The sequence below is a fragment of the Shewanella waksmanii genome (assembly GCF_043643685.1).
In the GTDB taxonomy this organism is placed as follows: domain Bacteria; phylum Pseudomonadota; class Gammaproteobacteria; order Enterobacterales; family Shewanellaceae; genus Shewanella; species Shewanella waksmanii_A.
On sequence record NZ_JBHZSN010000001.1, the window covers coordinates 599,455 to 657,125 of the forward strand.

48 protein-coding genes and 1 pseudogene (2 of these 49 only partly in view) are annotated in these 57,671 nt (G+C 44.8%); 26 read left to right on the top strand and 23 right to left on the bottom strand.

Annotation, left to right across the window (positions count from 1 at the left end):
- Nucleotides 1-218 carry the 5' portion of a hypothetical protein gene (locus ACHUFW_RS02610; RefSeq protein WP_394200425.1) on the bottom strand. 175 nt of this gene lie to the left of the window's left edge, so 218 of the gene's 393 nt are visible here — the first part of the coding sequence; its start codon is at nt 216-218; its stop codon lies off the left edge, out of view.
- A 322-nt stretch (nt 219-540) separates the two neighbouring features.
- Here ACHUFW_RS02610 and ACHUFW_RS02615 point away from each other — a divergent pair, with 322 nt between their 5' ends.
- The 7 genes from ACHUFW_RS02615 to ACHUFW_RS02645 all read left to right on the top strand — a co-directional run bounded on the left by ACHUFW_RS02615 (nt 541) and on the right by ACHUFW_RS02645 (nt 6,661).
- Nucleotides 541-1,530: a questin oxidase family protein gene (locus ACHUFW_RS02615; protein ID WP_394200426.1), complete on the top strand. Its 990-nt coding sequence runs from the start codon at nt 541-543 to the stop codon at nt 1,528-1,530.
- An 85-nt stretch (nt 1,531-1,615) separates the two neighbouring features.
- Nucleotides 1,616-1,828 (top strand): hypothetical protein, encoded by a 213-nt coding sequence (locus ACHUFW_RS02620; protein ID WP_394200427.1) that lies wholly within the window; start codon nt 1,616-1,618, stop codon nt 1,826-1,828.
- Between the two features lie 72 nt (nt 1,829-1,900).
- Nucleotides 1,901-2,371, top strand: a complete 471-nt coding sequence (locus tag ACHUFW_RS02625; RefSeq protein WP_394200428.1) for an SPFH domain-containing protein — start codon at nt 1,901-1,903, stop codon at nt 2,369-2,371.
- A gap of 99 nt (nt 2,372-2,470) precedes the next feature.
- On the top strand, nt 2,471-2,953 hold the full coding sequence (locus tag ACHUFW_RS02630; RefSeq protein WP_394200429.1) for a hypothetical protein: 483 nt from the start codon (nt 2,471-2,473) through the stop codon (nt 2,951-2,953).
- Between the two features lie 183 nt (nt 2,954-3,136).
- Nucleotides 3,137-3,622 (top strand): WbuC family cupin fold metalloprotein, encoded by a 486-nt coding sequence (locus ACHUFW_RS02635; RefSeq protein ID WP_394200430.1) that lies wholly within the window; start codon nt 3,137-3,139, stop codon nt 3,620-3,622.
- A 250-nt stretch (nt 3,623-3,872) separates the two neighbouring features.
- A complete protein-coding gene (locus tag ACHUFW_RS02640) occupies nt 3,873-4,466 on the top strand; it encodes a GNAT family N-acetyltransferase (protein WP_394200431.1) in 594 nt (197 codons plus the stop codon).
- Nucleotides 4,463-6,661 carry a hypothetical protein gene (locus tag ACHUFW_RS02645; RefSeq protein ID WP_394200432.1) on the top strand — a complete coding sequence of 733 codons (2,199 nt, stop codon included), beginning with the start codon at nt 4,463-4,465 and terminating at the stop codon, nt 6,659-6,661. Before ACHUFW_RS02640 ends, ACHUFW_RS02645 begins: the two co-directional genes overlap by 4 nt.
- A gap of 55 nt (nt 6,662-6,716) precedes the next feature.
- Here ACHUFW_RS02645 and ACHUFW_RS02650 read toward each other — a convergent pair whose 3' ends face one another.
- Nucleotides 6,717-7,718 carry an NADP-dependent oxidoreductase gene (locus tag ACHUFW_RS02650; RefSeq protein ID WP_394200433.1) on the bottom strand — a complete coding sequence of 334 codons (1,002 nt, stop codon included), beginning with the start codon at nt 7,716-7,718 and terminating at the stop codon, nt 6,717-6,719.
- 214 nt (nt 7,719-7,932) lie between these two features.
- On the opposite strand from ACHUFW_RS02650, the gene ACHUFW_RS02655 reads away from it, so the two are divergent.
- The 5 genes from ACHUFW_RS02655 (at nt 7,933) to ACHUFW_RS02675 (ending at nt 12,819) form a co-directional block, all read left to right on the top strand.
- Nucleotides 7,933-8,394, top strand: a complete 462-nt coding sequence (locus ACHUFW_RS02655; RefSeq protein WP_394200434.1) for a MarR family winged helix-turn-helix transcriptional regulator — start codon at nt 7,933-7,935, stop codon at nt 8,392-8,394.
- Between the two features lie 287 nt (nt 8,395-8,681).
- Nucleotides 8,682-10,223: an NADP-dependent phosphogluconate dehydrogenase gene (gndA, locus tag ACHUFW_RS02660; protein ID WP_394200435.1), complete on the top strand. Its 1,542-nt coding sequence runs from the start codon at nt 8,682-8,684 to the stop codon at nt 10,221-10,223.
- 141 nt (nt 10,224-10,364) lie between these two features.
- Nucleotides 10,365-10,634, top strand: coding sequence for a hypothetical protein (locus tag ACHUFW_RS02665; protein ID WP_394200436.1), 270 nt, complete (start codon nt 10,365-10,367; stop codon nt 10,632-10,634).
- 21 nt (nt 10,635-10,655) lie between these two features.
- Nucleotides 10,656-11,213: a protein tyrosine phosphatase family protein gene (locus tag ACHUFW_RS02670; RefSeq protein WP_394200437.1), complete on the top strand. Its 558-nt coding sequence runs from the start codon at nt 10,656-10,658 to the stop codon at nt 11,211-11,213.
- 589 nt (nt 11,214-11,802) lie between these two features.
- Nucleotides 11,803-12,819, top strand: a complete 1,017-nt coding sequence (locus ACHUFW_RS02675; protein WP_394200438.1) for a phospholipase A — start codon at nt 11,803-11,805, stop codon at nt 12,817-12,819.
- Nucleotides 12,820-12,890: 71 nt separating this feature from the next.
- Here ACHUFW_RS02675 and ACHUFW_RS02680 read toward each other — a convergent pair whose 3' ends face one another.
- The gene (locus ACHUFW_RS02680) at nt 12,891-14,423 is read right to left on the bottom strand and encodes a DUF3612 domain-containing protein (protein ID WP_394200439.1); all 1,533 of its coding nucleotides are present in this window, start codon (nt 14,421-14,423) and stop codon (nt 12,891-12,893) included.
- Between the two features lie 91 nt (nt 14,424-14,514).
- Between ACHUFW_RS02680 and ACHUFW_RS02685 the strand changes: the two genes are divergently transcribed.
- Nucleotides 14,515-15,159, top strand: coding sequence for an aldolase/citrate lyase/malate synthase family protein (locus ACHUFW_RS02685; protein WP_394200440.1), 645 nt, complete (start codon nt 14,515-14,517; stop codon nt 15,157-15,159).
- 365 nt (nt 15,160-15,524) lie between these two features.
- Here ACHUFW_RS02685 and ACHUFW_RS02690 read toward each other — a convergent pair.
- Nucleotides 15,525-16,415, bottom strand: a pseudogene (locus tag ACHUFW_RS02690) (1,4-dihydroxy-2-naphthoate polyprenyltransferase); the annotation flags it as partial.
- A gap of 405 nt (nt 16,416-16,820) precedes the next feature.
- Here ACHUFW_RS02690 and ACHUFW_RS02695 point away from each other — a divergent pair.
- The 5 genes from ACHUFW_RS02695 (at nt 16,821) to ompW (ending at nt 21,394) form a co-directional block, all read left to right on the top strand.
- Nucleotides 16,821-17,738 (top strand): SDR family NAD(P)-dependent oxidoreductase, encoded by a 918-nt coding sequence (locus ACHUFW_RS02695; protein WP_394200441.1) that lies wholly within the window; start codon nt 16,821-16,823, stop codon nt 17,736-17,738.
- Nucleotides 17,739-17,841: 103 nt separating this feature from the next.
- Nucleotides 17,842-18,711 (top strand): acyl-CoA thioesterase II, encoded by an 870-nt coding sequence (tesB, locus tag ACHUFW_RS02700; RefSeq protein WP_394200442.1) that lies wholly within the window; start codon nt 17,842-17,844, stop codon nt 18,709-18,711.
- A gap of 20 nt (nt 18,712-18,731) precedes the next feature.
- Nucleotides 18,732-19,142 carry a YbaY family lipoprotein gene (locus ACHUFW_RS02705; protein ID WP_394200443.1) on the top strand — a complete coding sequence of 137 codons (411 nt, stop codon included), beginning with the start codon at nt 18,732-18,734 and terminating at the stop codon, nt 19,140-19,142.
- Nucleotides 19,143-19,840: 698 nt separating this feature from the next.
- Nucleotides 19,841-20,431: a nucleotidyltransferase family protein gene (locus ACHUFW_RS02710; protein WP_394200444.1), complete on the top strand. Its 591-nt coding sequence runs from the start codon at nt 19,841-19,843 to the stop codon at nt 20,429-20,431.
- Nucleotides 20,432-20,743: 312 nt separating this feature from the next.
- Nucleotides 20,744-21,394, top strand: a complete 651-nt coding sequence (ompW, locus tag ACHUFW_RS02715; RefSeq protein WP_394200445.1) for an outer membrane protein OmpW — start codon at nt 20,744-20,746, stop codon at nt 21,392-21,394.
- Nucleotides 21,395-21,461: 67 nt separating this feature from the next.
- On the opposite strand, the gene ACHUFW_RS02720 is transcribed toward ompW, so the two are convergent.
- On the bottom strand, nt 21,462-22,235 hold the full coding sequence (locus ACHUFW_RS02720) for an SDR family NAD(P)-dependent oxidoreductase (RefSeq protein ID WP_394200446.1): 774 nt from the start codon (nt 22,233-22,235) through the stop codon (nt 21,462-21,464).
- Between the two features lie 119 nt (nt 22,236-22,354).
- On the opposite strand from ACHUFW_RS02720, the gene ACHUFW_RS02725 reads away from it, so the two are divergent.
- Both ACHUFW_RS02725 and metA read left to right on the top strand, forming a co-directional pair.
- A complete protein-coding gene (locus tag ACHUFW_RS02725; protein WP_394200447.1) occupies nt 22,355-22,762 on the top strand; it encodes a YbaY family lipoprotein in 408 nt (135 codons plus the stop codon).
- 73 nt (nt 22,763-22,835) lie between these two features.
- Nucleotides 22,836-23,780, top strand: coding sequence for a homoserine O-acetyltransferase MetA (gene metA, locus ACHUFW_RS02730; protein WP_394200448.1), 945 nt, complete (start codon nt 22,836-22,838; stop codon nt 23,778-23,780).
- A gap of 55 nt (nt 23,781-23,835) precedes the next feature.
- Here the strand turns inward: metA and ACHUFW_RS02735 are convergent, their stop codons facing one another.
- Nucleotides 23,836-24,735, bottom strand: coding sequence for an RluA family pseudouridine synthase (locus ACHUFW_RS02735; RefSeq protein WP_394200449.1), 900 nt, complete (start codon nt 24,733-24,735; stop codon nt 23,836-23,838).
- Nucleotides 24,736-24,807: 72 nt separating this feature from the next.
- Entirely contained in the window at nt 24,808-25,131 is a 324-nt protein-coding gene (locus ACHUFW_RS02740; protein ID WP_394200450.1) for a DMT family transporter, read from the bottom strand.
- Between the two features lie 566 nt (nt 25,132-25,697).
- Here ACHUFW_RS02740 and ACHUFW_RS02745 point away from each other — a divergent pair.
- The 4 genes from ACHUFW_RS02745 (at nt 25,698) to ACHUFW_RS02760 (ending at nt 28,562) form a co-directional block, all read left to right on the top strand.
- Nucleotides 25,698-26,792, top strand: coding sequence for a hypothetical protein (locus ACHUFW_RS02745; protein WP_394200451.1), 1,095 nt, complete (start codon nt 25,698-25,700; stop codon nt 26,790-26,792).
- A gap of 122 nt (nt 26,793-26,914) precedes the next feature.
- Nucleotides 26,915-27,298 carry a VOC family protein gene (locus ACHUFW_RS02750; RefSeq protein ID WP_394200452.1) on the top strand — a complete coding sequence of 128 codons (384 nt, stop codon included), beginning with the start codon at nt 26,915-26,917 and terminating at the stop codon, nt 27,296-27,298.
- A gap of 25 nt (nt 27,299-27,323) precedes the next feature.
- Nucleotides 27,324-27,770: a GyrI-like domain-containing protein gene (locus tag ACHUFW_RS02755; protein ID WP_394200453.1), complete on the top strand. Its 447-nt coding sequence runs from the start codon at nt 27,324-27,326 to the stop codon at nt 27,768-27,770.
- 111 nt (nt 27,771-27,881) lie between these two features.
- Nucleotides 27,882-28,562, top strand: coding sequence for a helix-turn-helix transcriptional regulator (locus ACHUFW_RS02760; RefSeq protein WP_394200494.1), 681 nt, complete (start codon nt 27,882-27,884; stop codon nt 28,560-28,562).
- Nucleotides 28,563-28,564: 2 nt separating this feature from the next.
- Here the strand turns inward: ACHUFW_RS02760 and panP are convergent, their stop codons facing one another.
- The 16 genes from panP to ACHUFW_RS02840 form a co-directional block, all read right to left on the bottom strand.
- Nucleotides 28,565-30,223 (bottom strand): pyridoxal-dependent aspartate 1-decarboxylase PanP, encoded by a 1,659-nt coding sequence (gene panP, locus ACHUFW_RS02765; protein WP_394200454.1) that lies wholly within the window; start codon nt 30,221-30,223, stop codon nt 28,565-28,567.
- A gap of 175 nt (nt 30,224-30,398) precedes the next feature.
- The gene (locus ACHUFW_RS02770; RefSeq protein ID WP_394200455.1) at nt 30,399-31,535 is read right to left on the bottom strand and encodes a glycerate kinase; all 1,137 of its coding nucleotides are present in this window, start codon (nt 31,533-31,535) and stop codon (nt 30,399-30,401) included.
- A gap of 75 nt (nt 31,536-31,610) precedes the next feature.
- On the bottom strand, nt 31,611-32,969 hold the full coding sequence (locus ACHUFW_RS02775; RefSeq protein ID WP_394200456.1) for a GntP family permease: 1,359 nt from the start codon (nt 32,967-32,969) through the stop codon (nt 31,611-31,613).
- A 689-nt stretch (nt 32,970-33,658) separates the two neighbouring features.
- Nucleotides 33,659-34,813 (bottom strand): sugar diacid recognition domain-containing protein, encoded by a 1,155-nt coding sequence (locus ACHUFW_RS02780; RefSeq protein WP_394200457.1) that lies wholly within the window; start codon nt 34,811-34,813, stop codon nt 33,659-33,661.
- Between the two features lie 96 nt (nt 34,814-34,909).
- A complete protein-coding gene (locus ACHUFW_RS02785) occupies nt 34,910-35,905 on the bottom strand; it encodes a sensor domain-containing diguanylate cyclase (RefSeq protein ID WP_394200458.1) in 996 nt (331 codons plus the stop codon).
- Between the two features lie 32 nt (nt 35,906-35,937).
- A complete protein-coding gene (locus ACHUFW_RS02790) occupies nt 35,938-36,540 on the bottom strand; it encodes a uracil-DNA glycosylase family protein (protein WP_394200459.1) in 603 nt (200 codons plus the stop codon).
- On the bottom strand, nt 36,540-37,109 hold the full coding sequence (locus ACHUFW_RS02795; protein ID WP_394200460.1) for a hypothetical protein: 570 nt from the start codon (nt 37,107-37,109) through the stop codon (nt 36,540-36,542). Before ACHUFW_RS02795 ends, ACHUFW_RS02790 begins: the two co-directional genes overlap by 1 nt.
- A gap of 457 nt (nt 37,110-37,566) precedes the next feature.
- On the bottom strand, nt 37,567-39,666 hold the full coding sequence (locus ACHUFW_RS02800) for an MtrB/PioB family decaheme-associated outer membrane protein (RefSeq protein WP_394200461.1): 2,100 nt from the start codon (nt 39,664-39,666) through the stop codon (nt 37,567-37,569).
- 12 nt (nt 39,667-39,678) lie between these two features.
- The gene (locus tag ACHUFW_RS02805; RefSeq protein WP_394200462.1) at nt 39,679-40,668 is read right to left on the bottom strand and encodes a DmsE family decaheme c-type cytochrome; all 990 of its coding nucleotides are present in this window, start codon (nt 40,666-40,668) and stop codon (nt 39,679-39,681) included.
- A 73-nt stretch (nt 40,669-40,741) separates the two neighbouring features.
- Entirely contained in the window at nt 40,742-42,739 is a 1,998-nt protein-coding gene (locus tag ACHUFW_RS02810) for an OmcA/MtrC family decaheme c-type cytochrome (protein WP_394200463.1), read from the bottom strand.
- A gap of 460 nt (nt 42,740-43,199) precedes the next feature.
- Nucleotides 43,200-45,359, bottom strand: a complete 2,160-nt coding sequence (locus ACHUFW_RS02815; RefSeq protein ID WP_394200464.1) for an OmcA/MtrC family decaheme c-type cytochrome — start codon at nt 45,357-45,359, stop codon at nt 43,200-43,202.
- Between the two features lie 598 nt (nt 45,360-45,957).
- Complete coding sequence (locus tag ACHUFW_RS02820) at nt 45,958-48,306, bottom strand: OmcA/MtrC family decaheme c-type cytochrome (protein WP_394200465.1); 2,349 nt, start codon at nt 48,304-48,306, stop codon at nt 45,958-45,960.
- 492 nt (nt 48,307-48,798) lie between these two features.
- Nucleotides 48,799-50,973: an OmcA/MtrC family decaheme c-type cytochrome gene (locus ACHUFW_RS02825; protein ID WP_394200466.1), complete on the bottom strand. Its 2,175-nt coding sequence runs from the start codon at nt 50,971-50,973 to the stop codon at nt 48,799-48,801.
- Between the two features lie 69 nt (nt 50,974-51,042).
- On the bottom strand, nt 51,043-52,956 hold the full coding sequence (locus ACHUFW_RS02830; protein ID WP_394200495.1) for an OmcA/MtrC family decaheme c-type cytochrome: 1,914 nt from the start codon (nt 52,954-52,956) through the stop codon (nt 51,043-51,045).
- Nucleotides 52,957-52,992: 36 nt separating this feature from the next.
- Nucleotides 52,993-55,092: an MtrB/PioB family decaheme-associated outer membrane protein gene (locus ACHUFW_RS02835; RefSeq protein WP_394200467.1), complete on the bottom strand. Its 2,100-nt coding sequence runs from the start codon at nt 55,090-55,092 to the stop codon at nt 52,993-52,995.
- Between the two features lie 12 nt (nt 55,093-55,104).
- Nucleotides 55,105-56,031 (bottom strand): DmsE family decaheme c-type cytochrome, encoded by a 927-nt coding sequence (locus tag ACHUFW_RS02840; protein WP_394200468.1) that lies wholly within the window; start codon nt 56,029-56,031, stop codon nt 55,105-55,107.
- Between the two features lie 432 nt (nt 56,032-56,463).
- Between ACHUFW_RS02840 and ACHUFW_RS02845 the strand changes: the two genes are divergently transcribed.
- Both ACHUFW_RS02845 and feoB read left to right on the top strand, forming a co-directional pair.
- Nucleotides 56,464-56,703, top strand: coding sequence for a FeoA family protein (locus tag ACHUFW_RS02845; protein WP_394200469.1), 240 nt, complete (start codon nt 56,464-56,466; stop codon nt 56,701-56,703).
- Nucleotides 56,696-57,671, top strand: the 5' end (the start) of a protein-coding gene (gene feoB / locus ACHUFW_RS02850; RefSeq protein ID WP_394200470.1) for a Fe(2+) transporter permease subunit FeoB. Its footprint extends 1,316 nt past the window's final position; only the first 976 of its 2,292 coding nucleotides appear in the window; its start codon is at nt 56,696-56,698; the stop codon falls past the right edge of the window. Before ACHUFW_RS02845 ends, feoB begins: the two co-directional genes overlap by 8 nt.

Here is a 57,671-nt window from a genome sequence, read left to right on the forward strand (position 1 = left end):
TCAATAACTATTGTATAGACTGCTTCTCCTTCTCCTTCGGGAATCCAGCTTGGTCGTGATCCGAAAAATTTTGGCTTATTTGACTTTAGCACCCAGTAATTTGCTAAATCATCTGCAGATACTTTCACTATGTTGCCATTAAATAAAGGCTCATAAGTTGATGCACAACCTGCTAAAGTCACTATTAAGGCAATTAAGATAATCTTGAGCTTGTTCATAACGTCTTCCTTGATGTTAAGCTGATTGAAATATTCTTCTAATCTAGAATACGATTTTAGTTGTTACTGGTCAATTTAGTTATTAACAAATACAACAGGTTAATTTATTTTTGAATATAGAAATGGGTGATTAGAGGTTGTTAGTCAAATTATTACTATATGAGAAATGCTCTCGAAATACTGGCCTGAGTATGTGGCAAATTCAAGCTGGCAAGGTGAAGGATTAGTTGAACTGGCAAAATGTAATGTCATATTTGCATGTAGACTCAATGGACTAAGCTGGGGTACTTTAGGTGTTTGGTTTTTAACATTTTAAATTGTCATGGAAGATTCTAGCGTTTTACAACAATTGCTAACACAGTCAGGGAAATACCACCCTTTATACGGCGGAGGGTTAGCGACACATTTACCGATGGAGTTAACGGCTTTATCCAAATTAGGCGCGCCCGATAGCCTGTTAGAAAGGACTTTCGCCGGCAATATTAGCGATCTTATATCTATTGAAGAGATATCTTCTTATGAACCGGTAATATCTTTTGAAGCGCATCTCGGCGATAGTGATAGTTATTGTCACTATTTACGTTACTTTCAGCTGCAATTGGCAGCGCACTCTATTGAGCATGTGCTTCAAAGCCATCTTCCAACATTAATAGCAGGCGTTGCAGCAAGCGCTTTTCATGGCCTAATTCGATTAGCTTATGCGATTGAAGCGCATAATCGCAATGAGATTGCGGTCGCGCTTGCGTTTTGGAGTGCGGAGTATCAGCCTTTTGTAACGGTTGAAACTGAGTCAGATGAAAGCTTAGCGCAAATTTTGACTCGATTATCAGCTTTAAGTGACGGCTATGAGTTTTCGCCAGGGATCATCGTTGACCGTATGTCAGAAATCGCAGAGCGATTAAGGGTTAACAAGTCACTGATATATCCATTAGCTTTGGACTTGCCTAGCTTGAAAAGTTTTGCTCTAAAATTGTTCTATTTACAAGATGATTTTACCTTATTGCATACGGTGACTGGCTGCCACGCTTTTTCTATTATTTTGCCATATATTGAAGATGAAAATACGGCATTAAAACAGCTTTGGAAGGCGATTTTGGTTGCTTATTTAAGTACAGGGTTGCCATTTAAAGATGCCGAAGTTGATGAGGGAAATAACCGTTTGGAGTTTGATTTTATTATTAATCAAGCCATAAACTCAGGCGACTCCCACGTGATAAAGTTGGTTTACAGCTGTTATCAAGAGTGCCAACAAACCCCCAGTATTTTGTATTGGCAAGTCGCTCATCGCGCTGCATTTGGGGAACTAGGCTAGAACTTGCTTATGGCTGATTCAGTTAGAAACAGTGATAACTTGCGCCAAGCAGTTTGTCGCCAAAAATCTCTTCAAGGAAAATGTTGTGAAATTTGAAATAAGTCGCCTTATGACGCCACAAGGGACATTTAAATTGGTGGGGGAACTAATCCATAGTGATGACCAACAACTGATTTACCACCAAGCTTGGTTTATGGGAACTGATGGCTGGGTGGAGCTGGACATAAGTAGCCCGGTGACAGTGTCTGTGTTAGCTCAAATAAAGAATACGGTGATAGCACATTTATTATCAGATTGATTTTTTGAGGCTTTAACATGTTAACCTCCGATATTAATGATTGGTGTGATAAAAATTACACAGGGAGTATCGATGTATCAAAATAAGCAGGCTTTAGCACTTGGCTCTATAGCGCTGATGGCAGTGCTCGGTTTATTGGTCATTGTGTTATCGCTTTGGGCATGGCCAAAATACAATGTCTACAAGATGGAGCTTAATGGCAGAGCAGCATTGAAAGAGGCTGAGTGGTCTAAGCAAATACTAATTGAAGAAGCTAAAGCGCGGGAGCAAGCTGCACTGATGCAAGCACAAGCGAAAATCACTTTAGCAGAAGCTGAAGGCAAAGCGAAAATAGTCAAAGCAAAGGCCGAAGGCCAAGCTGATATTGAAAGGGCTAAAGCCGCAGCTCAAGCTAATAAAATTATTGGCGAGTCTTTAAAAAACAATGAAGCCTACCTTCGCTATGTATGGATTAAAGGCCTCCAAGACGGTAATGGAGAGCGTATTTATATCCCCACTGAAGCAGGGCTACCCATTTTAGAAGCCGGAAAAGCTAACCATTAACATAATGCACTTTTATCTAGTTTTCATGTCAGTTTTTTATCAATGAACAGCGTACATAATTTACGGCTTGTATGGTTTCCCGTTAATTTGTCGACGTTGATGAATAGGAACATCTTAGGTCTTCAAGTATTGCTCATTGGCATGATAGCCATGGTGATGTCGGGTTGCGCAAGCGGTCAGCTGGATATTCTCGATGAGCAAGGCAATGTGATTGGCGAGTGTAATGCAGAGTTTAATTTTCATCTACATGGCGCTCAGGCTTCGGTAGATTACTTGTTGTATTTGTGTGCTAAAGAACATGTACAAAAGGGGAGAGTGGTTTCAAATTCAGCAATATTGCACCGTGATTTTAGTTTCCCGCCGCCCAAGCATGGCCAGAACTGGAACAGCCTGCTTGCTCATGATGCATTTTCTACTAATGAGATTACTGAATTGCAGCTGGGTTATATTTTCGCAGCAATAGAGTATCGATATTGGCAACAAGTTAATCACGCTAAAGCGCAATTAGCCCAAGGGGTAATTGATGACGCGCAGTATCGCCGGCAAGTTCAGCTGGCTCGTATCGAATTTAAAGGTGAATAATCATTTAGTCGTGAACAAAAATCGCTGACAATCTAAAGTATCTCAAGTTATAAGCAAACTGATGTTATGGCTAAGGTTATGACTTAGGTTACGATGAGTGTTTTGACTGATGTTATGACCTAAAGTTAAAAGCGGTATGGGTAAAGGCGCGATGAATAATGCGAAAGTCGCTAAGGTAAAATCATGATAAAAGTTGATGACTGTTTGCTTGATGACTTACTTCTTCAAGCAACAGAGAGTCCACGTAAGCGAGCCCACTATAACCTACACAAAAGTTATCACGAACCAGTACAAAGGCTGTGTATTGCGCTGCAGCAGAAAAGTTATGTTCGGCCCCATTGGCATAACAATAATGACAAGTGGGAGTTGGTGGTTGTCCTAAGAGGTACAGTGGTTGTAGTTATATTTGATAAACAGGGCGTTATACAACAGAAAGTGATGTTATCCCCGTTAAATGGCGTTTCAGTACTAGAGTTGCCGCCGAATACTTGTCATAGCTTATATGTTACCACTGATTCAGCAGCGATAATGGAAGTAAAACAAGGGCCTTATGATGCGGCCAATGCTGCCAAGTTTGCTAGTTGGGCGCCCAAAGAGGAGGAGAAGGACGCTGATATGTTTTTAGCTTGGTTGCGACAAGCTAAACCAGGGCAATATTTTCTTGGTTAGTCTATGCATGCAATGAGCAAACATGGAGTGATACAAGCGAAATCTGCGTAACCCGTTAGCCTAATATTAATCAGTCTTAGCCACACTCTTAGCAAAACCAAAGCTACACTCTTAGCCACACTTTTAGCCATACTCATAGCAAAACCAAAGCCACATTTTATCAAACTGATACACCTATAGATGATGCTTTTTCTAGCCAGTTGATTAACAACTTTGTTATGATTTCGCAAACATTAAAAGACAGCAAATCATGCAGATAAAACAATTACAACAGGCTGCAGGCCCTTTGTGGGATAGCGCGATGGCTATCTATTGCGAGGTGTTTCCAAAGTGGGAGCGAGAGCCAATAGAAGCACTTCAGTTGTCCGTAGATAACGGTCATTCACGATGTGTGGTGGTCTGTGACGGTGATACAACGCTGGGTATGTCATTGACTGAGCTATATCCTCAACAACAATTTGCCATGCTTGGATATCTATTTATCGCGCCATGCAAGCAGGGCTCGGGGTTGGGTAAACTGTTATGTGATGAGTTATTTGCATTTTTTGACCAGCAGCAAGACTACCAGTGTTTATTGGTCGAGGCGGAAGCTGGTCCAGAGCGGTTTTATAAAAAGCTTGGTTTTATCAGTTTTAATATCGAGTACCTTTCTCCCCATTATGATGATAATGAATCGACGCCTATGGCCTTGATGTACCACCTAAAGCCTAAGCAATCATTACCCACCAAGCAGCAACTTTGGGATATCGTTAGTCATATTTTCACTAGCAGTTACTACCTCAAGACTGATGATCCTCGTTTGATTAAACAGCGCCAACGCATACTTTCCAGGGACAGTTTATGACACTTGACAGTGATGTCGCATTGCAGACACTTTTAGGCCAATTTTTTAATCACATCTGTGAAGAAGACTTTGAACAGTGCTTTCATTGGGCCAAAGCGGAGCTTCAATCGCGCAACTCAACAGCCTATCAGCTAGTTGATGAGTTTGAACAACAGCCGACGATTAAATTTGAGCAGATAAACGAGTTAGATAACAGTGAGGCCTTTTTACTGTTCAGCGCTTGTTATGGTTACGCGCGTCATGAAGTGGAAGAAAGTAATTGGTATTTACATGCTGAGACGTTAGTTCGCTCTAGCATTACGGCGCTAGAAGCAATAACGCCATCACCGTTAGTCAAAGTGCTGCAGAAATTCGCGGCAATACAAATCGATGTGTGTTACATCGATAGGGGCATTTATACCAGTCAAGAATGGTTAATGGCTGAGGCGACGCAAAATATAGAAACCCATTTGGCGTGTGTTAACACATTCGCTGCTGAATTTAATGAGGTTGAGAGTCAATTATTTGCTCGGCATTTGCTGCCGGAATTTAATGCCTATCGTCATTTTAGTGAAGGCGTTGCGATCATTGCTGAGCTTTGTGATATTCGCTGGGGAGAGCCGGCAATACTGACGGCCAAAATGGCGCAATTACGGCCGCAGTTTATTACCGCTGTAAGAGCGTTGACAGCGGCAGATAAATACATCATGTCCACAGATTTAGAAGCGCTTTGGCCGCCGCTAACGTTTTTTAGCGAAAATCGGCAGCCAGGTTCTGGTGAGCTTTATGTAGAGCGCGGTTCGATTAGCATCTCCTATTTTGCCAATGTTAATCACATCGTAACTCGAGAGTTGAGAAAAGCCCTTGCGGAAATCGTTGAGACCGGTCCAACAAATCATGCATTGCACTTATCTCAATGGGGGGCGGATACCCCAAAGAGTAATATGCTTAACGATATTTGGGCAGGAATCGCCAAAGATTTCGAGGATATTTACTCTTGGCAATTGCCTGAGTTGACGATGCCGTTTCGCAATAAGGGAGGCAAGGATAATCAGCTAGTCTTTGATGTTGAGCTTATCTATTACCCTATGGGGATTTTTGCGCTAAATTTACGTGCACCACTTGAATATGTCAGTGCTAGCGGAGTGCGCCACGCTATGTCCTTGGGGACGCCATTTGCCATGGACCAGCAGATGAGTTGGCATGATCAAACTTATGGATTATTTGAAGAGTTTGCAGAGCAACGTTTTGCTGAGCTGGCAGAAACCCTTAATGATTATTTTAGTCACTATCAAAATCCAGTTGCAGATCTGCTCATTTATAACGCTTCAGAAAATCGCTTTGTGTCGACATTATTAGACCGAGTTATCGAGCGTGTGGATGGGAACGATATCTCAATGACGGCGAAATCTTTAAAGACCCACTTTGCCTATCCTGTGTTTGTGCTACAGCAGCGAGAGTTACGCAGTGCCGTGGATGATTGGTGTTTACGCACTGTAACTTCTGATGAATATAATCTTAATAAAGATTGCTATAACCATGATGAGTTTGTATTCACCAATCATCATGAGTGTATTTTAGGCTTATTACAACAACCTAACTGGGTGTTAGAGCAGTCAGCCGAAATGATGGAAGTTGCCGCTGCAGTTAATAATCTATTTCATTTAACCAACAAGCTGCTGGATAAGCAGCTGCAGCACAATTTAACCCATGCAGTCCCCACCTTAAAAGACAAACGGATCTCGGCGGCCAAGTTACGCGGGCAAGTGAAAAAGTTAACCGATGAAGCGGATTGCCTAAGGCAATTTACCCATGATGCCCATTGGTTGTTAGAATTGATTAATGCAGGCAGTATGATGACATTTCCTGATCATACTCGCATGGTTCAGAAAGTGTTTGATCATATGGACTTTGATAAGCTGCATACTCGCACCCAAAAGACCTTAGATAAAATCCATTTCCGTCAAGAAGAGATTATTTCTGAAACCGCCAAACTGTATGAAAAGCTACGTACAAGAAATAGCAAGCGCTTTACCCGGGTATTATCAGGTTCAATGGCATTAATCTCCATTGGGGCGCTGAAAGATATTTTTGATATTCTTAATGGTAGTGAAATGGGCTTTAAAATTTCAGGTCCACTGCAAGTCAGTATCGTTACCTTCTTTGGTATGCTGTTGATTATTCTGCTTATCAATAAAAATGAGTCTGATAAATAAGCCCTAGTATTAATAAAAGCTGGCCTTGGCCAGCTTTTATATTAATCAACCAGCTTTAGTTGTTTAGTTGCACAACCATTTTACCTTTGTTTTTACCTTGGAATAGGCCAATAAATGCTTCAGCGGCGTTATCGAGCCCCTGATATATGGTTTGCTCTGCTTTAACCTGCCCGCTTGCCAACCATTGCCCCATCTGCTTGGCAAACTCTGGGTAATGTTGCCAATGCTCAAAGACAATAAAACCTTCAACTTTGAGCTTTTTAATAATGATATTGGCTAAGTTACTTGGCCCTGGGGTTGGAGCTGTATCGTTGTACTGAGCAATCATGCCACAGACCGCAATTCGGCCATGATCATTCATGTTGTCTAAGGATGCGGCTAAATGGTCGCCACCGACATTTTCAAAGTAAACATCAATACCTTGTGGAGCCGCATGTTTAAGGGCCTCACTGAGGTTATCGACGCTCTTATAATTAATCACGGCATCTACGCCGAGACTTTTTAGGTGTTGTGCTTTTTCATCACTACCAACAGAAGCAACGACTTTGGCTCCCATGAGTAGACCCAATTGACAGGCAACACTGCCGACCGCGCCAGAAGCGGCAGACACGAATAAAGTTTCACCTGCTTGTAACTTTGCAATGCGGTTTAGCCCTGTCCAGGCTGTCATACCAGGCATGCCCATCACACCAAGAAAGTGAGATTCACTCAACGGAGTTTGCGGCAAGGCGGTGTGTTCGGTGCCATCGCTAACATAGTGGCTTCGCCAGCCAAGCATGCTGCTAACCTTAGTGCCAACAGGGAAGTCAGGATGTTGAGATTCAATAACCTCACCGATAGCACCTCCTTCTAAAGGAGCACCAATGGCAAATGGCGCGATATAACTTTTTCTGTCAATCATGCGTCCACGCATGTATGGGTCAACTGACATCCATAGGTTTTTGACTAAAAATTCTCCAGGTTTAATTGGCGGTAACTCAACCGATTGAGGGGTAAAATTATCGGCTGTTGGCATGCCTTCAGGGCGTGATGCTAAAACGATTTGCTGAGCGTTCATAAATCCTCATTTTACTTTGCGTGCAAACTAATTGCTCACCAATCTACATTTAATTAGCGCGCAAAGCAAATGCTTTGTGCGCTAACTAAAATGCGATACACTAATGACTCGATGAAATATTGCCTAAAAGCATGCATTGAACAGGTCAACACCCTCCTATTGCAAAAAGGGGGGAGGGTTACACGCTATATTGTTAGAGTTGAAGGAAGTTATTTTGAGTCGTTTGCAAGCCGCCCCGCCACAAATCGAGCAGCCATTGTCGTTATCTGATAATGTCTGTTTTGCCCTCTATACTGCGGCCAATGCACTCGTTCGTGCTTATCGTCCGTTATTACAACAGTGTGATCTGACTTACCCTCAATACCTTGTTATGCAAGCTTTGTGGTTGCAGGACAACGCCAATCTAACTGATTTGTCGCGCTCGACAAAGCTAGATTTAGGTACACTTACGCCTATCGTTAAGCGTCTTGAAGCGAAGGGGCTTTTAGCAAGACATGTTGATAGCACTGATGAGCGTAAAAAAGTGATTGTTACCACCGAGGCTGGTAGCCAGTTGAAACAGCAAGCATTAGATCTCAAACAACAATTACTCAAGAAAGTCTCGGTTTCTGAAGCCAAGCTTGATGAGTTACGGGAGTTATGTTTGGTATTAACAGATGATTTAAATAGAGAATAATCGAAAAAATTCCTTACTGATAGTGTTAGTTAACGGCAATGATCGTGCTAACGGGCCACTTTGTTATTTTAATGAAACACACTGTTTTATATTTGGTTCAGTGATGTTGGCATTTTCCTAGTAATTAAGTTACCAATTTTTGTATAATCGCGACCAATTCGTGCCTATCAACTATGCTTAATATCATGTGATAAATCATAGCTAAGCAAGCTACTGATTTTAAAGTAATTGAGTAGAAAATAATAAACGATAGGTTAAAGTATTCTCTGTATTCCTTGGGAAATCCAATGCAAAACCACACAGACCTCCTTGATATAGGCGTGATTGGCTTAGGCGTGATGGGCAAAAACCTTGCTCTGAATATTGCTGATAATCACTATCACGTTGCTGCGTTTGATCTTGATGAAAACAAGATCAAACAGCTTGTAGAACAAGAAGCGGCAGAGCGAAAAGCAGACCTTGCCCCTCGTGTGTTAGGGTGTAGCAATCTTTCAGAAATGTTATCTAACCTCAGTAAGCCACGCATTGTTGTTCTATCGGTACCTGCAGGTGCACCCGTTGATGGCGTTTGTGCTGCATTGATTGATGCCGGTATTGAACAAGACGATATTGTTATCGACACTGGCAACAGTTTGTGGACCGACACTGTGGCACGTGAACAGCAATATGCAGACAAATTTACCTTTTTCAGCTGCGCGGTTTCAGGTGGCGAAATGGGTGCAAGGTTTGGACCTTCGTTAATGCCTAGCGGTAGTGAGAAAGCTTGGCAGCGTATAGCACCGATTTGGCAAGCGATTGCCGCTAAAGTTGATGCACAAACTGGATTACCTATTGAGCGTCAAGAGCCTGGAAACCCTGTTACCGAGGGTGAGCCATGTACAACGTATATTGGCCCAGCTGGCTCTGGACATTATGTAAAAATGGTTCACAACGGTATTGAATATGCCGATATGCAACTTATCTGCGAAGCGTACCACTTGTTGCATGAAGGCTTTTCGATGAGTCAGCATGAAATTGGTGAGTTATTTGCCAAGTGGAATAAAGGTATTTTAAATAGTTACCTGATGGAGATCAGTGCCGATGTGCTACGTCAAGCCGATCCGCTAACCGGTAAGCCGCTGGTGGAAATGATCCTTGATAAAGCGGGTCAGAAAGGTACTGGTCTTTGGACAGCGGTAAGTAGTTTGCAAATTGGCTGTCCTGCGCCAACGATTGCTGAAGCGGTTTATGCGCGTGCAGTCAGCACTCAAAAACAGCAGCGACAGCAGCTGTCGCAACAACTCCGTGGCCCTCAAGCTCAGCCTGTTGATGAACAAGTTAAAGCCCAGTTTATTGACCAGCTAGAAAATGCACTGTACTGCGCTAAGATTGCAAGCTATGCCCAAGGTTTTCAGCTAATGGCGATGACGGCGAAAGAAAAGCAGTGGCAATTAGACTTTGCTGAAATTGCTAAGATTTGGCGAGCTGGCTGCATTATTCGTGCAACCTTTTTACAGTCGATCACTCAGGCCTATCAGCAGGCGAATACCCAAGGCAAAGAACTTGCTAACTTGTTGATGGCAACCACCTTCAGTGAACACTTATCAGACAAGCAGCAAGATTGGCGTTTAGCGGTCTCTCAAGCCGTACTAAAAGGTATCCCCGCTCCATGTATCAGTTCAGCCTTAGCATATTATGACAGTTATCGCTGTGAAACTTTGCCGGCCAATTTATTGCAAGGGCAGCGAGATTATTTTGGTGCTCATACATTCGAGCGAGTCGATATGCCAGCAGGTGAAAAATATCACTTAAACTGGAGTGCGGAGTCTCGCACTATAGAAAAGCGCTAAATTCTCCCATTTTAAAAGGAGCCAAACGGCTCCTTTTTTGTTTGTGAAAGCTAAATCGTCGAGTTGTATTCTATTTGCTTAGCAACTAACCTTGTTAGGTAATTTATCGTTAAGTCATATGCTTATATCAAGGAAGTTAGTATGCCGCTAATCAGTCAAATTAAATCCAGTCAAAAAATGTTTCTATTAGCTACTTGTATGGCCGTGCTAATGGGCTGCAATAGCACAGCTAATCAGCCAGATCCTGATGAAGCGATGGTGGGTGCCGATCGTTCAGCACAAGGCTGCATAGCATCGGCAGGTTATGCATGGTGTGAAAAGCTAGCACGTTGCGTTAGACCGTGGGAAGTGGCCGAACGAGAAGGGTTTGACAATACCCAGCAAGCTTTTGAGCAGTTTTGTACTAAGTAAACTTAGGGTAGGGACAGTATTGTGTTAAAGAAACTGGCATATCGTTTGATGTTACTGAGTACGTTAATACTCTTCTCAAGCCAATCGACCATGGCAAAGCCGTCAGTAGAATCTGATGCTACAAACGGCCTTAATAGTATCAAAGCCCTGCAAGTACATGGCAATGTAATGACCGCAGGCTTGCCAACCAAGCAAGAGTTCGCGCTCTTGAGTGAAGCCGGTGTGACCTTAGTGGTGAACTTAATTCCGCAAGATAACCCCAATGGGTTAGCCAATGAAGCGCAACTAGTTAAAGACGCAGGCATGGAATATGTCAATATTGAAGTAGATTGGCAGCAACCATTAGTGAGTGATGTTGAGCAGTTTTTCGATGTGATGCAAGCTAATCAGCACAATAAAGTACTGGTTCATTGCGCAGCGAATTATCGCGCTTCAGCGTTTTATTATTTGTATTTGGCTAAGTATCACCCCGAGCAAGCTGACCAATCTGTGGTGATGGCACCATGGGGAGATTTACAGCAGAGCTTGAACCAGTATCCGCAATGGCAAGCGTTAATTGATAAAGTTCAGCCACAGTAAATGCTGTAACGATTAATACCAATCAGCATAAAGCGGTGATCGCTCAGCGAGAGTTTAGCACTTGTGAGATAAGGTCATTAAATGCTCCTCGGTAACGGCTCCTGCGTTACTCTGCCTCCTATATCCCTATAGTCACGCATCAATGACATTCACCACATCTGACCTCCAGGGATGGAGGAAATGTCTTATGACTGTCTGGAACAGTCAAGACCATGTGGCTTGCAACGAATGATGGGCATAGTTACGCTACGTTCAAGTTCGTATACACAGTATCAGAAGTGCTAAAACACGCCATTTGAGAGCTTTTTTGGCGGCCTACTTCTTCGTTGAATAACTTGCCAATAGAGCCACTATTACCTAAGTTATTCGTTTCGAACTAGTTTGCCAAAAATAGCTCTGAGTTGATCGCTTTCTTATGCCGATTGGTATAAGACAATAATTAAATGTCATGAAACTGCATCAAATGATAAGCAATATAGATAATTAGTCGCTAAACTAGGCGTTATTTGGGGAATGCTAACGGGACAACTGCATCGCGGGTTGTCATCAGCTTTACTCGCTGACATGGAAGCGCAAAAAGGAGGCAATTTTGCCGCTTAATAAAACAAGCTTTGCACTATCAGGGATATTTTTAAGTCTATCAGCTCATGCCAATGAGTTTGATACCTGCATGACCAAACAATTGGCAACGGCCAATGATGAGATGACCATAGGTGAGTTACGTAAACTCTGTGAGGCTGAAACTCAGCTTGAGCGCGACGGCACCATTGAAATTGATGGTAAAACCATTAAAGGTGGTGTGCTGAGTAAGCGGGTTATCGCCGAGCGTCAAACAGACCAATCAGAATTTGTGCTAACACCACACCATACCAACTATTTTTTGCCGGTGTACTCCACCAGTGAAATTAATCCGACTGCTTATGGCGATAACCAAGCCTATGCCGATAACTTTGAAGATATTGAAGCTAAGTTCCAAATGAGCTTTAAGTTTCCATTGAGTTACGGCTCACTCTTTTTTGAAGGCGATAGAATCTATGGTGCGTTCACATTAGAAGCTTGGTGGCAGGTTTATGCAGATGATATCTCATCACCGTTTCGCGAAACGAATTACCGACCAGAGTTCTTTTATGTTACGCCATTGGATTGGCATCCGTGGGATGGCAATACTGGCCTCGTCGTTGGTGTCGAGCATCAATCCAATGGCCGCTCGGGGTCATTGTCTCGTTCTTGGAATCGGGTTTACGCCGAGTTGTTATATGAAAATGGTGATTGGCTATATTTCTTAAAGCCTTGGTATCGTATTCCCGAAGATGAAAAAGAGGATCCAAGCCTGCCTGAGGGAGATGATAACCCAGATATTGCAGACTTTATGGGTCATGCCGAGTTTGGCTTTGGTTATGACTTTGGCGACTACGAAATGGTTGTCCGCGGAAGGCAGAATTTTTCGACTAACAAAGGAGCTATAGAGGTTGAGTTTACGACGCCACTTTATGGCAAGTTACATGGGTATATTCTGTTGTTTAATGGCTATGGTGACAGCCTGATCGATTATAACCACAGTCAAACTCGCCTAGGTGTGGGTATTGCGTTAAACAATATGTTTTAACGAGTATTTCTGCAGGGGCTAATAGCGATTAGCCCCGTTTTCTCCTTATTTCACAATCAACCTGCACATTGTTAACCACCACATTTCCCACTGGCATAACAGCTTGGCTTGCGCGGGCAGACCGCGCCGCGGGAGCAAATTAGTTTCGCTTCGGTTTCGATACCTCGCTCAACCCAGTTGATATTGAGAATTTTAGCGACACTTTTTAAGTCCGATTTAATCGCTTTAGGAATAGCTGAAGAGCCACCGTTATCGACACAAGCTGCTTTTAGTGCTTGTGAAATGCCTTTGGCGTCGCGTCCTTGCGCTTCAATTGCGGGATTGAGGTCAATACCGGCACACAACACATGATCGTTGCCGGCTAAATCGGCGACACGTATTGATTCACAGGCATAAATTTTAGGTTCGTCAGCGACGTCTAAAATCGAAATTTGAGCTGAGCTACCGGTATTAGTTTCACTGAGTTTTCTAAATACCGCCCAATGCTGACAAGGGTCTTCAACTTGGCGCATATTGCCCCAAGGTAGCGGAATACCGTTGCCACGGTAAACTGCTTTGAGTTTGCCAGGAGAGTATGCATCAAAATAGTGCCAGTGGGAATAGGGCGATACAGCGGTCATTCGTCGCATCGCAACCGAGGAAGAAACACCGACTTTTTTATTAATATCAATTTCATAGCCATGGCGGTCCAGCAGTTGGCGATAAGGCACCTTTGGACACAGCAACGCCCCGGCAAAAAAGCTACTTTCAAAGTCGCGCCAAGCATGCAAAATATCTTGTGCATCAACCGTTGACGAGCTTGGTGATGAAACCGAATCATCGGCTAAACTGGTTCCGTGACTGCGTCCGGCAACCATGACACTGCGCATCCCATCCTTGTTATGTAAAATGCAGTGGCCAATGTGCACAGCCAGATCGTACTTTAAGCGGTGACTGTGGGCTTTGAGTAGCTTATTGAGGTAGATGGTATTCTTAGGCTCAAAGTAGGAAGTCACTATGTGTTGCTCGGTGATCCCTTGCTCATCCATAACCGCTTGCGGTAAGCGCTCAAACCAACGAATTTTCATCCCAAGTTGGGCAACGATTTCCAGCAACTCTTCAAGGCTGAGAGGCATGCGTTTTAAGCCCACTTCTTCAGCAGCACGCTCTAAGTCGGGAAAATGATTCTGATGGTGTTCTTGATGAGCACGAATGAGTAGATGTGCAAATTGCCGACCAGTAATACCGGTTTGCGACAGCATTTCAGGAATGGCTATTTGTAAAATTTCATTAGAAAAAAGAAAACTCGGCTCCAGCGCCATACCGCTGATGCCTCCACGTGAACCTTTCACTGGAGTGATCGCTTGTTCCTCTGGCGCATCGTCTAAGAACCAGTCAACGTCTTTTTGAAAAACGCTAGCAATAACCGCCAACATTGCAGCACTGGGGACGCGTTTTCCCCGCTCTATCATTGACAGGTATGACACGGAAGGTGCGGAGTTTGCATCAACTCTGACACATCTTGCAGATAAATCTTCCATGGTTAAGTTATTGCGTTTACGCAAGTTTCTTATTTTTGTACCAAGAAAATGAGACTTTCGCATCAAGCTATTATTGTTTTTCATTTTGTAAAATTCACACTGTGAAATTTTTATTGTGAAATTGTAATGAAAAATTGGCTAGACTACAAATTAAGCAATCGGGACAGGCTTTATTGTGAATACTGTGACAGTCAATGTCAGATTAGAAGCAACAAGCAACTGTGTTAAAGATGCTGACAACCATGAATCGCTAGAAGAGGAAGCAGCTATGAATATGTCAACAGAACAACACCAGCAAATCGATCAGAGTATTTACACCTTTATCAAGCAAGTGCTTCCTGCCGCTGCAGCAGAACAGGGGAATGTTGCACTCGATATTGAGCAGCAGCGCCAAGGTGCGATGCGCTACGCAAAACAAGTATTGGATACTTATTTTCCGTTAAGCCAAGGTTCTCATCAAGATGTTCGCAGTTATGTGGTTTATTACAACCAACTACTTGCATTTTTAAATGACGGCAGCCAAAGTGGCTTAGCGCAACCTAAACAGTTTGTTGCACTGTGCGGTCATAAGTGCGAGCCAAGCTCGATTGTGCTAAAAAATAACGGTTTTCACCTAGAGATTAGTATTGACCCGCGTGGTGAAAATGGCAGTCGTGATAGCGCTAATATAGAAGATGTTCAGGTGGAAGCGGCGATGATGACAATTGTCAATGCGCAGCAGCCACAAGGCCAACATAGCTGGGCGAGTTTAATAAAGGGCGGGGTAGCTCGTGGTCAGAAACACTTTACCGCCAAAGACGGTAGTGACTACTGTTTGTAAAGCCTGCTTAATCGCGAGTAAATTATTCTAAAAGTGAGTCATTTTAATGCTGAGCGCCCATATCTTGAATATGGGCGTTTTTGTTTATACTGATTAGGGCGTGTTGACCTTTCGCGGTTAAATTTTGTTCGAAATACAAGCGTTTTTATCGCGGCGAGAGGTTTGCCGCCTAGCATGCTAAGCAAAATACCTCTCAACAAAGAGTAAAACCCTTGTAGCCGAACCCTTCGGGCAGCGTTTGTGGTTCCTTTCTACTGCGTTATTGGCTTATCAAGTCGTACAACTACATATCATAGCCTCTGCCTTGTATAAAGAATCCACAAACTGCTGCAAAAATCAGCTCGAAAGGTCAACACGCCCTAGTATTAGGCTGCAATCACATGAAGGACAAAACCAATACTAAATAGCGTACTAAAAATCATGGTTAACTTTGCCGTTCTGCCAAGCAGTGGGTTGAGCGCTGCGCCGCTGGTTTGGCTAAAGTCACCATTGAGTCTACGGGCAAATATTAATGATAAGCCGGCTAATAATGTCGGCCAGCCCGGCAGCAAGCCAAGTAAAAAACCACCGATAAGAATAGCAAAAGGTACGTATACAAAGCCTTGATACAATACTCTTGCTTGAGCCAGTCCTACCCGCACCGCTAAAGTATGTTTACCCGCTTTGGTGTCGGTTTCTATGTCGCGAGTGTTATTGACCAACATCACTGCGGCATTAAATAGTCCAATTGCGCTGCCGAGCATCCATGCCGCTGTTGAAGTGTGGCCAGCCTGCAAGTAGAAGCTACCGACGACAGCCACTAAGCCAAAAAACACAAACGCTGCCACTTCACCAAGTCCATGAGAGGCCAATGGATAGGGGCCACCACTGTAGCCTAATGCTCCTAAAATAGCTGCCAAAGCCAGTAGTGCGATTGGCCAGCCACCATGGTAGATAAGCAAAGATCCAACAAACAATGCTGCCACTAAGGATAGGACCATGGCATTTTTTACTTTTTCAGGCGCTAATAGGCCGCTTTGGGTCACCCGAACAGGTCCGAGTCGTTCTTCTGTATCGACGCCACTTTTAAAATCAAAATAGTCATTGGCTAAATTCACCGCTATTTGCAACAACACGGCACAGAGCATAGAAGTGAATGCGATCAACACGCTAAAAGAGTCGAGCTGTAAAGCGAGAATATTGCCCACTAAAAGCGGGCCTATTGCCGCGGGCAGTGTTCGCGGTCTGATGGCCAAAATCCAAGGGTTCATGGTGTGTGAATTCGTAGTATTAAGTGTGTGGACAGCTCGACTTTCGAGCTGTAAATGTCAATTAATTCGCTAGCATAGCAAAAATGGCTTGGTTGATGAAGTATCCGCTTTTTACTGAGCGAAATCTGTGAGCTATCACCAGCAATACATTGGTGGAAATGTAGTGACAGAATTAGCAGCAATTAAAGTAAAAAATATCGTAAAAACATCATTTTATTAGCAGGTTTTAAAACAGCAGATTTTTGATGTAGCGCACATTTTTTATCTAGTATAAAAGTGAAATTGCCAGCATGGTCAAAGAAAAGCTCAGTTAAGTGTGTTGATATAACTTCAACTTATCCCTTTAGGGGTAAGGATCGGCTTAACCTGTGAGTTTGGCATGGCTGTAACCAATACAGTAGGGCAAATCTAATGCGCTTTGATGATCAAGTAGCAATAGTAACGGGGGCAGGGGGCGGCCTTGGTCGTGCTTATGCCATTGCATTAGCTGAACGCGGCGCTAAAGTCGCGTTAATCGATAATGGTGAAGCCGATGTACAAAACGGTGAGCGTTTAGGTACTGGGCTTAAACTCACTGAGCAGACATTAACTCGCCTTGGTGCTGATGCACAGATGTTCTTGCTCGATGTCGCCGATGAAGTTGCCGTTAATGAGGTTGTAGCAAACATCCTCGCTAAGTGGCAGCGGATTGATATTGTGGTCAATAATGCTGGATACCATCAATCAGCAGCTTTTGATGTTCTCGAAAGTGAGTTGTGGCGCAAGCAGTTGGATGTGAATATTAACGGCAGCTACTACCTTACCAAAGCGGTATGGCCAATACTGAAACAGCGTAATTATGGTCGTATTTTAATGGTCTCAGCAGTCAGTGGGCTATACGGCAATATGCATGAAGTGGCTTTTAGCACCAGTAAAATGGCGCTAATCGGTTTGGTTAATAGCCTGAGTATTGAAGGGCGAGATGCCAATATCCATGTGAATACCTTAATCCCCCATGCGCTGACTAACCTGACAGCAAACCATTTGGCTCCAGCGGTAAAACCACTATTTTCGAAAACTTCAGTCAATGCCGCGATGTTATTTTTAGCTCATCATGACGCACCAACAGGCCAGCACTTGTTAGTTGCTGCAGGCAGTGTCAGCCATGGTCAGTTTACTGAGTATGATCCGCTTTATTTTCCGTCGTCGCAATGTAAACCAGAAACGATTCGCCAGCATTGGCCACAACTTTATCAAGCCTTACCGGTACATTTTCATGAAAGTGGCGAAGCACAAGTGTTGGCGTGGGCTAAACGCGGTGCAGCGCAGCGAAAAATTCGTATCGAATAGCAAAGGCAGTAACTTGTACTGGCGGCGTTGGGAGTATCTAAGGTAAGCTAAACGATTAAGGTTGAAATAGACCAAATCAATACTTAACCGCATAGGTACAATCATGAGCCAAGTATTAGATGATTTACTCTCTTTGTTATCACTTGAGCAAATCGAAGAAGGGCTGTTTCGCGGTCAAAGCCAAGATTTAGGCTTTGGCCATGTGTTTGGTGGCCAAGTAATGGGGCAGGCGCTGAGCGCTGCAAAACAAACCGTGGCACAAGAGCGTCAAGTTCATTCATTTCACTCCTATTTTTTACGTGCCGGTGATGAAAAACTGCCGATTGTTTATGATGTCGAAATCATGCGCGATGGTGGTAGCTTCAGTGCGAGACGCGTTAAAGCCATTCAGAAAGGTCGACCAATATTTACCATGACCTGTTCATTTCAGGCGCAAGAGCAAGGCTTTTCTCATCAAGCCGTGATGCCTGATGTGCCGGGCCCTGAAGGTTTGCTTAATCAGCAGGAGTTGGCTATGACTTTACAAGATAAAGTCCCGCCAAAAATGCTTGAAAAATTTATGGCTGATGCGCCGATTGAAATGCGCTTGGTCAACCCAAGTAACCCGTTAGCTCCTAAAGCGACTGAGCCGAAACGTTATGTGTGGATCCGCGCTAATGGTCAGGTACCGTCCTCGCACACGGTGCACGAGTATTTACTAGCCTACGCGTCAGATTTTAATTTTCTTGTTACCGCAGCGCAGCCGCATGGGGTGTCCTTTTTAACACCGGGGATGAAAATGGCAACCATAGATCATGCTATGTGGTTCCACCGGCCGCTAGATCTCAGTCAATGGTTGCTTTACAGTGTCGATAGTCCAAATGCTAGTGGTGGACGCGGCTTTGTACGAGGTGAGTTTTTTAATCAAAACGGAGAGCTAGTAGCCTCTGCGACCCAGGAAGGTTTGATGCGATTGTCGTCATCTCATCAGTGATATTGATAAGGTTTATATTTATGTTGGCAAAAGTAAAGGCGCGGTTTTTTGGCGCGATTGTATTGGTATTCACATTAGCATTAGCGGGCTGTGTCACTGTTGAGCCGGAGCCGCCAATTATTGTTAATGGTGCTGCGGGCTATTTAGAAAAAATTACTTTACCCCAAGGAAGCTCAATTACCATTGCGGTGATTGATTTAGATACACCGGGGGCAATCATTGCGCAAAAAAGCTTCGATATTGCTAGGGCGCCGGTACCGTTTAAGTTCACTTTTCCCGCCGATACCATAGATAAAAGCATTAACTATGGCGTTGTCGCGATGATTCAATACCGTGGTCAGGTGATTTTTCAAACCTATGACCGCTTCCCAGTGATTAACAATAATAAGTACACCACTGAAGTATTAATGAAAGCGGTAAAACAGCCGTAATTCATAGTCAGGCATTGAAGTCTAGATATTGAAGTCTAGATATTGACGTCTAGATCTTGAAGTTTAGCTATTGAGCTCTATAAGATGATTAAAAGGTGCATAGTGCACCTTTTTTATTGGGATACTGAAACCTATAAAAACAAAGTTGATTAGTCAGCGTTTACTGTTATGACCGCTGTATGTTTGATGTTGCTCGAGCGCCGTTTAACTAAAATCAGTGTTACCTAGGGGGCGCTTAGCTAGTGTTGCCTAGGATAAAGTCACCTATCACAGTACTGATGTTTAGCAAGCCTTATAAAGCTGTTATCACTTCAACATGAGTAATTCTCAACTACTGTTACTTGAATGTTAAATTTCGATTCAATACTCTGGTTAGATAATTCTAAATAGAGCCTTTTATGCAATTTTCAGGTAGCCATCAAGTATTTAATATTAGTAAGTGTAATGATCCTAAGTACCAGACTTCAGCGGCAGCGGCCTTATTAGGAGTAGGGCTGTTACTCATTATATTGGCGCTCGCTTTGCCAGTTTAAGCTTGAGTTTGGCTGTGCCTGGATGTTTGCTTGGCGAGCCATGGCGGCGATGACAGCTGATTTACCTAGCGGTAGTTTGTAGTGATGCATTACAATGGACCAAACATCGTTTCTAAAGCATAGCTTGTTGAGTGTTATCTTAAGCTTAACCGTTAAAGGTCTGTTGTGACATTAACCCCTGATGCATCAAAGCGTGCTGAAATTTCAGAGCAAAGCCACGCCCAGAACCGCCAACTACATAAGTGGTTAACCACTGACCCTCAACGTTTATCAGCCCTCAAACATGTTGCAAGCTTATCGCTTCCCCAAGGTATGATTGCAGCAGGGTTTGTTCGAAATTTAGTGTGGGATAGATTGCATAGCAGCCAGTATCAACTCAACGATGTTGATGTGATTTACTTTGACTCTAACGATACGCGTCGCTGCACAGAGCAAGCCTATTTTGCGCGATTGGTTGAGCTTGAACCTAATTTACCTTGGTCAGTGAAAAATCAAGCTAGGATGCATCTTAGAAATGGTGATAAACCCTACCAAAGCGCGATTGATGCTATGTGCTATTGGCCAGAGAAAGAGACCGCTGTAGCAGCCCGCTGGATAAATAACCAAATAGAGGTTATTGCGCCTTTTGGGATACAGCGACTATTTGAGCTGCATTTAACGCCAAACCCTGCAAGAGACAATGCGTTATTTCACGAGCGATTAACCAGCAAGAGTTGGTTAAGCCGCTATCCAAAATTACAGATTAAGTCCCGCTAATTCCTTCCCAACTCCGTCAACAAGTTTAATGTTGCTATAACGTTAATTGCTAAAACCGAGTTGAACCATCATCGCAAAATTTTAGCGATCACTTCTTGCTCAATGTTGATCTATGTCGATTTTTTTAAACGTGCATCTTCAATGTTTGTTTTATTAGTGTGACTTAGGTCGCCAAATGCTACTTATTTAGAGGTATTGGCTGGTTAAATTGATTTGGATCAAATTGCCGTGCTTGGCTATCTGGCAGGATACGTGCAAATGTAAGGAATTTGATAAAAATAACAGCCAATGATGTTGTATTAATGGAGTAGTATGATGAGAAAAAGTATCCTTTCTGGTTTGATTGCCACCGCCCTACTAGCTACTGGTTTTACCTCTTCTGTTGCCGCTCACCAAGCGGGAGATATTATTGTTCGAGCGGGTGCTGTGATGGTATCACCGAACGAATCTAGCCCAATCATCGCTGAAATTTCAGAGTTCTCTGTGAGCGATAACACTCAAGTGGGTTTGAACTTTGGTTATATGTTGACTGATAACTGGGCGATTGAGTTACTGGCTGCAACCCCGTTTTCACATGACATTTCTTTAGAAGGTGTAGGCAAAATTGCTGAAACTAAGCATTTACCACCTACCTTAGTTGCACAGTATTATTTTGGTAATGCGCAATCAAAGTTACGTCCATATGTCGGTGTGGGTGTCAACTTCACAAACTTCTTTGACAATGAAATTACTAACCCAACAGCACTTGAGCTTAATAGCTTGAGCATGAGTAACTCATGGGGCTTAGCGGCACAAGCAGGCCTTGACTATCAAGTGAATGACAAATGGTTAGTGAATGCTTCGGTTTGGTATGCAGATATTTCAACCGATGTGAATTTTAACGCTGGTGACACTCCATATCCACAAGTGACTGTAGATATCGATCCATGGGTATACATGGTGAGTGTGGGTTACAAGTTCTAAGTATATTGAACATGAAAAAGGCGCCTTAGGCGCCTTTTTTGTTATCAGTTACAAGTTAACCGAGTCACTACTTTTGCTGTTTTTTGGCGGCTTTTTCGGCTTGCCGCTCGGCTTTAGTGCGCCAGTGTCGAGTGTTATAAATAAACTCGGGCAGTAATTTGGTTAGCCAAGCCACCAGACGCCAGCGTTTAGTGACATAGGCTTTACGCTTACCTTTTTGCAAGGCATGAACTACCTGAGCGGCGACTTCACTTGGTGGAGACAACCAAAGGCGGCTTTTCTGCATTGCCGCTTTATCTAGTAGTCCTAGTTGGATATCTGTGATGGTGATAGGTTGTTTGAGTCGCTGAGCATGCATGCTCAGCCCTTCTAAATAGTTTGCCGCAAAGGCTTTAGATGCATGATAAGCCACACTCGGTCCGCCACGCAGTCCTGCTATGGAATTTATCGCGGCTAATTGACCGTAGCCTTGTTCGCTAAACAATTTGAATGCGGTATTACACACCGCAGCGAAGCCTTGGACATTCACTGTAATAATATCCTGTTCTGGTTGCCAAGGGAGCGCTGAGTCATAACTATTAAGGCCGGTATTGACGATGACTAAATGCGCACCGTCAAGGTCTTGCCACACTTGTTCCAAACTACTGATCACCGCAGCTGGATTGGCGATATTAAGAGGATGAACACTGACTTCGGTAGGCAGGTTACTGGCCAAATCGGCAAGGGCATTTGGGTCTTGAGCGAAAAGCGCGAGCTTTACTCCTTGTGAAGCAAGTTTTTTGGCAATTTCTTGGCTGAGAAGTGAGCTAGCGCCCACAATGATAGCAGTGGCTTTAGTCATGAAGGTATTCGGAATAAAAAGGATAGCCTATGATAAGAATATCTTGGTCTTAGGACAAATTTTTATATAACAGACGTATGGACATCTAGAGGTCTTGATGTATGATTAGGAGCACTAACATGAAAAAGTGGTTAACCCCAGTAGTCTCTACCTTGATGGTAACCAGCATTTTGGCAGGGTGCGCAACCCCTAAAGCCAGTGTAGAGATACAGGGTGAGGTTTGGTACAAGGAGCGCATCGCACTGCCACCACAAGCTGTTTTGACGGTTCAAGTGAAAGATGTGTCATTAATGGATGCCCCCGCAGTGGTGATTGCAGAAATCGAACGCAGTGGTGTAACAACACCGGCACCGTTTGAGTTTGTGATTAACCGAGACCAATTTGAGTCCGGACATACTTATGCGGTTGGTGCGAAAATTACCGTAAATGGTGAACTTATGTTCATTAATACCCAAGCCTACAATATTGATATAGCAAACCAACAACCACTATCGGTATTGGTACAAAAGGTTGGCGCTACAAGATAGTCATAGCGCCGCACTCGATAGACATTAGGAAGCCTGCTACGGCTTCCTGTATTAATGAGTAGAAGGGCGCTGAATGCCAGTTAAAATTCCAGACAATTTACCCGCTGCCGGGATCCTTGAGTCAGAAAATATCTTCGTGATGTCCGAAACGCGGGCAGCGAATCAAGATATCAGACCGATGAAGGTGTTGATCCTCAATCTAATGCCCAACAAGATTGAAACTGAAACCCAATTATTGCGTTTATTGGGTAACACACCATTGCAAGTGGATGTTGATTTATTGCGCATTCATGATAAAGCGTCTAAGCACACCTCTATCGACCATATGAATAACTTCTATCGTGATTTTGAGGCCGTTAGGCATAAGAACTATGATGGTTTGATCATCACTGGCGCGCCGCTTGGGCAGATAGCCTTTGAGGAGGTTACTTATTGGGACCATATTCGTGAGATCATCGACTGGTCGCAACAACACGTTACCTCAGTATTGTTTTTATGTTGGGCAGCTCATGCTGCGCTTTACCACCTTTATGGGTTGCAGCGAAAATTACTGGAAACCAAACGCTCTGGCGTGTTCAGCCATATTCGTAGCAGTAAACATTACCCTTTGCTTAGAGGCTTTGATGAAGAGTTCTACGCACCGCATTCACGGTTTGCAGAAATGGATGTGCAGCAGCTGGAAGCCCATCCGCAGCTAAATGTGTTAACCAAATCCGATGAAGCCGGCGCGTACATGGTATTGAGCCGAAATAATCGTAACCTATTTGTTATGGGACACCCTGAATACCAGAAAAGCACTCTTAAAGATGAGTATTACCGTGATCTTGCTGAAGGTTTGCAACCCGCAGTACCGCAAAACTATTTTAAGCAAAACGACCCAGGACTTGAGCCCATTGCTCGCTGGCATAGTCATGGCAGTTTACTGATCAGCAATTGGCTCAATTATTATGTCTATCAGTTAACGCCTTACGACTTAGCTGATATGAGTGCCATTACGCCTTGGGAGAGTGAAAGTTAACCTGATTGCAATGGCTTAAAAAGTAAGCTGGTTTTGCTTTATGCCCCCACAGAGTTTAACTGCGAAGTGCGCTAAGTGTGGGGCGATACTGCTGGGGCAAACTGAATTCGAGGCGCTCCCCAGTAACTGGCGAGTTAAAGGCTAAAAAGCAGGCCGTCAGTTGCAGGTTATCATCATCGCCTGTCGCGTCACCATGTTGCCTATCTCCGACCACCGGATAACCACTTGATGCCATGTGGATACGAATTTGATGTTTTCGCCCGGTATCAATTTTCACTTCAACTAGTGAACGATGCTGGTTACTGTCGTAGGCCAAAACGCGGGCATGAGAACAGGCCGACTTGCCATCAACATCACTATTAATGGTGATAGGTTGTGATGGAAACTGGCCTTCAACAATGACTTGATAGATTTTGTCGGTGTGCCGCAGTTCAAACTGTTTGGCAATGGCCGCAGTGGCTTGCTTGGCATGACCAATGACAACAAGCCCTGTCGCTGCTCGGTCTAGACGGTGAATAATATTAGCGGTGCGTTGCGGACTTAGGTTCAGTTCCGCATAACGATTAATGGTGGTATGGTCACTCCACTTTGAACCTTGGCATAACATTGCATAAGGTTTATACCATACGCTAAATTGCTGCTGATCGCTGATCAATACCGCATCATCTACCTGTTGTTGTAATACACTGGAGTTGTAGTAAATATGCAGCTCATCGCCTAACTGTAACGCTCTCTTGGTTCGGCGCAGCCTCGTGGTAGTTTTACCGCGAGTTAACCAGACAGCACCTTTAACCATTGCTTGCTTTACCTGTTGTTTTGATAATGAACAGAGAGTTGCGAGCAGGCTCACCGCATCACTCTGTTCGGGATGCTTGATGGTTAGGTGGTGTTCAAATTTTACTTGCTTAGCCGTCACAGGGGGATTTTCTCCAGTCAAACCCAGACATTGGGGCATAAGCGCACTAGTTTACACCAAATTACTGAGCTAGCAGAAACAAGTTTAATGATGTTGAGTGGTTAATTGGCCCTAATGTTCGATTTGGGTATTCATGTTGATCAATGCAACACCTATGATGATGAGGATCATGCCAAAGATGGTATCAAGATTAGGCAAGTTACCGCGTAACATACCAATGAGGGCAATGAGTACAATGCCGGCGCCACACCAAATCGCATAGGCGACTGCGGTTGGGATGTATTGTGTTGCCAGGGATAAGAAATAAAAAGCACTGGCGTAACCTAAAGCACAACCTATTGAAGGTAGCGGTTTGGCAAAGCCTTGGGTGGTTGGCAGCAGCATGGTGGCGAATACTTCAGAAACAATAGCAATGGCTAAGTAGAGATAACTCATGAGGGGGATTTCCGTTATTTATACCAATCGGCATAAGAAAGTGATCTACTCAGAGCTATTTTGGGCAAACTAGTTCGAGGAGAATAACTTAAGTAATAGTGGTTCTATTGGGAAGTTATTCAACGAAGAAATAGGCAGCCCAAAAAGCTCCCAACGGGCGAGTTTTAGCGCTTCTGATACTGTGTAAGCGAACTTGAACGTAGCGTAACTATGCCCATCATTCGTTGCAAGCCACATGGTCTTGACTGTTCCAGACAGTCATAAGACATTTCCTCCATCCCTGGAGGTCAGATGTGGTGAATGTCATTAATGCAGGAGCATTTAATGACCTTGTATTAAAAGCGCTAAACTCTCGCTGAGCGATCACATCTTTATGCTGATTGGTATTGTTTGTCGTCGTGACAGCTACTTTGCTGTATTGATAACTACTAAGCACTTTCAATAGCACTAGTAATCGCGCTAATTTAATGCAATCAAATCTATTGAAGCTTTTTACATTTCAGGTATTTGGCTAACAAGTGATACCATGGACTGGATACGATATGTTGTTATGAATAGGGATTGCTGTGAAAGTGAGACAAAAAGGCATTGTAGCCGGTTTAGTGATGTCGCTGGTAACAGTGCTTCCGGTCTTTGCCCAGCCACAGTATCCGACTCAGTCTAAGCCGCAACTAAGCGAGCAACCTGAAAAGCCTGAAAACTCCGCAGAAGTTACTACTGAACTGTCCTCAAACGTCACCACGAGCGCTAATTCAGAAGTAAAAGCCGAAGGTAGCGGAGATGCTGAGCAAGAAACAGATGTTCCCATTGACCCTTGCGATCGCGGCATTGAGCGGCAAGAGTTTATAGATAGAGCGTATGAGTATCTCAACACCAAATTTTGTCAGCCAGCCCTCTGGTTTGATAGCTTTTTTCTTGATGAGCGAGTCGAAGAGCATGCCAGAGCTGGCACGCAAGTGCGCTGGGGCAATGACTTTTCCTATTATGCGGTCGATGGCTTTAAGTACCGTACCCAGTTGAGTGCTCGATTTCACCTTCCCGGCGCGAGCAAAAAATTAAAGCTGATCATTGATTCTCAAGGCGACGATGATCCGTTTGCTTTTCTAAAGAGCTCTGATGATGACAGCGAAAGGGATATCGGATTGCGCTATGACTGGTATTCGAGTGAACGTATCACGTTTAATATCAAGGCTAACTTTCAACCAAAAATTGAAGCGCGTTGGGCGTATACTTATCCATTGTCAGAAAATACAACGACCCGTGTCACGCAAAAGTTATATCAAAAAAAGAAAGTCACCGGTGAGTCGACAGAGTTTGATATTGAGCATGTCTTTAACGATAACTACTTACTGCGTTGGAGTAGTGTTGCCCAGTATGAAAATCGAGACAACGGTTGGGAATTTGGCAGTAGCTTGCGGCTTTATCATTACATTAGCCCAGTTCGAGCACTGAACTACGTCGCTAGTATTTATGGTGTAGATACCCCTTATCACTATGTCGATAACGCTCGCATTGCCGTGACCTATCGACAACGATTTTTACGTGAGTGGTTGTTTTTTGAATTAACCCCAGAATACAACTGGCATAAAGAGGTAGACAAGCCTCGCGTCGAACAGGTGATTTTGACTTTCCGGTTAGAGGTGCTGTTTAAAAATATCTAGAGGGATAAAAGATACAATGCTACTGACACTATGCTGTCAGTAGGGGCTAATTATACTCGTTTAGGTCAACTTAACTGAGTTTGACACCTAACTTAAAGTTAATGTTAATCAAGGAGATGAGTATGTTAGCACACGCACCTTTAGTATGGGGAGAAATCCCAGTTGCTGATATGGACAGAGCAACCGCATTTTATCAACGTCATTTTGATGTGCAGTTTAAATATCAACATAATGACGATATGCAGATGGCAATTATTGAAACCGAGGATCCGCAAGCTGCCAGTATTGGGTTAATCAAACATCCGATGATGCAACCCAGCAGCCAAGGCAGTGTCGTCTACCTGCACCTAAGCCCACAGTTAACCCCCTTAGTTGATAAGCTAGTTCAGGCTGAGGTTAAAATAGTCCTACCTGTGATGCCGATTAATGATGGCGAATGTGGTTATGTGGCACTGTTTGTTGATAGTGAAGGTAATACCGTTGGCTTATGGTCAGCACAGCAGTAATCACCTACATCAATAAGGGGTGAACATGGAGTTAGTTGATTTAGATAGTCAGTCCATTATAGGTGAGGTGGTTCGTACCGATAATGAGCATGAAAGCCAGCCAGAGCAGCAAAAAATAGCACCACTTTGGCAGCGTTTTATGGCTAAATATGCCAAGGGGACACTGAAAGGGAAACCCGTTTATGGGGTCTATTTTGATTATGAATCCAATCAACATGGTGCTTACAGTGTGTTGGCTGGAGCAGCCCTAGGGGAGTCAGAGAGTGAGGGACTCACTAAGCTGACTACCGCTAACGGCTCTTATCTAAAGTTTAGTGCCCAAGGCGCAATGCCTGAGACTGTGGTGAGCTTATGGCAGCATATCTGGCAGCGCTTTGATGATGAAAACTGTCAGTATCAGCGTGCGTTTGTCACTGATTTTGAGTGTTATACCGCAGTAGATAAGGTCGATATTTATATCGGTATTGTATAAAGGGTTTAGCGTTTAAGCTGAATGTAAATGGGGTTACTAAGCTTTCATTGCTGCAATAAGCGCTGAATGCTGGGTAATCCCTATTTTTGTATGGCGAATATTGAGGGAGTTATGCGTCGAGCCGATAGACTGTTTCAAATCGTACAATTATTAAAGCACCGCCGTTTGATGACGGCAGAGCAGCTTGCCCAGCGTTTATACGTCTCCACCAGAACCATTTATCGGGATATTCAAGATCTGTCGTTATCAGGTATCCCTATAGAAGGCGAAGCTGGAGTTGGGTATTTGCTGCGCCACGAGGTGAATGTACCACCGCTGATGTTTAACGAGCAGGAGCTTGAAGCAATTCAAGTCGGGATGCGTATGGTGCAAACATGGGGAGGCAAAGAGCTAGGGCAGGCTGCTAAGCAAGCGATGATAAAAGTCGAAGCGGTTTTACCTCAGCGCCTACAAGCCTATCAATCATTGATGTTTGCGGTTGATTACTTTGTCGACGATGATGATTTTAAGTATTTAGACATACTTCGCGCTGCGGCCAATGCACGCTGTTTTATTGATATCACTTATGAGGATGCTAAGCAAAGTCAGACTCAGCGACGGCTGCGGCCGCTTGCAATCTATTTTTGGAAAGCCACTTGGACCTTGTTGGCTTGGTGTGAGCTCAGAGATGATTTTCGCAATTTTAGAGTAGATAGGATTGTGTCAGTGAATAAGCTTGATGATCATTTTGCGCTCACGCCGGGGCAGGAGTTAAGTGATTACCTGGCCAGTCTGCCAGATAATCACCAGTAACCTTAGTCGTCAGCTAATTGCAACAACTTAGATAAGAACGGATTGGGCTGCTGCGCAATTTGCGCTTGCTCTATTAATACCTGCTGTAATATCTCATCGGTGGTTAGCGGATTGGCTAGCACAACTCTAAAAACCACAGATTTTAAGTCAGCGATAATCCGTTGTGGCTCCGGGTTTATCCGCGTCCTTGAAACAAACGATGTCCCTTGTTCACGTTGTCGCTTTTGAATGAACTTGGTCAGCCCGTCTAGAAGCTCATGGAACTGTTTAAGCCGTGTTAGTTGACCTTGTTGCCGTGCCCTGGCCATGGCTTGCTGCACCGATTGCGGCACGTAGCGATAGGTTAATAAACATAGCTCTGGCGCGGTCACCAATTCAAAGTGCTCATCTTTAGTGATCATATCTGCAAATCGACGGGCTTTTTCGAGGCTGTTGTTGATGAGTATTTCATAGCCATCACGACCAACGACGTTCAAACAAGCATGGACAAGCATTGCCATTCCAGAACGTGAGCCTTCAAGGGTCTGACTGCCCAAATCTTTTGAGCCTTTACGCAGAATGTACTCAGCATGGTGTTTGATGGCATTGGCAAATTCTGGATCTTTAAATAGCACCATACCGGCACCCATGGGCACATACATCTGCTTGTGGGCATCAATGGTGATAGAGTCAGCACGCTCAATACCACTCAGTAGATGACGGTATTTATTTGAAAGTAAACTTGCGCCGCCCCATGCAGCATCAACGTGGAAATGGCAGTTGAGCTCGGCGGCGAGATCGGCAAGCGCCTCTAACGGATCAATGTTGCCAGTTTCCGTTGTACCCGCCACCCCAACAATTGCCATTACTTTAATACGCTGTTTTTGCAGATCATTGGCGGTTTCGCGCATCTGCTGAACATCAACTTTGTTGTGCTCGTCGGTCGGTATTTGAATAATATTGCTGCGCCCGATCCCTAACAGATCAGCGGTTTTACCGAGAGAGTAGTGACCCCGCTCCGACACCAAAATTGCTAAATCGTCGTAGCCATAATGCCGTAAACCTTTTACCAAGCCATCTTGTGCCACCCCGTTAAAGTCACCATCGGCGGCTAAAATGCGGTTACGGGCAATCCATAGGGCGGTGATGTTAGCAATGGTACCACCAGAACAAAATGCCCCCAGTGAGTGACTGGCGCTGTGCATCCAGTTTTGATAGAACTGGGGAGTTTGACCATAAATCATATGGTGCATCATTCCCAGTACTTGGCGTTCTAAAGGTGTAAAGGCTTTAGAGGTTTCGATCTTAACCAGATTTTGATTCAGTCCCACCATCATTTTCGATAGTGGCAACACAAAATAAGGTAGCGCAGATGTCATATGACCAATAAAGCTTGGCGACGAAGTATGGACACTGTGGGCGACCAGAGTCTGCATCATGTCATCGGCATAATCTGATACAAAACTTGGTGACTGTGGAATTTGATGGGCCTGAAAGTCCTTTTCAACTTCAGACAATGGCTTTTCTACAGCAACAATACTTTCTTTCAGAAAGCCCATTAGGTTTTCGGAAATATTTTTCTCGATTTTGCCTAAGGTTGAATCTGGCGCTTCAGGCAGCGTGAATATCCGCATTAGCGCTTCTTCAGATGCTGTTGCTTGTCGTTGTTGTTTTGCAGCCATTAAGACTTATCTCTCACACAATCCACTCAAGCTCTTATTTTGAGCTTGTAGTCTAAAAAGGAGCTAACTTTACTTTATGCTTTATATCGCATCAAGGGGAAAAGTGAAATGGATTTGTCTGCAAAGGTGTAGGCCAACCTTAGCTACAAGCAGCGGGTTGGCCTTAAAAGCGATACTAACTTTGTCCTAAATGGTAGATAGCAGCCACATTAACTGCGGTCGCATGCAGGTTATGTTTTGCACCTGCTAGGACTTCCTCTAAGGGTAAACTTCTTGGTGTGACCGAGAAAATCGCTTTGAACCCGTGTGCTAGAAGCACATTGGCATCTTCACTCACACAACCGGCAATGGCGATGACTGGAATCGACTTTGCTTGCGCTTCACGAAGCACACCCATTGGGGTTTTACCATGCAATGTTTGGCTGTCTAAACGTCCTTCACCTGTGATCACTAAGTTGGCACCATCGAGCTTTTCTGCCAGCGATACCGCCTGCATGACAATGTCGATACCGGGTTTGAGTTGTGCGCCTAGAAAGGTGATAGCCGCCAAGCCCATGCCGCCCGCTGCACCGGCACCAGCAATATGTTGATGATCGCCCAGTCCACAGGTGTTAATGCACTCAGCGAAATGAGCCAGTGAGCTATCAAGTTGTGCCACCATTGCCGGAGTCGCACCTTTTTGTGGCCCAAATATCGCTGACGCGCCCTTGTCTCCGCAAAGTGGGTTATCAACATCACAAGCCACATCAAAGTGACAGTCTGCAATAGCAGGGTGCATATCGGTGATATCGATATTAACAAGATCAGCCAGTGCTGCGCCTCCCGGTTTTAATGGTTGGCCTTGGTTATCAGTCAAGTGAGCGCCTAGCGCTTGCAACATACCTGCGCCGCCGTCATTGGTGGCGCTGCCGCCTAGGCCGATGATGATATGGCGTATGCCTCGGTTAAGGGCATGACAAATCAGTTCACCGGTACCATAACTGGTGGTGATAAATGGGTTGCGCATTGTTGGTGGTACATGGTGCAGGCCCGAGGCCGAAGCCATTTCAATGACGGCGGTGATGCCGTCACCTAATAAACCGTATTGTGCCTGTACGGGTTCACCGAGTGGACCTATAACAGTGACATCAATTAACTGGCCTTGGGTTGCATCAACCATCGATTGCACAGTGCCTTCGCCACCATCAGCCACAGGCACTTTGACATAGTTGGCGTCGGGAAATACTTGTTTAAAGCCGCGTTCAATCTCGTTAGCGACATCCATGGCGCTGAGGCTTTCTTTATATGAATCTGGAGCAATGACGATTTTCATTGGATGTTCCTAACAGAGCTTTGCGATAAAGTCGAGAAAAACCCCCACCGTCGATGTGACGGTGAGGGTTGCGGATTAAAGAAGGATAAGGCTTAGGATATAAACCAATGTCATCGCGGTAACACCTTGAATGAGGGTCGCCATGGTTTGTGCTTTATAGGCTTGTTTAACACTCATGCGGCTAAACTGTGACACCACCCAGAAGAAGCTGTCGTTGGCATGAGATACTGTCATTGCACCCGCACCGATAGCCATCACTGTCAGTACGCGGCCCATGTCACTCGCTAACCCGATATCGCCAAGCATTGGCGCGACTAGTGCTGATGTGGCTACTAGAGCAACCGTTGATGAGCCTTGAGCTGATTTTAATGCTGCCGCCACAATAAATGGCATAAAGATGCCAATACCAAGGGCTGACAATGACGTGCCAATGACGGTGCCAATATCGGCAGCTTTAAGTACGGCACCAAAAGCACCACCTGCACCTGTGATTAACAGGATTGGCGCAGCAACAACTAAGCCTTGGCTAATACGCTCACTAAATTCTTTGACTTTATCGCTGCTCTTTAGCAGTGACAGTGACAGCAGTAGACCGATCATTAAGGCGTTGACTGGTTGTCCCAAGAAGGCAAGGGTATCAAATAAGAAGCCGTCACCCAGTGGCGCTGTTGGGAAGTTAGCGATTGAGCCCAAGCAGATCAGTAAAATTGGAATGAAGATAGGTGCAAATGCACGGCTAGGGCTTGGCAATTCACCGTAAGCCGCTTTGAGCTTTTCGAAATCTTCAACATTGTTTTTGAGCTCTTCAGCTCCTTCGCCATCAGGCTCAACTTTCGAGAAACGGTTTGCCCATAAGGTCCCTGCAAGTGCAGCTGTGGCGGCAACAAAGATACCGATGAAAATAACTAAGCCAAGATTAGACTCTAGGCCTAAGTTGCCGGCAGCCGCAATAGGGCCAGGTGTTGGCGGAACAAAAGTGTGTGTTGCGTATAGGCCTGTAGCGAGTGCAACACTCATGGCTACACTTGAGACCTGCATACGGTTAGCCATCGATTGCTTAAGCGAGTTAAGAATCACATAACCAGAATCACAAAATACCGGGATAGACACAATATAACCAATAATCGACATGGTTAAGGTTGGAAAGCGCTTGCCTAACACCTTAATCACTACATCGGCCATGGTAATCGCGGCACCGCTTTTTTCCAAAATGGTACCTATGATAGTCCCCAGCACAATGACTAAACCGATATAACCTAAGATACCACCAAACCCAGTGGTAATGGTTTTAGCGATGTCAGCACTTGGCAGTCCGTAGGCAAACGCGGCGATGAACGACGCAAGAATTAGTGTTAAGAAAGGGTGTAACTTAAATTTAGATGTCGCTATCACGATGAACGCGATCACAGCGAGCAATATTAGTACTAAGCTCATAGGGTGTCCCTGTAGGGGTATTTTTAGTTAAATTGTTCTTTTTGCTGAACAGTGAACCCAACGCGGTTAGGGCAAAATGCCTAAATGCTGAGTACATTGGTATTTCAGGCTTGGGCTATTATCAACACAATCTACAACTTTGGCTTCGTGTTATATAACAGATTTGCCGCTAATATCTGTCAATGCTTTGTGCGTATGCACAAAAATGCGGTAGCGAACGACAAAAAAGCAGCTTTTATTGTGCTTTATACCAATCGGCATAAGGAAGTGATCTCCTCAGAGCTACTTGGGGCAAACCAGTTCGAGACCGAATAACTTAAGTAATCGTGGCTTTATTGGTAAGTGATTCAACGAAGAGCTAGGCAGCCCCAAAAGCGCCCAAAGGGCGAGTTTTAGCACTTCTGATACTGGGTAAACGAACTTGAACGTAGAGTCACTACGCCCATCATTCGTTGCAAGCCACATGGTCTTGACTGTTGCAGACAGTCATAAGACATTTCCTCCATCCCTGGAGGTCAGATGTGGTGAGCGTCATTAATGCACGACTATAGGGATATAGGAGTTAGAGTAACGCAGCAGTTACTGAGGAGCATTTAAAAACCTTGTCTCAGAAGTGCTAAATGCTCGCTGAGCGATCACATTTTTATGCCGACTGGTATTAGTACAGAGGTTTTAATGTAAGAATGCGTTTATGCGCCGGTTTGAGACAAATTTTGGCCCACGTATAATCGCAATAGACCATCGAGTGAATGTAGGTTGATACCCGTTAACTGTTCGATACGCTCTAGTCGATAGCGCAGGGTGTTACGGTGAATATATAAACTTTGTGCACAAGCTTGAAGATCGCCAAAATGCTGTAAGTAGGCTCGCAGGGTTTTATCAAGTTGTTGGTTTTTATCTGCTGTCAGTAGCTGCTGGTAAGGAGCAAGTAATTGCTCTGCACGCCAGCTGTCTTTAAGTCCAGCCAGTAGTACTAAAAACGAGTAATCTTCATATAGGTGTTTGCTTTGCTTAGGTTCAATTTGGCTGCCTATGCGTAAGGTTTCTTTGGCTGTTTGATAGGAGCGATTAATATCTTCGCTGGCGGTAAAATAATGGCCGAGGGCAATTTTACACTTTGCCGACATCTCAAGCGGCAGACGCTTTAGTAATTGATCAATGCGATGACTTTCGGCAGTAGCATCCCATTGCTTTCCATCTAAAAATGCAGGTTTTAAAATCACCAGCTCAGTCATCGATGTCATCGCGACTAAATTTCCGCGAGGTGGATTTTCCAGTAAGTTCATCAAGTGCTTTAATAGCGAGTCGGCGAAGTCTTGTTGGGTGTCTTCTTCAATGCGAATCACTGCAGCGACGCGGGGTAAACTCAAATCAATGTTTAACCGAGCAGCCCAATCTTCAAGTCTTTCAAAGTCCGGGCGCTTTTGGCGGATGAGCTGCAGAATGAACTCTTCTTTTTGGCGGTTTTGCCATTGGGCTAATTCCATCGAATTAGATTGTTCCACAATCATTTCTGCGGTCATCTTAAGTAGCTCGCCATAAGCTCTCAAGGTTTCCGGCTCACCGGTAATACCTATCACACCAATGATTTCTCCTTTGTGGTGTAAAGGTAAGTTCATGCCAGGTTTAACACCTTGTAAGCTACGGGCACTGCCACTGTCTATCTCTACGGTTCGATTTTGGCTAATGGCCAATAGGGCACCTTCATGAATCGAGCCGATACGTGTGGCTTCTCCCGACCCTAAAATCACCCCTTGGTTGTTCATTACATTGATGTTATGGCCAATGATTTTGATGGTGCGATCGACAATTTGTTGGGCAACATTAGCGTCAAGAAAATACATGAATGACTCGTCATCAGTTGTGAGTAGATTTAGCTTAAATGGGTGTGCCGCGTTGGCCTAATAGCTTAAGTATGCTTCGTTGTGATGATCACAAAATTAGCTGACTTGGCGCTTACTGTTTTTATTTTCAAATAAGCGTTGATCTGCCGTGACTAATAAGGTCTCAAGCGAAGATTTTGTTCCCGGTTTAATGGTGGTGTAGCCCACCGAGTATTCGAAGCTTGGTACGCCCGCATCACATTCAGCCAATGCTTGGTTGAGTCTATCTGTGTACAGCTCGACACATTGCTCATTTTCCGCATGTAGCAGCACGATAAATTCATCTCCGCCCCAGCGAGCGACAAGATCACAGCTGCGACTATTTTTCTTTAAGCTGGTGGCAAAATACTTAAGTAATCGGTCACCGACATCATGACCAAAGCCATCATTGATCTGCTTAAAACCATCGAGGTCGAAGTAGAGTAATATCAGCTGCTTGTTTAGTCTGTGGGCTAAATCTTGCGTTGGGGTGAGCAGTTCACTAAAGCCGCGACGATTATAAATTTGAGTCAAAGGATCGGTATAGCTAAGCGTCAGCAGTTGGTTTTCTCGATAGAGATGTTTTAGGTCACTGTTGATGATCTCTTTAATCAAATCGAGGGTATCGATGTATTTTTGCGGGTAGTCGGTGGTTTCTGTATCTAGCACACATAAGGTGCCAAATACTGAGCCGTCGGGCCAGCAAATCGGCAGCCCCAAATAGGAAACATAATTGTCTTCAGTATATTCAGGGTTATCGGCCCAGCGCGGTTCACCACTGGCATCTTTAACGTAGAGCTCTTCAGAGCTTTTTACCACTTGATGGCAATAAACATTGGTATTGAAGTCTGCATAGCCACCTGGTTTGTAGTGGGTTTGTGGCGTTTGTGAGGCAATCAATACCTCGATACCTTTAACATTAGCTTGATTAATAAAGGTTGAAGGGGCATTGAACATATCTGCAACCGTATCGACAAGACGTTGCCAGCGTAGCCAATCTATCTCTTCTATTTCCATATCTAAAATAGAGTTGTAAGGATAAGGACCAAATGCTGGATTAGAGTCTTGTTTCATCGCTGCACCTTTTATCTACTGTCTTTATTAGTTTAGCTAAGCAAATCTTTTACGCGAGTTTTCAATTGCGGTATGACATCACGTTCAAATTCAGGATGTCGTTTCAGCCAAATGTTATTGCGCGGACTGGGGTGCGGCAACACTAAAGTTTTCGGCCAAAGTTGTTGCCAATTATTCACTGATTCTGTCACTGTCATCGGCGCTTGTAAATGCCAATTAATGGCATATTTGCCAACCAATAATGTCAGTTTGATGTTAGTCAGTTGCGCTAACACGACTTGTCGCCATGTTGCTGCGCACAGAGGCAGTGGTGGCTTATCACCATGTCTTGTCTCATGGGCTTGGTAGCTGCCGGGAAAACAAAAGCCCATGGGGAGAATGGCAAAGTTCTTCGGATCATAAAACTGCTCGTCAATTACCCCTAACCATTGTTTCAAGCGACGGCCGCTGGCATCGTCAAAGGGGCGGCCAGCATCGTGAGCCTTGCGCCCCGGTGCTTGGCCGGCAATCAGTATTTTTGCATTACGATTGAGCTGAACAATCGGTTTAGGTGGACAGGGAAGCAGCTTGGCACACAGCTGACAACGTTGAATCTCTGTCAGGAGCTGCGGTAGATTTTGCTGATCTGTTGTCATTAAATATGTTGGCTGAACATATACAGCCAATACCCAATATAACCATAGCCCCATAGTGCGATGAGGTAACTGGCTATTTTAAGCGCAAGATGTTTAGCATTGATTGCTGCCACATGAGCGACAGCAATGGCGAATAGCGCAATAGGCGTCAGCGTATGGGCGGCTAACATCAATAGTACTGCTGTAGCGAGTAATGCAGCGATGCCCCAGCTGGGTTTGGTTTTGTCTGGATTCGTTAAATGTAGCGGCAGTAATGCTAAAGATACGCTGACGATAACGACGCCAAGGTTGAGCATGATAGCGCCAACCCCTTGAAGGTAAATCAGGGCAACGGTCATCGCAATGGTAGAAACTGCAATACTGATAGCCATGTGGGCTTTAGCAAAACCGTGACTTTGATATTGTCCTGTGAAATGAAATAGCCCAATTAGTAACAGGTTAAATAGACAAAACCCACCTAGTGAGATAGCAAGTAACAAAATATGAGTCGTGTCAGATTGAAATGCAAGGGCAGGCAGTGGCAACAGTGTCAGTGCCAGTAAAGTGCGGCGTAAAAAAGGGCTAGACATCAAATTAAAATCTTATCTTGGCAGTAGGTGACGATAAGATCGCTTAATTAAGGTGTTATTTCAATTAAAATAGCCAGCTGAGACATTGAATGTGTAGTGAGTCACCAAAACATCAAGATTTTATACCAATCGGCATAAAGATGTGATCGCTCAGCGAGAGTTTAGCGCTTCTGAGACAAGGCAACGAATGAAGGGCATAGTGACTCTACGTTCAAGTTCGTTTACACAGTATCAGAAGTGCTAAAACTCGCCCTTTGGGCGCTTTTTTGGCTGCCTACTTCTTCGTTGAATAACTTCCCAATAGAACCACTATTACTTAAGTTATTCGTCTCGAACTAGTTTGCCAAAAATAGCTCTGAGTAGAGCACTTTCTTATGCCGATTGGTATTAGTTTGCAACTAGGCTTATTGCTGCCAATAAAAAACCCGCCGAAGCGGGTTTTTTTGATTGGCAATAGTTACAGCTTGTAGCTCATGCTAAGCATGATCAAATGAGCTGTGTAGTCATGGCTGTTACTGCCAAATCCTACAACGTTCCAGATGCCATCGGGGGCGATGTCATTGCCGGCGTCATTATCACGGTATTTTTCCATCTTATAATCTAGACGAAGTGCCATTTTTTCAGTTGCCTGATACTGGCCATACACATTGATGTTGTGCGCTTTGGCGTAGTAGTCACCGTAATCACCCGTGATACCTTGTGTCACTTGAGTGTTACTGTTTGAATCAGAGTAGGTATAGTCGATACCTAAGCGGAGTTTCTTCTCCATTAGGTTGTTGTAACTAAATCCTGCACCAATTACATCGACTTGATCTTCAACTAAACCGTACCAGTTAGGGGTGCTGAAGTTGGTGCTACCCGCTTGCTCAGATTCAATGTTCTGACGGTTATAAAACGCGTTTACCATCATATCGTCATTGATGAGGTAGCTGGCGCTAACATCATAACTCAGATCTTTTGACTCGGTTAGGCCGATTTGAGTTTCGTTGTAGTCATCTAACGCGTAACGTGCACCAAAATCGATGGTTAACGCATCAATCGGTGTGTGGGTCACACGTGCTTCAACCATTGAGCGTTTACGGTCAGCAAGGTTGTATTTGCGAAGCAGATCATTTGACTCACTTGATGTCCACTCTGAGGCTTGGTATTCAGAGCCATCGCGCTCACCATAACTACCCTTGATCCACATATCCCACTTATCGAATGAGCTTAAACGGAACTTGGTCCATAGGGTGTGCTCATCCGTGGTTTCACGGTCTTGGTAGCTACGTTCGTCTTGGCGATAATCATAACCAGCTTCTAGACGCATGCCACGGGCAATACGATAATCTGCACCTAACTTAGCGCGCTGCGTGGTAATGTCATATGGCGTGTTGTAAGCAACTTGACCTGTTGTTGAGTCGATGCTGATCTGCGTCCACTCTTCAACATTGGTTTTATTGTCACGGTCACTGTAGTCATAGCTGGCATTAACACGAACTTTCGAGTTTAGGCGAGAAACTAGCTTTAGGTTGACGCCTTTCATATCAACTCGGCCATCGAGTGAATCAGCCGGCACGTCATAACCATAGCCAGAGGTGACAAAGGCTTGGTCTTGAGTCATTTGGCCGTAATGCACGCGACCGCTCATAATGGTTTTGCCCGCTGTGACTTGACCCATTAATGAAACGGTATGAGCTTCATTATCTGGATCTAGTGCCATGGTGCCTTGAGTTTGGGCACCAAAGGTTGGGTTAAACGCATTATCAAAAGTCAGTTGGCTGTATTGGTTTTTAAAGCTAGAACCCGAGTAGTTCAACGCGGTAAACCAGTTATCGCCTCGTAACTTAACCCCTGCTTCAATGGTATCAGTGGTATAGTCAACAGGCTCAGCTAGCATCATAGATTGGTTGAAGAAGCTGCCAGACGCTTGTTTTAGTCCGGTTTTATCTTCACGCTGATAATTGATGTAAGTGCTCCACAGCTCTTCACCTTGATACTCAAAGCCAAGTCCAGCACGTTTACGCTTCAATGATAACTCTAGCGGATTTAAGCTGCTATAAAGCTGAGTCATGTCTTGGCTTGACCCTGCCGTTTGCCAGTTATCTGGCAACGTAAGGTGATCACTACCAACACCTTGGTAAGGTGACATGGCTTGGTCAGTTTTATAGGTAGCAATTTGACGATAGTTCAGGTTTAGATTGTATTGACCCGCTTTACCCGCGTTAACGTCTAATCGGCCATTTTCCATGCCTAAATTGTCAGCTTCAATACTAGCTTGATAGCCGCTTTCGCTAACATATTTAACGTCGGCATCAAGCTTTCCTGCAAATTCATCTTCTGCAGCAAAAGCATTGGCAGAGCGGATGTCATTGCTGTCGTTGTAGCCTACGCCCACACCGACACTACCAGATACACCCGTTTCTACGGTACAGCGCTTACAATCCCACTTTTCAAATTTAACTTTTGAAGTGTTGGCATTTTGCAAACCATAACCTTCGGCAATCGCAACATTTGGGATTGCAACACCAGCATTGGCGATGAGCGCTAGGGTAACTAAATTGAGTTTAAATTTCATTTTGCTCTCTCCTTAGCGCTGAAATAGCTTGCCAGATGGATGGTTAGAACCATGGATCTGGTTGTGGCAGTTCAAGCAGCTACGGCCACCGGTGAAGGCGTTACCACCGACTGTCGATCCTTGACCTGTATTGCCTAGATATGCATTGCTAGCATGTCCGTCACTTGCGTGACATTGTTGACATAGCTGAGGTGCACGTGTGTTAAGCATGCCTTCGTGAACGCTACCATGTGGGTTGTGACAGGTGACACAGTTCTCAGTCACGGGTGCATGTTCCCATAGCTTAGGACCACGCTTCTCCGCATGACATGAGTAGCAGGTTTCATTCACGCTCGGCTTTACCAGATCAGAATCACTCATGGTGCCATGTGGGTTGTGGCAATCACTACATACCATTTGTGCCCACTTCATTGGGTGACTAGAGCGTTTGTTCATGTCAGCTTTTTGCTTAGTATGACAACTTGTACAGACTTCCATTTCAGTGTTTTTAGATAACACTTGATCTTTGTCGGTATGTACAGAGTGACATGAAGCACAAGCAACGTCAGCGTTGTCATGGTGACCGCCGTTCCAAGACATACGTTTGTCATCTTGGTGACAGCTCATACAAACACTGTTTTGCTTCTCAGCTGAAAGGGTTGAGTCTGGACCAAAGGTAATAACTGGCTCGTTACCACCACGGTTATGGTTGCCCATTGGGCCGTGACACGCTTCGCACTGCAAGCCAGCCATTGGGCTTTTGCTTGAGTTGATAGAACCATGCACACCCTTGAAGATGTCCATGACTTTTTCTGAGCGACGGTGACACATTAAGCATGAGTCGGCGCCTTTAGGAGAGTATTTACCTTCAGCAAACTTCTTGTCTAAGGTTGCTTCGACCTCTTCCGGCGTCATTTTTTCATCCCACTTAGCAGCGGTTGCTGTGTGAGCAAAGCCAAGTGAAAGTACTGCAGTAGCCAAAACGGCTGGCAGTAGGGAAGTTAGTTTTTTTATGATTTTCATATTCGGCATCCTAATTCGCATCATTAAAATGAAGGGGGAGGCGACTCCCCCAAAATCTAATTTCTAATGCAAATTACATCTTCACCTGAGTGTGATCGCTGATTGCTGGGTTGTGGCAGAAGAAGCAAGTCTCAAGTTGAGCTGCATCGTTTGCCTCTTCGTAGCTTGCGTTCACTTTCGCACCTTGGCTTTCAACGTGTTGCTTGAACTTGTCACCGCTGTAGCTGTGGCAAGAATAACAAGTCGCTGCGATAGGTGTGGTGTAGCCAGCGTCAGTTGCAAGAGCACCTTTTGCTTTAAATGCGTCGGTGTTGAACTGGGTATGACATTGACTACAGTTTAGGTTAACGATTGCACCGTAATCACCATGGCTGTGAGTTTTGTGAAGCTTCATTTCGATAGCACCTAAGTTGCCACCAGAAGCGTAAGTACCGTCAGGTGTGTGACAAGATACACAACCATCAATACCGACAGTCATTTCACCATCAACTTCGCGGCCTAACTGCTCAGTCATCACGAAACCAGCATGGTATTTCTCATGCAGATCCCACTCTGTACCGTGGCAGCTTTCACAAGCTTTAAAGTTAACAGAATCAATGTGACGTGTGCTTGGTGCTTCACCAGATAACGTACCGTGAGCGAGTTCAGCTTTTAAGCTGGTGTGCTCAACGCCTTCACCACAAGCAATCGCATCTACACCGTCATTACACATAGACAGACCGATAAAGCTAAATGCTGTGTCGGTATCGCCAGCGCCATATGGTAGATCTTTGATAACAGTAACAAGCTTACCGTCAACAATTTGCGCATCTTCGCCTAAAGTACCGTCTTTCACTAAGTTGATAAGGACTTTGTGCTCACCATTTCCTGGGCTTGGGTTGTAACCCATGATTGGGAAGTTAGGGCCAACGTTAGTGATGGTTTCAAGCTGCTCAATGCTTTCGACTAATGTCGCTGCATCGATTGCTGTGCCTGCTGCATCGGTAATTGTCACACTCAACGTGGTATCGCTACCGCTGTCTGTTGCAACGGCAGATAGGGTTGCTTGCATACCATATTGGTCAACGAAAGCTTTGCGTTGAACGAACTTACCTAGGTGAATCTCTTCAGTCCAGCTCGCGTTATGACAAGCAACACAGTTTGAGTTGTCATTTTGCTGAGAGTGGCCTTGACCCGCTTTAAAGTCGATACCGGTGTGACAGCTAGTACAAGTTTCCATGGTTGGAACACGTGACCAGTTGCCCCATTCTGTTAGGCTATCATCGCCTTCAGCAGGTTCAACGTGACAAGACTGACAGTTATTTTGAATCAGTTTTTCAGCGGCTTCACCATTGTACTCTTTGCCATATTTGTCTTCGAAAGACTTAGCTGAGTTATGGATATTGTGGATTAAGTGGTTCCACTGTGATTCTTCAGAAAGTGAGCTGCTGTGACAGGTTGCACAGGTCTCTTGGGTGTAATAGCTACTGTGGCGTGTGGTAAGTGGCTTACCTTCTGCGTGACAGTTAGTACAAGTTTGGTGTGATACGATATTTTTTGTGTAAAGCGCTTCGTAACCATTACCGTCGAAATCAGCAACGATTTCACGACGAGGTACGCTGGTTTTGCCGTCGGCTAAGGTAGAGCCTTCACCGCCTGCATAGACGTTAAAACGCTGAGTTAGGTCAGCATTGTATGGCTCAGGCTGAAGTATGAAAGTGTAAGTACCGTTTTTGTTGTCGGTGTAGTTTTCAACACCTGATACGCGAGCGTTACGGGTCCACTGGGCGCTATTACCTGCGCCAGTTGCACCTTGTGGTGTAAGTTGTGCACCAACGATACCGAGATCTTGTAGACCGACAACCGGTAGATCTTCTTCGTTAGTTGCCATTACAGTCACAGTTGGTGAACCGCTGTCATAGGTGACTTTAGTCACTTCTAGGTTAAGTACTTGGATAGCATCTGCAGCTGGGCCACCTGGGTTGCCATCTTCACCATCGCTGCCGTCACTGCCACCACAACCGGTCAGTGCCATTGATACGGCACCTGCTGCTAATAGCAGCTTAAATTTTTTGTTATCTACGTTCATCATTTTTTCCCTGCATAGGTTTGGCATGTTCTTAAGTGCCTGGGCAGAATCCTGACCGATTATCATTTACATGATTTTCATTATTAGTGTGCAACTTAAGTCAATGCTGGAAATATAATTCCCCAATGAAAGGCTAACGTAATAGGGGCAAGAAATCTGCAAACTGCCTCCCATTGTGTGACTCAGATCTGTCTATTTATAAAGAGGTATAAGGTGGCAGCAAAAAAACGCAATCTAGATCAAATAAATGTGGCTTTTTTGTGGTGATTTACTCAAGGCTAATATTGTTAACATTTTTGGTAACTATGCAAAATTATTGTGGTATTGGCGGTGAGAGGCGCAGGTTATTAAGCTTGAATTAAGATTAGTTAGAAGGGCGGATTGATGACCGATGTGTTAAACATGAAAAAGGGAGGCAATGCCTCCCTTTTTAGTAGTAGATAGTTAATGTTTTAGCATCGAACTAGTGGCTGCTGCCCCAGTTTGAATGTGCTTCTAGAATTGATGCATCTTTGTGACAAGTCGAACAAGTCTCTTGAACATTCAAGGTTTCATAAGTTGACGCAGGAACACCTAGTGTATTCAGGTCTGCACCTTCTTGTAGCAAAATACCACCCATAGATTGGATATGAGATGCCGTTGCATCATTTAATCCATATGGTGCTTGGTGACAGCTGATACAAGCGGCAGTTTGTGGTGATACCACTAATTGCTCAGTATCATTGGCGCCAAAGGCAACAGGTGCTGCGTCTGCAGTGATTTTGCTTAGCGAGAAGCCGTTTTCACCGTGACATGCTTGACATTCTGTCTTCTTGAAGAAAAGATCGCCTGAGCTGTCATAGACATAGTGTTTGCTATGTGCAATGTAAGCTAGGTTTGAAGAGCCAGTACCTTTCTTGTCACGGGTACCGTTGTGGCAGCTTGCACAACCGTCCATATCGTTGCTGTAACGATGCTTGATAGCAGTAGTGTGACATTGCTGACATGCTTCCATATCGGCATGTTGTACACGTGGAGAGCTATCAACTACAGTACCGTCAACACCAAAGTAGGCAGTATCAGAGCTAACATATGGGCCAGAGTTGCTTACCGCACCTTCGCCGTCAACTTCACAGTCTGCAACAGTGCCTTTGCCATCGAAACAGATATGGATCTGGCTGCTAAGGGCAACCGTTACGCCTGCAGTTTCCATCACTTCGGCCACTTTGAACTCACCATCACTGAATGTGACATCAATAGAGCCGTCAGCAGCTTCGGTAAACTTGTCAAAACCTACTTTTTGGTAGTTAACGATAAAGTCGTCACTCACTACACCATTGAATACGATAGCGCTAGTGTAACCGCCGTATTTGTATGGGCTTGGGTCGATTTGAGCAAGCGTCACTGTGGTGTCACCGTTAGTGACAGTCATGTTCGCTGTTACTGTTTTAGAATCAGCGTCGTAAGACATGCTGTTGAAGGTCACTTTAGATGCAGCAGCTTGCGCATTATCATTTTTCACATAGTGACCGTTTTCAGCACCACGTTGACCGCCATTTGGATCGTTGTGGCAAGAAACGCAGTTCTCTTTACCTTCAGCGATCTGGCCGTTTTCGCTATCCCAGTGCCAGCTTGGTACAGCATATGGGCTGTTGTGGCAGCTCATACAAGTTGCTGTGTCTAAATCAGCTTTCCAAGCGTCAGCCATAGGAACATTTTCGTCTGCTTGGTGACAAGTTTGGCAGTTAGAAGCAATTTGTGGGTAAACACCGTTGTCAGCATAGAAAGAGTGGCTGTGGATGTCGTGGGCCATGGCTTTAATCGAGCCATCATATTGCATTTGGCCGGTAACATTGCCGTCTTCATCTTTGATGTCTTTCATGTAGGTGTTGTAATCAGTGTGACAGAAAGTACAAGACTCAAGTGTCACATGTTTACCACCATGCATAGAAAGCGAGCCATCTTGGCCTGGACGGTGACAAGATTGGCAAGTTTCATTGGCGATAACTGCTTTAGGCTTGTCTTGAGTTGTGTCTGAACTCGGCTGCCAGTAGAAGAAGCTGTTATTGATCAGTGAAGCGCCAGCGTCGTTAGCTGCTTTTACACCTAGGTAGATACCGCTAGTGGCATCAGCGGTGTAATCGTATTTACCCAAAGTATCAATGGCTTTGTTTAGTACTAGGGTGTAGCTACCGTCGCCATTGTCGGTTAGACAGTCTTCACAGTTTTTACCTTGGAAATAAGAAGAACCAGTATAGTGGCCGTCACCTTTGTCTTTATTGAAGTAGCTTAACCAAACTTCACGTGGTGAGCCTTCGATGTCAGTGGTATCCACTTCATCTTCAGAACCTACACGGCCAAATGATACTGCGCCGATATCGGTTTGTTGTAGACCAAATACTGCAGCGCCATTGGCATCGCTTAAGTTAAAGTTGACTGTTAAAAAGCCATCTTCACTCACGCTTGCTGAAGTAATGTCAGCTTTGACTTGAGAGACTTCACCAATAGGTGAACCAACAGGACCAGGTTTGCCATCTTCGCCATCTTTGCCATCGTCGCCACTACAACCGGACATGGCTAATGAAAGCACCCCAGCTGTTAGTAGCGCTTTTGAAGCTGCGCTTAAGTTAAAAAGTTTCATCATGATTATTCCCTGCAATAGTTTTAATCATCACTTACTGCTGTTTTTATTTAAGATTATGCGCATATGCGAGTAATTCTCATTTGTGCGCTTATAAAACAACTAGTTAGTGTGTGGAATTTATTTCCATCTTTAAGGCTAACTAAGCAACAACTTTTTAGCAGGTGTTTTGATGTGGATATGTGACCTCGATCCGACTATTTCTTTAGGGGTATAAACTAGACCTCATTTTAAGTGTGTATTCAGTCAAAATTCAGCTAGCTAATCGATCAAATTTTTTGAGGTTTAATCTTTTAGTTAGTCGTGAACAGCTTGTGAAATCGAGAGGTTTTAAAGGTTGCATAACTGCTGCTAGGGTTGCAGGGTTAAATAGGTAAACGTGTCTAAAATTGTACTGATTACAGGGCAGTCTCTTTATTTGATACCAGTGAATTCCGTTCATGGTAGCAGCTTTATAAGTCTACTTCGGCAAAGGAGGTTGCTATCGGGGAAATGGCAGGAGTTAGCCTAAATGTAGGGCTAACGGTATTGCGGGGTTAGTTTGGCTCATAAAAAAGCGGGGCAAGCCCCGCTTTTTTATTTATGAACTACTCAATTAGTATTAATAACTGGTAGGGTGAACCTTATCGACGCCGAAAGAGCGACCTTCTGCGTGACATGTCGCACAGCTTTCAGTTCCCATGTAAGTACCCAGTGGTGCACCAAATACGCCGCCGTTTGCTTCAACGTGAGCACCAATGTCATTCTTGGTGTGACATGAACCACAGGCTGCTGCAATTGGAGAGTACTCAAGGATGTCGCTGCTGCCGCCTTCGCCTTGGTTAAGCACTGCTGGCAAGTTTGCGGTATCAGTCATCGCTAATTGGCCTTTTTCATGACATGACGCGCAATCGCCATAGTGCTTGGTAAAGGTAATGGTTTCATTACGATTGCTGTTCACTTTTGTACGCTTATTCGCATGCAGCGTGTGGATCATCACTTTGTAATCAAGTGAATTAGTTAGACCAACACGGCTACCTTTGAATGCGCCATCAGCGACAGCATGTAACGCTTGCCCTTTATGACAGCTAACACAGCTACCATCTGTAAGTGATAATGGTTGCTCCTTGCTGTCAGGTGCGTGGCATGAACCACATGATGTTCTGGTATGGAACGATAGGTCGATGCTGTCATCATGGCAGCTTTGACAGGCTTTTTCTGAAGCGCTGTTAAAGCGCGCTTGAGGCAATTGGTCAATCGCCGCAAATGCCGCTGCTTCTGTTGTGACAGTGGCAAGAATATGCTCTTGGTCACAATCGACTTTAGCTTCAGTATCACGAGAAGCACACACATTTAGATGGCTCATCATTGCGCCGGCTGGCAATTCAACCCCGAGATTATTGACGGTATATTGGAATCCACCAGTTACGCTTTCTACAATGATATCGCCTTCAGCAATGGCTTGTGCATCTGCTAAGTTGATCATCTTGTGAGTGGCGGTGAGTGAGCCGCGGGGCATTTTCCATACATCTGCAAAGTCGTTATGGTGATTTTCAACCACTTGTACATTAAGCGCGCTAATGGCAGTGTCTTCATGTGGTGCACTGTTGCTGTCGCTTTCAAACTCCACCATGAAGGTTAGGCTGTCATTTTCAGCATTGTAAACGCCGCCTTGAACGCTAAATTGATAGCTGTCTTTTGCCGCTTTGATGGTCAGCTCTTTATTGAGGTGAAACTTGGCAGCGCCCATCGGATTGCTGCTATCTGCATGGCAGGCTGCACAATCACGCTCTACATATTGTGGGAACTGCTCAGAGTGGAATAGTCCACGTGCAGTGCCATCCCATTCAGGTGCAGCAAACTTCTCATGGCAGCTTAAGCAAGCTTCTTGACGGTGGAAGTAGAAGCTATCAGCTTGCGCTGGAGCACTTTCACCTTCGATGTGACAAGATTGACATGCTTTAGCGTCAGCAGGGAAGGTCGCATCGCTATAGTCATGGGCTTTACCGCCATAGCCAATCATAAAGTAGTCACCTTTATGGATTTGGTGGAGCATAGAACCAAAGTCAATGGTTGCACCCGTTTCTGGATCGCCCGAGTAGGTGGTATGGCACACTACACAGTTCTCAATCTCAATACGTTTACCGCCGTGCAATGACAGCTTAGGTGCCCAAGCGTGCTCGTAATTGTCGTTATGACAACGAATACAGCTTTGTTGCAAATCAACTAGGTTACGTGTTTCATCAGCCGTCGCGGCACGGTCAAGTGCTGGCACGAAGTCATAGTGAGTATTGACTAGGGTCGCGTTACTAACGGTACTAGTGGGTTTTAGCTCCATGGTGACACGATGAGTCAGGTGGCCATCAAAGTCGGTATTGAGCCCTTCAATTTGCTCGTACTCAGATAGAGCTTTAGAGAAAGTGTAACGATATAGGCCATGGTCTAGCACTTCGATACATTCGGTTTTACAGCTGGTTTCAATGTTCGCTTGGATTTGCGGACCTTGGTGCTTATCCCAACCTTCAGGCAATTCTTGGCCATCTGCAATAGGAGCTGGCTCTTTAACGGTATTGATGTAGCTTGTCCACTGAGTTGATTTTACCCCTTTATATTGGTCAACTTCAGGATCTGGGCTGTCATGGCCAGGTAATGGACGTTGGCGTTTTTGTAGTGCATCCAGTTTGGCGATACCAAAACCGAGAGCGTTGATGTCGTTAAATGTCTCTAGACCATAAATGGCGACGCCATTGGCATTTTCTAGTTGGAAGTCGATTGCCGCAACACCATCATTAACCGTTGCGTGTACGATTGTGGCATTAATACTGGTTGCTTGACGAATATCGACGCCTACTGGACCATTTTCGCCGTCGTTGCCATCTTTTCCATCGCTGCCATTACAGCCAACAAGCGCTAATGCGCTGGCGGCGATAAGGGCTTTCATAGCGGCATTAATTGGATACCGTTTCATCATTTTTCCCCTGCATGAGAATTTTTATGTGTTTTGTTTTAACAGCGAAGGTAATTTGCGATGTTTACCTTCTATGCTGCTTTCTGCCGCGATTCTACTGAATTTGTTCAGTTTTCTTTGTTTGTACTGGGATTAATGTGAACCAGTTAAAATCTTGGTGTACGGGCTTGTTAAATAATTTTAATACCAACAAAAACAATTAATTAGCGTTATGAGTGGGATGAGGGGTAGGCCGATATTGCAGTGGGGAGTGGTTATCTTAATGCAGTCTTAAAATTGGGCGAAAGTTTCGTGCTTATTCTGATGTAGATCAAAAAACATTACTATCTCAAAATAGGTATTTTTAACCGACTGATAACAGCACTAAAGTCAAGGTTAACAGTTTGTGAAAGATAGCTTATCACGCTGTGGTTGAAGTTTGTTCGATTGTCACATTTTTAGCAATAAAAAAGGGAGGCTAAGCCTCCCTTTTATCGGTTTCTGGTTTACCTAGACTTACCAATCAACCGGGTGAACAGCATCGACACCATTGGTTTTGCCTTCAGCATGACACGTTGCGCAGCTCTCGCTACCTGGCACATAGGTGCCGCGGCTATCACTTGCTGCGCCACCGTTGGCACGAATATGGGCGATAAGTGAGTCTTTTTCACCATGGCAGCTAACACAGGTCGCGGCAATTGGTGATATTTCCGTTTCGTTACCCTCACTATCAATCGTCAGTGTTGCAGGCATGGCCTCTAACCCCGCCATCGTTAGCTGACCTTTGTCATGGCAAACTGCACAGTTACCGTAGTGCTCGGGGAAGGTCACCACTTTCGATGGGTTGTCACCATTTTGCTTAGAGCGTTTATTGGCATGGTGAGCGTGGATACGCACTTTAAAGTCAATATGATCTAAAGCCGTTTGGTTGTTTTTATAGGTTGGGTTGTGACACATTTGACACTCGCCCTCAAAATTGGTGTAGCTACCACCGTGTTTGAAGTCGATACCGAATTTGCCTTTAAATTTATCATCATGACAATTTGCGCAAGTTTCATTACTGACTGGCTGACGTCTTGCCATAACATTGTCATCACCGTTTAGGTTAAAGGCAACGAGCTCTCCGGTGATCACTGACGGATTAATTGATTCATCGCTACCCGTACCACATGCAACTGAAGCCAAGGTATCTCTATCGACACACAAATGGCTGGTTACCACTGCCGTTGCGGATTGCATTAAATCTGGAGTGAGAGAGGTGGCTTGACTGTAAGTATAAGTTCCATTGCTACCAGAAACAGGTGCAATTTCGTTTAACTTATAATTTTGTTTGCCAGCGGTAAAATCAATGTCATTACCAAAACCAAAGTAGATGTTGCTATAAGCAACACGTGGGTCTGCATCAGGGCTCATGACCTCACCAGTGACAGTGGAATCACTAAATTGCACACTAAAGTTAAGCATGCCTGAGTCTAAAGATACTGATCCTGGAACTAAACTGGCGGCATATTGAGCTTTCACATTGTCTTTAGCGACTGCATCAGTCATGTGATGTGCAGCACCTGCTTCACCTTGTTCAGCATGACAAGTACCGCAGGCGACACCGGCATCAATATACTTGCCGTGCATGTCGTCTTTGATTTGGCCTGCGTCAGTTGAGTCTGAGTGACATGAACCACAAGCAAGCGCACGATGATGCTTGAAATTAAAGGCATCTGCAGGGCTGGTTTCTCCTTCCATGTGACAGGTACGGCAGTCGTACATATCAGCGGGGAAGGTGACATTAGCGTAGTCGTGGACGCTGCCGCCATAACCCACCATTAAATAATCTGCTTTGTGGATCTTATGTACCATATAACCCATATCAATCGGCGCACCGGTTTCAGGATCGCCCGCGTAACTGGTGTGGCAAACTTGGCAGTTCTCGATAGCGAAGCGCTTAGAACCATGCATGATAAGCTTAGGCGCCCAAGCATGGCCGTAATCGTCACTATGACAGCGTAAACATGAGTCTTCTAGAAATTCGACGGTACGTGTATCGGTACCAGTGACCATTTCACCCGAAGAGGGTAAGAAGTCATAATGGGTATTAACCAATTTGTTAATATCACCATCAGCTCTCAGCTCCATACTGACACGATGGGTTAAGCTGTCATCGAAGCTTAAATCCAGATCGCCTACAGCTTCAACTTCGGTTAAGTTGAGCTGGAAAGTATAGCGGTAACTACCAGCGCTAAGCTTTTCCACACACTCTTGTTTACAGCTGCTTTCAATTGAAGGCTGAATTTGCGGGCCAGCCATGTCTTCATAACCTGCGGGAATGTCTTCTGGTACAGGCTCAACCATACGATTGATGTAGCTGACCCATTGTGGTGTTTTGTAGCCTTTACCTTCTTGCGGTATTAGCTTGGCAATGCCCAACCCCAGCGTGTCGACACCGGCGTAGGTGTCAAAATCAGTGATGGCGACGCCGTTGGCATTTTCGACACTGAAATCAACCGTGACGACACCATCGGTGACATTGACCGCTGAAATCGACGATCTGAGCTCATTGGCTTGTGAAACCGAAAAGCCCACTTCGCCATCTTGTCCATCTTCACCATCTTTACCATCGCTGCCGCAACCAAATAGCAGTGCAGAGCAGCTCAAGGCCAATAGGCTATGCGTTAACCCTTTTTTTAGTCGTTCCATAATATGCGTTCCATTTCTTTATATAGCTATTAGTTAAGCCTCGAGTTGCTCAGCTCGAGGCTTCGGCACTTAGTTGATAGGATGTACTTTTAAGACATCGACACTTGAACCTTGACCATGACACGTAGCGCAAGACTCTGTGCCCGCAGTGGCGTCTTCAAAAGTTCCCATAAACACACCACCTTGCTGGGTCATGTGTCCTTTGGCACTGTCACTGGTGTGGCAGTCACTGCATATTGCTGTTGTTGCACTGGTATAGGTACCATTGTCCAACATCAGTGGTGGGACACCTTCAAATAAAGGCAATGCTGCGGTTAGACCGCCATTGTCAGTTTCGGCATGACATTGAGCGCAATTGCCAATGTTGCCCGGGTAGTTAATCGACTCGTATCCCTCACGTTGACCGTTATGAATACTGTGGATCATGTGTTTGTAGTCGGCAGTGGCAATTGATGGATTACTTGCTTGTGAATCCGCCGCCATGTTGGGGTTGTGACATAATTGACACTGCTGCTCTAAGTCATTGCGAGAACCGTGATAGTTGAGGGCTTGGTCGCCATGACAGCTACCACAGGTTTCATTGGTGACGACGCTGCGTCGACCCATATCTGCGATCATTTCTGCATTAAAGAACTGATAACTTGATTTGATATTCACCGTTGAGAAGCTTTCGTCGCCACAGTCTCCAAGTTGGCCGTTGGCCGCACACAATCGACCCTGAATCGCCAATGTACCTGTATCTAGCTCACTACCAGCAGGAACGGCTAGGTCAGTGATCATGTAGCTGTATTCACCATTACTGCCTGATGAAGGACTTGTTTCGTTAAGTTTAATTGATTTAGCTGAACGAGTAGCATAATCAAAACTGTTACCCCAGTTAGCATATACCCGCAAATCACTAATAAAGTTGAGTTTATCGGCGCTATCGCTGTAAACACTACCGGTTTGAGGGTTGCTTAAGCGAACAGTGAAATTAACTGTGGTGCCAGCAAGTGAAGCTTGGGTTATTTGCGCATTGAATTGTGCCAGCGCTTCATCGTTACCACCGTCATTGTGGGCGCTCATTGTCCAGTCGGCATTATGACAAGCGACACAGTTACTATTGTCGGCCTGTGCAGGGTGGCCTTCACCCGCAGGGAAGTCGATACTGGTGTGGCAAGAGCCGCAAGCTTCCATTGTGGGGACGCGTGCCCAGTTTAAATGCTCGGTGAGGGTTTCATCTTCGGCATGACAGGTTTGACAGTCGGCTAGCGAACCTGGGTAACCTTGAAGGTGTTTACTGTGCACCATTTGCGGGAAGATATTGTCGTTGTTACTGACTCTACCTTCGGTGTGACAGGTGACGCAGGTTTCGATTTCATTGTATTTGCTACCATGAAACGCCAAGTCATTGTGGCAAGTATTACAGGTTTCTATGGTGACAATGTTGCGAGTGTAGGCAACCATGCCATTGTCTTGCCAATCATAGTGCTGATTAGTTATCGGTAGTGGCGTACCATCTGGCAGGTTATCGCCACCAATTTTAATGACTAATCGCTGTGTTGAACCGGCGATATAACTGACATCATTCATGCCATCAAATGTGCCACTGAAGGTGTAGCTATACTGGCCATTTCGATGGTCAACGAACTCACCTGGGCAGTCAGGAGAACATGACTCCGAGGTAAAATATTGCCACTGGCTGCTATTACCCGCATTGGTATAGCCTTGAGGTAACAGTTGGCTTGCGATATAGGTGCTGCTTGGTATTCCCACGACCGGCTCGTCATCTTCATTGGTGACACGGTAGTTAATCGTGGCGATATTGTTGTTGAGTTGAACCTCGTTAACCTCTACCACAAGTTGTGCTATTTCACTTGCTGGCGGTCCACCTGGTTCACCTGGGTTGCCCGGTTTTCCGTCATCGCCACCACAGGCGGTTAGCAACGCGGCAACACACCATGGCAGATAACGTCTCATACTGTGACGATTAATGGCATTCATGTTCTCTTCCTTGGAATTCATCTGTTTTACCTCGCTTTAAAGCTGATAGCTCAGCGTTAAGCCGAAATAATGCGCGCTATAGTCATGACCTAAATCACCAAAGGTCAGGACATTGGGTATGGCATTGGGAGCTAAGCCTGCATTTTGCCAGTCGGCATCTTGATATTGCTCAAATATCCAATCAAAACGAACGCCAAACTTTTCTGAAAACTGGTAGTCAGCATAAGCGTTAACATTATGTCGCTTGGCATAGTAGTCTTGATATGGGCTGGCGAAGCCTTGGGTGACTTCTGTGTCACTTTTACCGTCACTAAAGCTATAGTCCAACCCAAGTGCAAGTTGCTTGTCCAATAGGTTGGCATAACCCATACCTGCACCAAATACCGTGGATTCATCAGAAATAGTGGCAAACCAGTTTGGTGCAACAAAGTTACTGGTACCCGCTTGATCACTATCACGCCAGTCTTGGTTGATGAAGGCATTGAAGCTTAGATCATCATTGACTTGGTAATGCATTGATATGTCATAACCTATTTGGTCTACTTTGGTTAGACCAATGAGGGTATCGTCATAATCTTCTTGCCCGCCATGGACATTGGCTGTCGCAGAAAATGCAGTTTCAGACGCATAGCTAGCATACAGTGCGTAATAAGTTTGCTGGCGGTCAGCCAAATAGGTTTTTCTCGCCAGCGGGTGGCTTGGGTTATCTGTGATTGATACCGGCACATAAGCCCCACCACTTCGGTCAGCAGCTTGTGCTTTTAACCATAGTTTCCACTGCTGGTTGATTTGATAATTTAGTTTGGCATCAATGCTAGACTCGTGCAGCTTTTGACGGTCTAAATCACTGTAGGTGTTATGAACGTACTGATAATCGACATCTAAATAGACTGCACGACTGAAACGATATTTTGCGCCTAAATTCGCTTTTTGACGGGTTCGATCATATTCAAGGTTGGTCGCATAACCACTAAAATAACTGTCGGTAACCACCTGTGGATAATTGGCCGTAGTGGTTTTGTTGTCGCGATCGCGATAATCGTATGCAGCACGGATATTAAATTCGTTGGTAATTCGGCCGGTGTATTTGACCTTCATTTCGATTAAGTCAACTTGGCCGTCCAGCGAGGTTTGTGGCAAGTCCGGTGTTGGGCCGTTAATGGTGGCCGGAACATATTGTTGGTCTTGGGTGAAGCGACTAAAACCAACATGCATGAGCACTTGGTTGCTGCCAGAACGAAATTGGCTATTGCCGGCGATACGGTAGGCCTTATTATCTGGCGAAGCGGCACTTTGGCCAGAGTAAGCGGCGCCAAATGTGGGGCTAAATGCATTTTGCCAAGCGATAACTTGGTGATCATTTTTATACTGGTTTATCTGGGTGTTAATTCCAGCTAACCAGCCATCGCCATTAAAATATAATTTGGCACCTAGGGTATCACTGCTATCGTCAATCGGCTGCGCGAGCATAGCGCTGTTAGTCAGGATATTGCCGCTATATCGACGTTTTCCTGAGCGCTTTTCATATTGATAGTCAATGTCTGCTTTATAAAAACTGCCAGTATAGTTGGCCGCCAGGTTGAATCTATCACGCTTAGTATTGAGCTCCACTGGCTTTAAGCTGGCTTCTAGCTGCGTCATTTGTCCTGTGGTGGCACCGGCTTGCCAGTTATCTGGTAAGGTGAGTCCGCTCGAATAGGGTGTTAATGCATGGTTGCTCTCATAGTTAGCAAGGCCGCGGTATCCCAAAGCGATGTTATATTGTCCTGGTCGGCCGGTAGAAACCGATGCTGAGCCGGTATCGTAGCCCAGTTTATCGGCGTTAAAGTCAGTGCGATACCCACTTTCAGTGGTGTAACTGCCATCGGCTTGCACAAACCCTGTTGCGCCATCACGATCTGTTCCCGTGGTATTGGCAAAGTGGCTATCTGAGCCGTCATTGGAAGCCACGCCAGCGCCAACACTGCCGGATAAGCCTGAGGCAACCACACAACGTTTGCATTCCCATTTGTCGAGCTTGACTTTGTCACGATTGGCACTAGCCAACCCATAACCGTCGGCATAAGCAGGTGCGATTGCCGCTGATATGGCAACAGCTATCATATTCAGCGACATAGGTAGATTTATTTTCTTCATCTTCGATACTCCTTATCGCTGAAATAGCTTGCCAGATGGATGGTTTGAACCATGGATTTGGCCATGACAATTCATACAGCTTTGACCGGCGTTAAAGGCATTGGGCGAGTTGCCAAATACCGCATTTGAAGCATGACCGTCAGAGGCGTGACATTGTTGACATAACTGAGGTGGTCGGCTGATTAACATGCCCTCATTGACGCTGCCATGTGGGTTATGACACGTGGCACAATTATCCGCGACTGGAGCGTGTTCCCATAATTTGGGTCCGCGCTTCTCGGCATGGCAGCTATAACAATTTTCGTTAATGCTCATCTGTTTTAAGTTGGCTTCACTAAGGGAGCCGTGGGCGTTGTGACAATCGCTACAGACCATTTGTTGCCATTTCAATGGATGAGAAGAGCGTTTATGCATATCGGCTTTTTGCTGGGTATGACAACTAGTACAGACTTGAACTTCTTGTGCTCTATCTGAGATAGGGTCATGACCGGTATGGACTTGGTGACAGTCACTACAGGCAACATCTGCGTTGTCATGGTGATTGCCATTCCAGGCCATGCGCTCATCATCATTATGGCAACTCATACAAACGCTATTGAGTTTCTGAGTCGGAATCGGGGAATTATCACCAAAGGTGATCATCGGCTCCTTGCCGCCTCGGTTATGTTTTCCTTGTGGACCATGGCATGCTTCACATTGTAAGTCAGCCATGGGCGAGCCGGGGATATCTGGATTTCCATGGACACCATCAAACAGTGCCATTACCGTTTCGCTTCGGCGGTGACACATAAGGCATGAGTCAGCACCTTTGGGGGAGTAATTACCTTCGGCAAATTTCTTATCAAGGATGGCTTCAACCTCTTTAGGATCTTGGTCATCCCAAGGGGCGGCTGAAACATTTAAGCTGATCATTGAAATGATAACAAGGAGGCAGGCCATAGCCGCTCCTCTATTCCAGATAGATTCCATTTTCATCGTCACACGTCCTGAGCGCTTTTTGCAGCTATTAATAGTTATGTTAGTAATTGCTTTAATTACTAATCTCTAATCATAGATGACTTTTGTGATGCATACGTACAAAAAGTGTGGCGATTATGTTGCGATTTTAACCTCTGGCAGAGGATATTGCTGAAAACGTGATTTGGATCACATTTGCAGATAAATAATTAATAATATCAAATGATAATCATACTCATTTGCAATAAGTATTTTACTGTTTGCGAGTTATGTCACACAATATAGAACACAATTGAAAACCATTATTATTTGCAGTTGTAAAAGTTGATCTAGGTAAAGTTATTCACGCTTTAGCTTAGTTAAAATCGGCGCAACGCTGAACTTTATAAGCCTGTACAAAGGCACAAGGGAATCATGAAATTAAGTGAACTGAAACCGGGCGATAGCGCGAAAATCTCTCAAGTAGGTCATATTGACCTTCCATCGGTCGTTAAACGCAAGTTGTTGTCGATGGGCATCACCCCAAACACTTCTTTTACTATGGTCCGCAGAGCACCAATGGGCTCTGGTATGGAGCTCGCGATTCGCGGCAGTAAGTTATGTATGCGTCAGGAATTAGCCGAAGTGATCGAGGTAGAAATCGCCCATGTCTAAACAATTTCATTGCGTCACCGTTGGTAACCCTAATGCAGGTAAATCAACGCTCTTTAATGCACTTACAGGTGCTAACCAACAAGTCGGTAACTGGTCAGGCGTAACGGTTGAAAAGAAAACCGGTCAATTCACTTTGAATGACTCAGAGGTGATGTTAACGGATCTTCCAGGTATTTATGATCTATTGCCAGCGGGCAATAGTTGCGACTGCTCGTTAGATGAGCAGATTGCGCAGCAGTACCTGGCCGAGCAACCCATTGATGGCATCATCAACCTGATTGATGCGACGAATATTGAGCGTCACTTGTATCTAACGGTGCAATTGCGGGAGCTCGGCATCCCGATGGTTGTCGTGGTCAATAAAATTGATGCCGCTAAAGAGCATGGTATTGAAATCGATACCGCCAAAATGGCAACGCAGCTGGGTTGTCCTGTTATTGCTGTATGTTCCCATGTTGCTGATGATATCGAGAAAATTAAGTCGCAATTTGTGGACTTATTAGCAGGTAAAGTGTCAGAAGAAGCTTTAGTGCTTAACTATGATACTGAAATAGAGCAAGCGATCGGTGCTTTATTTGAGCGGGATAATCAGTTAAGCCGTGGCCGTGCGCTTGCCATGTTAGGCAATGGTCTAGGGTGTGGAAAATGTGAAAATGGCCAATTGCTTAATGAGGTCAAGCAAGCCACAGAACATTTATCTGCACAAGGCAAAGATATTGAAATTATGGTCGCGACGACCCGTTTTGATTTCGTGCAGCAAGTTTACAACAGCGCGGTCGAAAATGGCGATGTTGAAACGGTCAGTGATCGTTTAGATAAGGTGATATTACACCCGATTGCTGGTGTACCTATTTTCTTGTTTGTCATGTATTTGATGTTCATGTTCAGTATTAACGTAGGCAGTGCATTTATTGATTTCTTTGACATCACAGCCGGTGCGATTTTTGTTGATCACTTCGGCGCGCTTA

What these genes read in the sequence shown, in the direction of transcription:
- ACHUFW_RS02615 (WP_394200426.1), top strand. Translation starts at nt 541, where the DNA reads ATGGAAGATTCTAGCGTTTTACAACAATTGCTAACACAGTCAGGGAAA.
- ACHUFW_RS02625 (WP_394200428.1), top strand. Translation starts at nt 1,901, where the DNA reads ATGTATCAAAATAAGCAGGCTTTAGCACTTGGCTCTATAGCGCTGATG.
- ACHUFW_RS02630 (WP_394200429.1), top strand. Translation starts at nt 2,471, where the DNA reads ATGAATAGGAACATCTTAGGTCTTCAAGTATTGCTCATTGGCATGATA.
- ACHUFW_RS02635 (WP_394200430.1), top strand. Translation starts at nt 3,137, where the DNA reads ATGATAAAAGTTGATGACTGTTTGCTTGATGACTTACTTCTTCAAGCA.
- ACHUFW_RS02640 (WP_394200431.1), top strand. Translation starts at nt 3,873, where the DNA reads ATGCAGATAAAACAATTACAACAGGCTGCAGGCCCTTTGTGGGATAGC.
- ACHUFW_RS02645 (WP_394200432.1), top strand. Translation starts at nt 4,463, where the DNA reads ATGACACTTGACAGTGATGTCGCATTGCAGACACTTTTAGGCCAATTT.
- ACHUFW_RS02650 (WP_394200433.1), bottom strand. Translation starts at nt 7,718, where the DNA reads ATGAACGCTCAGCAAATCGTTTTAGCATCACGCCCTGAAGGCATGCCA.
- gndA (WP_394200435.1), top strand. Translation starts at nt 8,682, where the DNA reads ATGCAAAACCACACAGACCTCCTTGATATAGGCGTGATTGGCTTAGGC.
- ACHUFW_RS02665 (WP_394200436.1), top strand. Translation starts at nt 10,365, where the DNA reads ATGCCGCTAATCAGTCAAATTAAATCCAGTCAAAAAATGTTTCTATTA.
- ACHUFW_RS02680 (WP_394200439.1), bottom strand. Translation starts at nt 14,423, where the DNA reads ATGAAAAACAATAATAGCTTGATGCGAAAGTCTCATTTTCTTGGTACA.
- ACHUFW_RS02695 (WP_394200441.1), top strand. Translation starts at nt 16,821, where the DNA reads ATGCGCTTTGATGATCAAGTAGCAATAGTAACGGGGGCAGGGGGCGGC.
- tesB (WP_394200442.1), top strand. Translation starts at nt 17,842, where the DNA reads ATGAGCCAAGTATTAGATGATTTACTCTCTTTGTTATCACTTGAGCAA.
- ACHUFW_RS02705 (WP_394200443.1), top strand. Translation starts at nt 18,732, where the DNA reads ATGTTGGCAAAAGTAAAGGCGCGGTTTTTTGGCGCGATTGTATTGGTA.
- ompW (WP_394200445.1), top strand. Translation starts at nt 20,744, where the DNA reads ATGATGAGAAAAAGTATCCTTTCTGGTTTGATTGCCACCGCCCTACTA.
- ACHUFW_RS02720 (WP_394200446.1), bottom strand. Translation starts at nt 22,235, where the DNA reads ATGACTAAAGCCACTGCTATCATTGTGGGCGCTAGCTCACTTCTCAGC.
- ACHUFW_RS02725 (WP_394200447.1), top strand. Translation starts at nt 22,355, where the DNA reads ATGAAAAAGTGGTTAACCCCAGTAGTCTCTACCTTGATGGTAACCAGC.
- metA (WP_394200448.1), top strand. Translation starts at nt 22,836, where the DNA reads ATGCCAGTTAAAATTCCAGACAATTTACCCGCTGCCGGGATCCTTGAG.
- ACHUFW_RS02735 (WP_394200449.1), bottom strand. Translation starts at nt 24,735, where the DNA reads ATGCCCCAATGTCTGGGTTTGACTGGAGAAAATCCCCCTGTGACGGCT.
- ACHUFW_RS02740 (WP_394200450.1), bottom strand. Translation starts at nt 25,131, where the DNA reads ATGAGTTATCTCTACTTAGCCATTGCTATTGTTTCTGAAGTATTCGCC.
- ACHUFW_RS02750 (WP_394200452.1), top strand. Translation starts at nt 26,915, where the DNA reads ATGTTAGCACACGCACCTTTAGTATGGGGAGAAATCCCAGTTGCTGAT.
- ACHUFW_RS02755 (WP_394200453.1), top strand. Translation starts at nt 27,324, where the DNA reads ATGGAGTTAGTTGATTTAGATAGTCAGTCCATTATAGGTGAGGTGGTT.
- ACHUFW_RS02760 (WP_394200494.1), top strand. Translation starts at nt 27,882, where the DNA reads ATGCGTCGAGCCGATAGACTGTTTCAAATCGTACAATTATTAAAGCAC.
- panP (WP_394200454.1), bottom strand. Translation starts at nt 30,223, where the DNA reads ATGGCTGCAAAACAACAACGACAAGCAACAGCATCTGAAGAAGCGCTA.
- ACHUFW_RS02770 (WP_394200455.1), bottom strand. Translation starts at nt 31,535, where the DNA reads ATGAAAATCGTCATTGCTCCAGATTCATATAAAGAAAGCCTCAGCGCC.
- ACHUFW_RS02775 (WP_394200456.1), bottom strand. Translation starts at nt 32,969, where the DNA reads ATGAGCTTAGTACTAATATTGCTCGCTGTGATCGCGTTCATCGTGATA.
- ACHUFW_RS02780 (WP_394200457.1), bottom strand. Translation starts at nt 34,813, where the DNA reads ATGTATTTTCTTGACGCTAATGTTGCCCAACAAATTGTCGATCGCACC.
- ACHUFW_RS02785 (WP_394200458.1), bottom strand. Translation starts at nt 35,905, where the DNA reads ATGAAACAAGACTCTAATCCAGCATTTGGTCCTTATCCTTACAACTCT.
- ACHUFW_RS02790 (WP_394200459.1), bottom strand. Translation starts at nt 36,540, where the DNA reads ATGACAACAGATCAGCAAAATCTACCGCAGCTCCTGACAGAGATTCAA.
- ACHUFW_RS02795 (WP_394200460.1), bottom strand. Translation starts at nt 37,109, where the DNA reads ATGTCTAGCCCTTTTTTACGCCGCACTTTACTGGCACTGACACTGTTG.
- ACHUFW_RS02800 (WP_394200461.1), bottom strand. Translation starts at nt 39,666, where the DNA reads ATGAAATTTAAACTCAATTTAGTTACCCTAGCGCTCATCGCCAATGCT.
- ACHUFW_RS02805 (WP_394200462.1), bottom strand. Translation starts at nt 40,668, where the DNA reads ATGAAAATCATAAAAAAACTAACTTCCCTACTGCCAGCCGTTTTGGCT.
- ACHUFW_RS02810 (WP_394200463.1), bottom strand. Translation starts at nt 42,739, where the DNA reads ATGATGAACGTAGATAACAAAAAATTTAAGCTGCTATTAGCAGCAGGT.
- ACHUFW_RS02815 (WP_394200464.1), bottom strand. Translation starts at nt 45,359, where the DNA reads ATGATGAAACTTTTTAACTTAAGCGCAGCTTCAAAAGCGCTACTAACA.
- ACHUFW_RS02820 (WP_394200465.1), bottom strand. Translation starts at nt 48,306, where the DNA reads ATGATGAAACGGTATCCAATTAATGCCGCTATGAAAGCCCTTATCGCC.
- ACHUFW_RS02825 (WP_394200466.1), bottom strand. Translation starts at nt 50,973, where the DNA reads ATGGAACGACTAAAAAAAGGGTTAACGCATAGCCTATTGGCCTTGAGC.
- ACHUFW_RS02830 (WP_394200495.1), bottom strand. Translation starts at nt 52,956, where the DNA reads ATGAATGCCATTAATCGTCACAGTATGAGACGTTATCTGCCATGGTGT.
- ACHUFW_RS02835 (WP_394200467.1), bottom strand. Translation starts at nt 55,092, where the DNA reads ATGAAGAAAATAAATCTACCTATGTCGCTGAATATGATAGCTGTTGCC.
- ACHUFW_RS02840 (WP_394200468.1), bottom strand. Translation starts at nt 56,031, where the DNA reads ATGGCCTGCCTCCTTGTTATCATTTCAATGATCAGCTTAAATGTTTCA.
- ACHUFW_RS02845 (WP_394200469.1), top strand. Translation starts at nt 56,464, where the DNA reads ATGAAATTAAGTGAACTGAAACCGGGCGATAGCGCGAAAATCTCTCAA.